Consider the following 57,466-nt stretch of genomic DNA (forward strand, 5'->3'; position numbering starts at 1 on the left):
ACCGCCGACCGGGTTAGCTGACGGGTTCGGGCGGGGAAGGTCGCCCTACGGGGCCGGCGCTCGTCGCGTCTGCCCCGATTCACCCCGAAGTGCTCCTGGGTCCCCGGCTCCGGCCGGTGGCCGGATTAGGCGGAGGCGGTGCGCTGCCGGACCGTTGCCGGCGGGAGGCGGACCACCTAGCGGGCTACCGTAGTCAACTTCGCGGCATCTTGGGAAGTTTGGATTGCAATGTGACCGAAATCGCTTTGTGACCTTGGGTTTTACCGGAGGGCTCGACGGACATCCGGGTCATGCGGTGGCGACACGGACGACAGCTGCCATTACGGGCGGACGGCCGCGTAGAAGGGCATCTCGGTGATGGGGGCGATCTTCACCACGGTGCCGGTGTGCGGGGCGTGGATCATCTCGCCGTCGCCGATGTAGAGCCCGACGTGGCTCACGTCGCTGTAGAAGAAGATCAGGTCGCCCGGCTGGAGGTCGGACTCCGCCACCCTGGTGCCCACGTTCACCTGGTCGTAGGTGGTGCGCGGCAGGTCGATCCCGGCGGCCTTGTAGGCGGCCTGGGTCAGCCCCGAGCAGTCGTAGGAGTCCGGGCCGGTGGCGCCCCACACGTACGGCTTGCCGAGCTGCTTGCGGGCGAAGGCGATGGCCTGTTCGGCGGCGGTGGATCCGGCCGTCGAGGTGGTCGTGGTGGTGGTCGCGCTCGCCGCGGCCGCCGCCTTGGCCGCCGCCGCCTGCTTCGCCTTCTCCTGGGCCGCGAGCTTCTCGGCCTTCGCCTTGGCGGCCGCCTCCTGCTGCGCCTGCAACTGCGCCAGCCGCTTCTTCTCCTGGGCGTTGAGGCTGTTGAGGAGTTTCTGCGCGGCGCCGAGCTTCGTCTGCACGTCCTGCTTGGCGGACTTCAGCACGCCCTGCTGGGCGGTCAGCGTGGCCAGGCTCTTGGCCGCCTCGACCCGCTGCTGGGTCACCGCGACCTGCTGGGTCTGGTACGCCTCGACCGCGGCGTGCTCGCGCTTGCCCATCACGTCCGTCAGGTGCACCTCGTCGGCAAGGTCCTGCGGGTCGCCCGACAGCAGGTAGCGGCTGGTGGTCAGGTCGCCGCCGCTGCGGTACTGCGCCGCCGCGAACTCGCCCAGCACGCGCCGGGAGTCGTTGAGCTGCTGCGTCTTCCGGGCGACCTGCGCGAGCAGCTTGTTGACCTTGGTGTTCTGCCGGTCGGTCTGCTCCTGCGCCTGGTCGTACTTCTGGGTGGCCGCCTCGGCCTGCTGGTCGAGCGTGTCGACCTGCTTCTTGACCTCGCTGATCGACGGCTGCGCGGGCTTCGCCGGAGCGGGCGTGGCGCTCGCGCTCTCGCTGAGCAGCGTGACGGTGGCCAGCGCGGCCGTGGTGATCCCCACGGCCGCGCGCGGCCCGGGGGTGCTCAGGAGCGCGGTACGAGCCTTACGGTGCGTCGCCATGGCGGGCGGACTCCTCTCGGACGCTGCCGGTGCCGGCTGGTGCGGCACGCTAGCCAAAGCCCGGCACGGCTGGGAAGGGCGATGTCCGACAAGGCCCGATACCTTTTCGTCATCTTCCGCCGGCGCCGCCGCGCGGTCACGCAGCGTCGCCCCCGGGCTACCCGGGCCCGGCCCTTCCGGTGCGTACGGCCCGCCGTTCCCGTCGTGCGCCCGGCCCGGCCGCGAGGCGCCGTCGCCGTCGTCGTACACCCGTCGGGGATCACGGAACAGCCCTTAGACTCGGGAGGCGATGAGCAGCCTCTTTGACGACAACTTCCTGGACGGTCTGGACGCGGCCCACGGGCCCTCCGACGGCGGGCAGCCTCCGCCGCCCGAGGACGGCCCCGGTGGCGAGGAGGTCCCGCACGACCTGTTCCAGGGGCGGTACGACGACCCGCCCGCCCACGACGCGCACTACCGCAACGGCGCGGCGCGCCCCGTGCTCGACCCCGCGCAGCTCGTCGCGGGGCTCAACGAGCAGCAGCGCGCCGCCGTGGAGCACCACGGCGGGCCGCTGCTCATCGTCGCCGGCGCAGGCTCCGGCAAGACCCGCGTGCTCACCCACCGCATCGCCCACCTGCTCGCCGCGCGCGACGTGCACCCGGGCTCCATCCTCGCGATCACCTTCACCAACAAGGCCGCGGGCGAGATGAAGGAGCGCGTGGAGGAGCTCGTCGGCCCGCGCGCCAACGCGATGTGGGTCTCGACCTTCCACAGCGCCTGCGTGCGCATCCTGCGCCGCGAGTCCAAGACGCTCGGCTTCACCTCGTCGTTCTCGATCTACGACGCCACCGACGCGCGCCGCCTGATGGCCCTGGTCTGCCGCGACCTGGACCTCGACCCCAAGCAGTTCCCGCCGAAGTCGTTCAGCGCGCAGGTCTCCAACCTGAAGAACGAACTGGTCGACCACGAGACGTTCGCCGCCCGGGCGGGCGCGTCCGGAGGCTCCGGGGGGCTCTTCGAGCGGAAGCTCGCCGAGGCGTACGCGATGTACCAGGCCCGGCTGCGCGACGCGAACGCGCTGGACTTCGACGACATCATCATGACCACCGTCAACCTGCTCCAGGCGTTCCCCGACGTCGCCGACCACTACCGGCGGCGGTTCCGGCACGTCATGGTCGACGAGTACCAGGACACCAACCACGCGCAGTACACGCTGGTCCGCGAACTCGTCGGCACCGGCGAGGGCACGGCGGACGGTGCCCCGGGCATCCCGATGGCCGAGCTGTGCGTGGTCGGCGACGCCGACCAGTCGATCTACGCCTTCCGCGGCGCCACGATCCGCAACATCCTCCAGTTCGAGGAGGACTACCCGCAGGCCCGCACCATCCTGCTGGAGCAGAACTACCGCTCCACACAGAACATCCTCGGCGCCGCCAACGCCGTCATCGAGCGCAACGCCGGGCGGCGCGCGAAGAACCTGTGGACCGAGTCCGGCGAGGGCCCCGTCATCACCGGCTACGTCGCCGACCAGGAGCACGACGAGGCGCAGTACGTCGCCGAGGAGATCGACCGGCTCACCGACGCCGGCGACGCCCGCCCCGGCGACGTCGCGGTGTTCTACCGCACCAACGCCCAGTCCCGTGTCTTCGAGGAGATCTTCATCCGGGTCGGCCTGCCCTACAAGGTCGTCGGCGGCGTCCGCTTCTACGAGCGCCGCGAGGTCCGCGACGTGCTCGCCTACCTGCGCGTCCTCGCCAACCCCGAGGACGCGGTGCCGCTGCGCCGCATCCTGAACGTGCCCAAGCGCGGCATCGGCGAGCGCGCCGAGGCGATGATCGACGCACTCGGCCGACGCGAGCGGATCTCCTTCCCGCAGGCGCTGCGGCGCGTCGACGAGGCGTACGGCATGGCCGCGCGCTCGGCCAACGCGGTCAAGCGGTTCAACACCCTCATGGACGAGCTGCGCACCGTCGTGGAGTCCGGCGCGGGCCCCGCCGTCGTGCTGGAGGCGGTGCTGGAACGCACCGGCTACCTGGCCGAGTTGCAGGCGTCCACCGACCCGCAGGACGAGACCCGCGTCGAGAACCTCCAGGAACTCGCCGCCGTCGCCCTGGAGTTCGAGCAGGAGCGGGAGGGCGAGGAGACCGGGTCGCTCGCCGAGTTCCTGGAGCGCGTCGCGCTGGTCGCCGACTCCGACCAGATCCCCGACGCCCCCGACGGCGAGGAGGACACCGGCGGCGTGATCACCCTGATGACGCTGCACACCGCCAAGGGCCTGGAGTTCCCGGTGGTGTTCCTCACCGGCATGGAGGACGGCGTCTTCCCGCACATGCGCGCCCTCGGGCAGGTCAAGGAGCTGGAGGAGGAGCGGCGGCTGGCCTACGTCGGCATCACCCGCGCCCGCCGGCGGCTCTACGTGACCCGCTCGATGATGCGCAGTGCCTGGGGGCAGCCGTCCTACAACCCGCCCTCCCGCTTCCTGGAGGAGATCCCCGAGGCGCTCATCGAGTGGAAGCGGACCGGGCAGCCGGCCTCCGGCGGCGGGAGCGGGTCCAAGGCGGCCGCGTCCGTCGCGTCCTCCGTCGGCGCGCGCGGGCGCTCCGGCACCGGCGGCTTCGCCACGCGCCGCTCCGCCGGCGACCGCCCGGTGATCTCGCTGTCGGTCGGGGACCGCGTCACCCACGACCAGTTCGGGCTCGGCACCGTGATCGCGGTCACCGGCCGACCGGGCGACGAGAAGGCCACGATCGACTTCGGCGACGAGCGCCCCAAGCAACTGCTGCTGCGCTACGCCCCGGTCGAGAAGCTCTGAACGGCGCCGGCCCGGCACGGGCCGGCGCGGCTACCTCGGGTCCAGCCCGTGGGACAGCAGCCAGGGCAGCGGGTCGATGGGCGTGCCGCCGTTCGGCCGGACCTCCAGGTGCAGGTGCGGCCCGGTGGTGTTGCCGGTGTTGCCGGAGTAGGCGATGACGGTTCCCGCCTTCACCTTGCCGGACCGGATCTTGGTGCTGCTCAGGTGGCAGTACCAGGTCTCGGTGCCGTCGGGCGCGGTGACGATCGCCATGTTGCCGTAGGAGCTGTTCCACTGGGTGCGCACGGTGCCGTCGGTCACGGCCATCACCGGCGTGCCGACCTGCACGGGGAAGTCGATGCCGGTGTGCAGGGCCATCCAGTGCTCGCCGGACTGCCCGAAGTAGGCGCTCAGCCCCTTCTGCTTCACCGGCAGCACGAACTTCGGCCGCAGCGCCTCCTTGCGGGCGGCCGCGGCGGCCGCGGCCTTCTTCGCCGCCGCCTGCCGGTCCGCGAGGTCCACCCGCTCCTGGGAGCGGCTGGCACGCGTGGCGAAGTCGTCGGCGTCCTGGCTCACCCCGCTCAACTGCCGGTCGAGTTGCGTGGTCGGCGCCTTGGTGTCGGCCGCGTCGGCCGTCGTGGCCGACGCGTCGTGGGCCGACCCGACCTCGCCGTACGCCGCGGCGCCGACCGCCGCGACGCCCATCACGGCCACCGACGGCACCCCGACGGTCATCAGCGCCGAGCGCCGGGCCGGCTTGCGCCGGCGGCTGCGGGCGGTGGGCACCTCGTCGTCGGTGAAGTCGTGGCGCACGGGCGTGTCGTCCGCGGGCGCGCCGAACGCGAACTGCGCGTCGAGCAGCGCGGTGTCGTCGGGCGCGGGCCCGGGGGCGACGGGCAGGACCGCCGCCATGGCGGCGGTCGACGTGGCCGCGGGGTCGGCGGCCGGCCCGTACACGGACGCGTACCCGGCGGCGGTGTCGCCGGCGGGCGCTTCGTACGTCCCGGGCGCGTCATAGCTCCCGGGGGCCCCGAACGGCGCGCTCACCTGCTCGTACACCCCGGTGTCGCCGCCGCTGTCGTACCCGTAGCCGTACCCGTCGTAGAGCGGGTAGGCGCCGGAGTCCCACTCCTGCTGCTGCGGGGGGACCTGCTGGGCGGCGGTCTGCCAGGCGGAGGTGTCGTACGTGCCGGTGTCGTCGTACGTGGTGCCGGTGCCGGCCGCCGCGGCGTACGGGTCGTAGACGGGCTGGGTGCCCGTGTCGTAGCCGTAGGCGGGGTAGGCGTACGTCCCGGTGTCGTACCCGCTGGGGTCGTAGCCGCCGGGCGGGGCCTGCCGGGGCGCGTTCGGGTCGTACCCGTAGGCGTACTGCTCGTCGTACGGCGCGGCCTGCTGCGGGACGGAGGCGTAGCTGTAGCTGCCGGTCGTGTCGTCCGCGTATGCGGTGCCCACGGCCGGGTAGGAACCCGGGGGGTAGGCGTCGTACGCGTGGGCGTCGTGGTCGGAGGCGTACTCCGACGGGTGACGTTGGTTCACCGCCAGCTTCTCTTTCGCCTAGGCAGCAGGAGAATCAGCGGCGACTGTAGCCCTCCGTACCGGGTGCGGACAATCTTCCGGCCGGACCTGACGCCCGCCTTGCCCGGTGTTCGGTTGGTATTCGACCGTTATGTGTCCGTTATGCGGCGTCGATGGCGTCGGGCAGCGGGCCCGCTCCGGACAGGGCTCGCCTGACCTCCGCGGCCACCGAGCCGTGCACGGGAAGGGCCAGGTGGCCGATTCCGCGCACCCTGATGTTGGCGACGGACAGGTCCGGGTGTTCGAGGCGCGCCGACCCGGTGGGGATCATGAACTCGTCCAGGTCGCTCCAGAAGGCCGCGAACCGGGTCCGGCAGCCGGGCGCGGGCGCCGCCAGCTCCTCCAGCACGGGCGAGCCCGGCCGCATCTGGCGGGCCAGCGGGTGGGGTGCGAGGGCGGGCACCGCGCGGGTGCCGGAGTGCGGGGTGCCCAGGGTGACCACGGTGCGCACCCGGGCGTCACCGCCCAGGCACTGGACGTGGTAGCGGGCGACCAGGCCGCCCAGACTGTGGCCCACGATGTCCACCCGCGCGTGCCCGGACTCCGCGCAGACCCGCTCGATGTGCGGGCCGAGCATCGCCGCGGCGGTGCGGATGTCGCCGGTCAGCGGGGAGTAGTTGAGGGCCTGGACCCGGGTCCAGCCGTGCCGCAGCAGCGACCGGCGCAGCAGGGTGAAGGCCGAGCGGTTGTCCACGAAGCCGTGCAGCAGCAGGACCGGGGGGTGCGCCCGCCCCTGGTCGGGCGGGTCCGTGGCGCGGCGCGTGCCGAGGGTGTCGTCGGCGGGCGCGCGCGGCGGGGTCGGCACGCGCTCGGGCAGGATGCCGGTGGGGTAGAGCAGCAGGTGGCCGGCGAACAGGGCGAGGTCGATCGCGGCGACCTTGGCCAGTTCCGCGCTGTGCCCGCTCCACAGCGCGCCGCTCCACAGGGCGTGGCCGGGGATGCGGCCGAGGTGGCCGGAGGGCTCCTGGGGTGTCGGTCCCGGGGCCGGCTCGCTGTCCGAGGACGGGGCTGCCATAGCCCACCTCCCGTCGCGGCGCCCGGGTCGTCGTCGACCCGCGGTGCCCTCAGCGGGAGCCGGAGCGGATGCCGCACCGCCCCGCCCTGCGGCTCGATACGCGGCGGTGCGGCGTCCTGGCTGCGGCTCTCGAAGGAACGAGCCGGGCGTCCCCGTGCCTCCCGGCGTGTCCCTCGCCGGTCACCACGGGCAGCCCCGGCCCTTTCGGTGAATGTGTCCCACTGTGTGATTTCCCCCTCGCCGCCCGGCGTAAAACTGTCGGGCGCGGCGCGCGGGCGCTAACGTTCGTTTACACCTGCGGCTCGCTCACACCGCGCCACCCCATCCGGTGTGCCGCACCCCATGATCATGGAGGCAGTTATGGGAGTGTCCGGACAGATCCGCGTGGTGGTCGCCAAGCCCGGGCTCGACGGCCACGACCGCGGCGCCAAGGTGATCGCGCGCGCCCTGCGCGACGCGGGCATGGAGGTCATCTACACCGGCCTGCACCAGACCCCGGAGCAGGTGGTGGACACCGCGATCCAGGAGGACGCCGACGCCATCGGCCTGTCCATCCTCTCCGGCGCCCACATGACGCTCTTCGCCAAGGTGGTCGAGCTGCTCCGCGAGCGCGACGCCGAGGACATCAAGGTCTTCGGGGGCGGCATCATCCCCGAGGCCGACATCCCGCCGCTCACCGAGCTGGGCGTCGCCGCGATCTTCACCCCCGGCACCTCCACGGGCGAGGTCGTCGACTGGGTCAGGGCCAACATCGGCCAGGCCGCCTAGGGGCCTGTCCGGCGGATCCTGCCGGGCTCGCGGTGCCCGGCACCGCACCTCCCCGCGCTGTCGAACCACCCACGGACGACCCGGTACGAGGATGTCTCTCCGCCGTGCGACGCACGGCACCGGACGCCGCGAGCCCGACCGGTACGATCCGCCGGGCAGGCCCTGACCCGTCCCGCCGGACGGGCCCCGGGTCAGGGCGCCTCCAGCTCCTCCGACATCAGGGCGCGCAGCCGGAGGGTGGCGGTCAGCCGCTGGAACGCCTCCGACCAGTAGGCGCTCGCGCCGGGCGAGCCGTTCGGCGGTTCCTCGGCGGCGGCGCTGAGCAGCGCGACCTGCTCGGCGGAGCCGGGGTCGAGGCAGCGCTCGGCCAGCCCCATCACGCCGCTGAAGCTCCACGGGTAGCTCCCGCCGTCGCGGGCGATGTCGAGCGCGTCGACCACCGCGCGGCCGAGCGGCGCGCTCCACGGGACCGCGCACACCCCGAGCATCTGGAACGCCTCGGGCAGGCCGTGTGCGGCGACGAACTCCGACACCCAGCACGCGCGTTCGTCCGCCGGGAGGATCGCCAGCAGCTTCGCGGGGTCACCGATCGCCGCTACCGGGCCACCCCGCGCGGACGGGGTGCCGAGCAGGGCGCGCGCCCAGGCGGCGTCCCGCTGGCGCACGGTCGCGCGGCACCACGCCGCGTGCAGGTCGGGCTGCCAGTCGTCGAGCACCGGGAGGGCGACGATCTGCTCGGGCGTCCGCCCGCCGAAGCGCTCCGGCCAGGTCGACAGCGGAGCGGCCTCCACCAACTGGCCCAGCCACCAGGAGCGTTCACCCCGTCCGCCGGGGGGCTTGGCCGCCACCCCGTCCCGCTCCATGGCCGCGTCGCACGCGTACGGCGCCTCGACGGTGATGCCGTCGGGCCCCAGCGACACGCAGCTACGGGCCCTGGCCGCCATCCGCCCGGCCAGCGCGGAGGACGGCAGCGCCGAGAGCAACTCGGCGGCCGTGGACCGCACGTTGCGGCTGCGGTCGGCGAGCGAGGACTCCAGGAAGGGCTCGTCCGCCGGGGACAGGCCGGTCCGCAGCGCGTCCATGAACATCAGTCGGTCCTCGGCGCGTTCGCTCCGCCAGGTGGAGGCCAGCAGTTCCCGCGCCCCGGACGGGTCCGTCTGGCGCAGCCGGGTGAGCAGCGCGACCCGCTCCGCGAACAGACCCTCCTCCCACAGCCGCCCGGCCGCCGCCGCGTCACCGGCCGCCGTGCGGGCGCCCACCGCGCCGCCCCCGGACCGCAGCGCGAACTTCCACTCCGGGTTCAGCTCCGCGAGCCACAGCGCGCGGGGGCCGGCGAAGGCGAGGGCGTCGGCCCGCAGGTCGGTGCGGGCTCGGGCGACGTCCAGCAGCGCGGGCAGCAGGGCGGGCGGCGCGGCGTACCCCCGGGCGCGGGCCGTCGCCAGCCACTGCGGCAACAGCTCCAGCAGGTTGGGCGCGGTGCCCTGCCGGTTCCGGCCACCGCCGGTCAGCATCATCTCCAGCCGGCGCCGGGCGCTGCCGGGCAGCGGCGGGCGCGGGTCGGGCGCCGCCGCCCTCGGCCGCGGCCCGGCGACACCCGGCCGCAGCCCGGCCCGGCGCCGCACCACGCCCACGGCGGCGGCATCCAGCAGCCCGACGGCCGCCTCCTGCGCGTCCCCCACGACGCCCGAGGGCCGCCGCCGCTCGGTGCCGAGCAGCGCGCTGCCCACCAGGTCCTCCCACGTCCCGTCCATCGGGTTCCCCTTCTCCCTCTGCTGCTTCCTCTTCTGCTTCCGCTTCCGTGCGTGGAACGCGACGGGCCGAGGGCGCGGGCCTCCTCGGGGCCGACCGCTCCGGCCGTTCCCTCGCTCCTGCTTCTCCGTCGGCTCGGTACCGCTCGACTCCACGGGTGTGCGGGCACGCGGTGTGCCGTGTGCCGGGTCTGGCCCGCGGGTGCGGGTACGGGTCCCGGTGGTGCCCCCCGGGTCGATGGGGCGGCGGGTCGGCGAGTCGGTGAGGCGGCGGGTCGGCGGCGGTCGGCTCCCGACGCGTGGACCGGTGCCCGCCGTCTGCGGGTCAGGGCAGGACGGGTGTGGGCGCGGGCGAGGTCGGGGACCACGCGGTGAGCGGCTTCGCCCCGGCCGGGGTGAGCTCGGCGAAGAGCGTGAGCGGGTGGCCGCCGGACAGCGCTGCCAGACGCCAGGGCGCGGGGCCGGCCAGCGGTACGGCGTCCGTGCCCGTCGCGTCGGCGAGCTGCCAGCGGTCGGGCCCGGGTATGGGGACCACGTCGTGGAGCAGGACCGGCCAGGCGTCCAGCCACGGGTCGTCGGCGAGCGCGGCTCCGTACCCGTCCAGGGCGGGGCCGACGGCGGTGCCCTGCGGGGCGGCGACCGGGGGAGCGGGGGAGGTGCGGTGCGGGCCGAGCGCGGCCCGCAGCGGCACCGCCGACGGGTGGTAGGCGAGGTCCGCCTCGATCACGACGCCCACCGGGAAGGCGAGTTGGGGTGCGCGGCCGGCGGCACCGAAGGACAGCACCAGCGCGAACCGGCCCGACGCCCCGTCCCGCAGCCAGATCCGGCGGGTGGTCAGGTCGTCGGCCGTGTCGTACTGCGCGAGGACCAGCCACCGGCCGGGCACGGTCGGCCCGGCGAGCAGTTCCGCGCTGTCCACGGTGAACCCGACCCGCGCCCGGACGGTGTCCACCAGCGGCCCCGGCAGCTCCTCCCGGCCGAGGAACCCGCGCGCGAGCAGGTGCAGCAGCGCGGTCTCCTCCAGCATCCGGGACGGCCAGTCGCCGCCCGAGGCCGGTATGGAGCCCAACTCCCGGACCCGGGAAGCGAGTCCGGGCGCCTGGGCGTCCACCATGCGGGCCGCCGTCTCGTCGAACGAGCGGTGGTCCGCGCGGTCCGCCCCGGCCAGCCCGCCGCGCAGCAGGTCGGCGAGCCGCTGCTCCAGCTCGGCGGCGCCGCCCTCCACCCGCACCGCCCGCCGGTCCGCGCGCCGCCTGGCCGCCTCCGGGTCCGCGGGTCCGGAGGCGCGGGCCGCGCCGGGCGCCCCCGCCTCCTCCTTCTTGCGCCGGGCGGACACCCACTGCTCCACCCACTCCGGCTCGGTGCCCGCCGCGCCGGTCACGGCGATCGGCCCCTCCGCCCCGCCGGCCCACAGCAGCAGCAGCGCCAGCGCGTGCTTGCACGGGAACTTCCGGCTCGGGCAGCTGCACCGGTACGCCGGACCGCGGGTGTCCACCACCGTCTGGTACGGCTTGCTGCCGCTGCCCCGGCACAGCCCCCACACCGCCGTGCCCGCCGCCCCCGTGCCGGACCACGGCGCGGGCGCCGCGAGTTTCGCGCCGGCCTTCCGTGATGCGGCGTCAGGCGCCAGCGCGAGCACCTGATCGACCGTCCACCGCGTTTCCGTCTCCATGTCCCAGACGGTAGATCCCGCCTCTGACAATCGCCATGACCTGCGCGGATAGCGGTGGGTGACCGATTGTCAGTGGTCGGGTGCATCGTGGGAAACACACCGAACGAGCACGGGTCCGGCAGGTCCCGCGCAAGCGAGTGGGGGAGAACCTTGTCGCTCATGTCCCAAACCAGCAGCAGCACCGACGGCCGGGAGCAGGCCGGGTCCGGCCGCGGGCCGGCCACCGCTCCGGCCGGCTCCGGCGGCAGCGCCGCGCCCGCCCCCGAGCAGGCCCTGCGGCCGCACGCGGAGGACACCTTCGCCGGCGAACTCGCCGCGCTCGCCGCCGCCGACGACCGCGCCCGCCCGGCCCGCTGGAAGCTGTCCCCGTGGGCCGTCGCGACGTACCTGCTCGGCGGCACCCTCCCGGACGGCACCGTGATCACCCCGAAGTACGTCGGCCCGCGCCGCGTCGTGGAGGTCGCCGTCACCACCCTCGCCACCGACCGTGCGCTGCTCCTGCTCGGCGTGCCCGGCACCGCCAAGACCTGGGTCTCCGAACACCTCGCCGCCGCGATCAGCGGCGACTCCACCCTCCTGGTCCAGGGCACCGCGGGCACCCCCGAGGAGGCGATCCGCTACGGGTGGAACTACGCGCAGCTGCTCACCCACGGCCCCACTCCCGCGGCCCTCGTGCACAGCCCGGTGATGCGCGCCATGGCCGAGGGCCGGATCGCCCGGATCGAGGAGCTGACCCGCATCCCGGCCGACGTGCAGGACACCCTCATCACGATCCTCTCCGAGAAGACCCTGCCCATACCGGAGTTGGGCACCGAGACCCAGGCCGTGCGCGGCTTCAACATGATCGCGACCGCCAACGACCGCGACCGCGGGGTGAACGAGCTGTCCAGCGCGCTGCGCCGCCGCTTCAACACCGTGGTGCTGCCGCTGCCCGCGACCGCGGAGGAGGAGGTGGACATCGTCTCCCGCCGGGTCGACCAGCTCGGCCGTGGCCTCGACCTGCCCGCCGTCCCGCGCGGCGCCGACGAGATCCGCCGCGTGGTCACCGTCTTCCGCGAGCTGCGCGGCGGCGTCACCGAGGACGGCCGCACCAAGGTCAAGTCGCCCTCCGGCACGCTCTCCACGGCCGAGGCGATCTCCGTCGTCACCGGCGGACTCGCGCTCGCCGCGCACTTCGGCGACGGGGTGCTGCGCGCGGGGGACGTCGCCGCCGGCATCCTCGGTGCGGTGGTCCGCGACCCGGCCGCGGACCGGCTGGTCTGGCAGGAGTACCTCGAGACGGTGGTCCGCGGCCGCGACGGCTGGAAGGATTTCTACCGGGCCTGCCGCGAGGTGTCCGCATGACTGCGCCGGACGGCGGGGCCGTCGGGGTGCGGTCCGCCTCGACCGCGCCCGCCTCGACCCCGTCCGCGTCCCCGCCGGCGGTGGTGCCCGCGCCCCGGCGCGGCCGGTCCGCCCGCGCCGCCGACGACGTGGTGCTGCTCGGGGTGCGGCACCACGGCCCGGGCTCCGCGCGGGCGGTGCGTGCCGCCCTGGACGCCTACCGTCCGGAGGCCGTCCTGATCGAGGGACCGGCGGAGGCCGACGCGTTGACCGCGCTGGCCGCCGATCCGGCGATGCGGCCCCCGGTCGCGCTGCTCGCCCATGTGGCCGACGACCCGGCGCGCGCCGCGTTCTGGCCGTTCGCCGAGTTCTCCCCGGAGTGGGTGGCGATGCGGTGGGCGGCGGAGGCGGGCGCGGTGGTGCGGTTCATCGACCTGCCGGCCGCGCACACCCTCGCGATGCGGGAGGCCGAGCCCGCTCCCGGCGCTCCCGCGGAACCCGATCCGGCCGATCCCGGCCCCGCCCCCGGCAGCGACAGCGGTGGACCCGGCGCCGGATCCGACGGCGGATCGACGGCCGGACCCGGCGCCGGACCGCACCCCGCCTCCCTGCGGGTCGACCCGCTCGCCGTGCTCGCCGAGACCGCGGGGTACGACGACCCGGAGCGCTGGTGGGAGGACGCGGTCGAGCACCGCGGCAGCGGCCAGGAGAGCGGGGAGGCCGGGGACGGAGCCGACCCGCTGGCACCGTTCGCCGCGATCGCCGAGGCGATGACCGCGATCCGCACGGCGTACGGCGACGGCGGCGACGACCGGGACCCGCTCCGCGAGGCGCACATGAGGCTGCGGCTGCGCGAGGCCCGCCGGGCGTACGCCCGGACGGCCGTGGTCTGCGGCGCCTGGCACGTCCCCGCGCTCGGCCCCGCCACGGCCACCGCCGACCGGAACCTGCTCAAGGGACTGCCGAAGGCGAAGGTCGAGACGACCTGGGTGCCCTGGACCCACCGCAGGCTCGCCCGGGCGGGGGGATACGGCGCCGGGATCGACTCCCCGGGCTGGTACCAGCACCTGTTCACCGCGCCGGACCGCCCTGTCACCCGGTGGATGACCAAGGTGGCGGGCCTGCTGCGCGAGGAGGACCTGCCGGTCTCCTCGGCCGACGTCATCGAGTCGGTACGGCTGGCCGACACGCTCGCCGCGATGCGCGGCCGCCCGCTGGCCGGCCTCGGTGAGACGGTCGACGCGGTGCGCGCGGTGATGTGCGACGGCTCCGAGGTGCCGCTGGCGCTGATCCGGGACCGCCTCGTGGTCGGGGACGCGCTCGGCGAGGTCCCGCCGGACGCCCCCGCGGTGCCGCTCGCCCGCGACCTCGCCCGGGAGCAGCGGCGGCTGCGGCTGAAGCCCGAGGCGCTGGAGCGCGAACTCGACCTCGACCTGCGCAAGGAGACCGACGCCGGCCGCAGCCGGCTGCTGCACCGGCTGCGCCTGCTGGGCGTCGACTGGGGCGAGCCGGGCGCCGCGCGCGGCGGCAAGGGCACCTTCCGGGAGACCTGGAAGCTGCGCTGGGAGCCGGAGTCGGCGATCCGCGTGGCCGAGGCAGGGATCTGGGGCACCACGGTGGAGGCCGCTGCCGGTACCCGCGCCCAGGAGGCGGCGATCGCCGCGGCGACCCTCGCCGACGTCACCTCGGTCGCCGAACGGTGCCTGCTGGCGGGCCTGTCCGACGCCCTGCCCGCGGTGATGCGGGTGCTCGCCGACCGCGCCGCCCTGGACGCGGACGTCGCCCACCTCGCCGCGGCGCTGCCCGCGCTGGTCCGCGCGGTCCGGTACGGGGACGTACGCGGCACCGACTCCGCCGCCCTCGCCCGGGTCGCGGCCGGGCTCGCCGAGCGGGTCCGCATCGGGTTCCCGCCGGCCTGCGCCAACCTGGACCGGGACGGCGCGGCGGCCCTGCGCACCCACCTGGACGAGGTCCACCGCGCGATCGCCCTGCTGCCCGACCCCGACCCCGAGCCCGACCCCGCACCTGCGGACGCACCCGAAACCGCGCCCGAACGCGGATCCGCACCCGCACCCGCGGGCACACCCGAACCCGGGTCCGCCTCCTCCCCTTCCCCCGGTGCGGCATCCGGCTCCGCACCCGGCGCCGCCGCCGGCCTGCGGGATCGCTGGGCCGGCATGCTGCGGTCGCTCGCCGAGCGGGACGACTCGGTACCCGGGCTGCTGCGGGGCGCCGCCGCCCGGCTGCTGCTGGACGAGGGCCGACTGGACGCGGCGGAGGCCGCCCGCCTGATGGGCCTCGCGCTCTCGCCCGGCACCGGACCGGCCGAGGCGGCCGGCTGGGTCGAGGGCTTCCTCGCCGGCGGCGGGATGCTCCTGCTGCACGACGAGCGCCTGCTCGGGCTGGTGGACGGCTGGCTCGCGGGGGTCCCGCAGGAGGCGTTCACCGACGTGCTGCCGCTGTTGCGGCGGACGTTCGCGGAGTTCGAGCCGGGCGTACGCCGCTCGGTCGGCGAGCTGGTGCGGCGCGGGCCGGCCGCGGCGAGCGGACCGCGGGCGGTGGCGGGAGGCACCGGGAAGGCGGGGCTGCCCGGCTTCGGCCCCGAACTGGACCGGATTCGCGCGAACAAGGCGGCCAGGACCGTACGGCTGCTGCTCGGCCGGGCCGGCACCACCGGCCCCGCAGAACTGGACGACGAGGAGCCGGCCGAGCCGGACACCCGAGAGGGAGCACACGCATGACGCCCACACCGCACCCGACCGCGCCCGCCACCGTGCCCGCCACACCGCCGGGCACCGCCACCGCCGCCGGCACCCTCCACCCCGCCGCCGATCCCGAGGAGCGGTTGCGGCGCTGGCGGCTCGTCCTCGGCGGGGGAGCGGCCGAGGGCACCGGCTGCGAACTGAGCGGCCGGGACGCGGCGATGGACCGCACGCTCGGCGCGCTCTACGGGGGCGGGCGGTCCGGCCAGGGGGAGGGCGGGGGCACGGAGCGGTCGGCGGGGCTCGGCGGTTCGGCGCCGCGGGTGGCCCGCTGGCTGGGCGACATCCGCACCTACTTCCCGAGTTCCGTCGTCTCGGTGATGCAGCGGGACGCGATCGACCGGCTCGGCCTGTCCGCGCTGCTGCTGGAGCCGGAGATGCTGGAGGCCGTCGAGGCGGACGTCCACCTGGTCGGCACGCTGCTGTCCCTGAACCGGGCGATGCCGGAGACCACCAAGGAGACCGCGCGGGCGGTGGTGCGCAAGGTGGTCGCCGACCTGGAGAAGCGGCTCGCGACCCGGACCCGGGCGACGCTGACCGGCGCGCTGGACCGCTCGGCGAAGACGTACCGGCCGCGTCACCGCGACATCGACTGGGACCGCACCATCCGGGCCAACCTCCGGCACTACCTGCCCGAGCACGGCACCGTGGTGCCCGAGCGGCTGGTCGGCTACGGCCGCGCGGACCGGGCGGTGAAGAAGGACGTCGTGCTGTGCATCGACCAGTCCGGCTCGATGGCCGCGTCCGTGGTGTTCGCCTCCGTGTTCGGCGCCGTCCTCGCGTCCATGCGCTCCATCGACACCAAGCTGGTGGTCTTCGACACCGCCGTGGTCGACCTCACCGACGCGCTCGACGACCCGGTGGACGTGCTCTTCGGCACCCAGCTCGGCGGCGGCACCGACATCAACCGGGCGCTGGCGTACTGCCAGTCGCTGATCACCCGGCCCGCCGAGACCGTCGTGGTGCTCATCAGCGACCTCTACGAGGGCGGTATCCGCGACGAGATGCTCCGGCGGGTGGCGGCGATGAAGGCGTCCGGCGTGCAGTTCGTGGCGCTGCTCGCGCTGTCCGACGAGGGCGCGCCGGCCTACGACCGCGAGCACGCCGCCGCGCTCGCCGCCCTGGGCGCACCGGCGTTCGCCTGCACGCCCGACCTCTTTCCGGAGATCATGGCCGCCGCGATCGAGAAGCGCCCCCTGCCCGTACCCGAGCCCTGACCTGCGCTCCGGGCCCTGACCGGCCTCTCCCGTCCGGTCCCCGACCCGCCCGGCCGCCCCGCCGGCGGCGCTGCCCGGGTCCGCCCGATCCGCAGGAAGTTGTGACCGTTCTCACCGCCTTCATGTGAGGCACGATTTAGGACGTCACGGTTCACGGCGATAACCTGCAAGACGGACATGCCGCGTACTCGGTCACCGTGTGCGCTTCCCTTGTGACTGTGCACAGTCGCCCTGCCCGTAGCGGCACGCCCAGCCGATCAGGCGGCGCTGTACTTCCGGCGGCAGCCGCCTGCGAGACGCTGAATTCCGGGCCATGCCCGAGGAATCCAGAAGACCATAAGGGAGACGGACGCGCGTGGACCTGTTCGAGTACCAGGCGAGGGACCTCTTCGCCAAGCACGGTGTACCGGTGCTGGCCGGTGAAGTCATCGACACGCCTGAGGCGGCGCGCGAGGTGGCGGAGCGGCTCGGCGGCCGGGCGGTCGTCAAGGCGCAAGTCAAGGTCGGCGGCCGCGGCAAGGCCGGCGGTGTGAAGCTCGCCGCCGACCCGGCCGACGCGGTCGCGAAGGCCGAGGCGATCCTCGGGATGGACATCAAGGGCCACACGGTCCACAAGGTCATGCTCGCCCAGACCGCGGACATCAAGGAGGAGTACTACGTCTCCTTCCTGCTCGACCGCACCAACCGCACCTTCCTCGCCATGGCGTCCGTCGAGGGCGGTGTCGAGATCGAGGTCGTCGCCGAGGAGAACCCCGACGCGCTGGCCAAGGTCGCGGTGGACGCGCTGGAGGGCGTGACCCCGGAGAAGGCCGCCGAGATCGTGGCCGCCGCGAAGTTCCCGGCCGACATCGCCGACCAGGTCGCGGACGTGCTCCAGCAGCTCTGGACCGTCTTCGTCAAGGAGGACGCGCTGCTGGTCGAGGTCAACCCGCTGGTGAAGACCGGCGAGGGCCGGATCGTCGCGCTCGACGGCAAGGTCTCGCTCGACGAGAACGCCGCCTTCCGGCAGCCGGAGCACGAGGCGCTGGAGGACAAGGCCGCCGCGAACCCGCTGGAGGCCAAGGCCAAGGCCAAGGGCCTGAACTACGTCAAGCTCGACGGCCAGGTCGGCATCATCGGCAACGGCGCGGGCCTGGTCATGTCCACCCTGGACGTCGTCGCCTACGCCGGTGAGGCGCACGGCGGCGTGAAGCCCGCCAACTTCCTCGACATCGGCGGCGGCGCCTCCGCCGAGGTGATGGCGAACGGCCTGGAGATCATCCTCGGCGACCCGGACGTGAAGTCCGTGTTCGTCAACGTCTTCGGCGGCATCACCGCCTGCGACGAGGTCGCCAACGGCATCGTGCAGGCCCTGGAACTGCTGGCCTCCAAGGGCGAGCAGGTGACCAAGCCGCTGGTGGTCCGGCTGGACGGCAACAACGCGGAGCTGGGTCGCAAGATCCTCTCGGACGCCAACCACCCGCTGGTGCAGCGCGTCGACACGATGGACGGCGCGGCCGACAAGGCCGCCGAGCTGGCTGCGAAGTAAGGGAAGAGGACTCAAGACACCATGGCTATCTTCCTGACCAAGGACAGCAAGGTCATCGTCCAGGGCATGACCGGCGCCACCGGCATGAAGCACACCACCCTGATGCTGGGCGACGGCACCAACATCGTCGGCGGCGTCAACCCGCGCAAGGCCGGCACCACCGTCACCTTCGAGCAGGGCGACGTCCCGGTCTTCGGCTCCGTCAAGGAAGCCATGGAGGCCACCGGCGCGGACGTCACGGTGATCTTCGTACCGGAGAAGTTCACCAAGAGCGCGGTCGTCGAGGCGATCGAGGCCGAGATCCCGCTCGCCGTCGTGATCACCGAGGGCGTGGCCGTCCACGACACCGCCTCGTTCTGGGCGCTCGCCCAGGCGAAGGGGAACAAGACCCGGATCATCGGCCCGAACTGCCCCGGCCTGATCACCCCCGGCCAGTCGAACGCGGGCATCATCCCGGGCGACATCACCAAGCCGGGCCGGATCGGCCTGGTCTCCAAGTCGGGCACGCTGACCTACCAGATGATGTACGAGCTGCGCGACATCGGCTTCTCGTCCGCGGTCGGCATCGGCGGCGACCCGATCATCGGCACCACGCACATCGACGCGCTCGCCGCGTTCGAGGCCGACCCCGAGACCGACCTGATCGTGATGATCGGCGAGATCGGCGGCGACGCCGAGGAGCGGGCCGCGGCCTTCATCGAGAAGAACGTGACCAAGCCGGTCGTCGGCTACGTCGCGGGCTTCACCGCGCCCGAGGGCAAGACCATGGGCCACGCGGGCGCCATCGTCTCCGGCTCCTCCGGCACCGCGCAGGCGAAGAAGGAGGCCCTGGAGGCCGCGGGCGTCAAGGTCGGCAAGACGCCGTCCGAGACCGCGCGCCTGGCCCGGGCGATCCTGGCGGGCTGACCGCGGACCGGCCCGAGGGCCGGATCAGCGGCTGACGGCGGCGCGGGTCCGCCTCCCGGAAGGGAGCGGACCCGCGCCGCCGCGCTGTGCGGACGCGGTCGCTCCGGCGGTGGCGGGTCCGGCGGCGGTCGGACCGGCCGTACGGGAAGGCGCGGGCGCGCTGGGGCCCGGCCGGCCCGCCTGGCGCGGCGGCGGGGACGGCCGGTGGGCCGGGGTGACGATCACCGCGACCGTGGTGGCCGCGGCGATCACCGCGGTCAGCGCGAAGGAGCCGACGGTACGCCGCCGCGCCGCGCGCTCGCTGTCGGCCCGCAGGCCGTCCGGCCGCCCGGTCGGCCCGGGGGCCGGGCGGCCGGACGGCCGTGCACCCGAACCCCCGCCTCCATCTGACGGCGTGTCGGCGACGGGAGCAGGGGCCTGCTCCAGCAGCGCGCCCAACCGTTCGGGCAGCGCCTCCTCGGCGAGGCCCGGCACCGCGTCCGCCAGCGCCTCGCGCGCCGCGGTGATCCGCGCCGCGGCCGCCTCCTCGCTCGCCTCCGCCTCCGCCGCCGCGGCGGGCAGGTCGAGCCCCAGACCGTCGTGCAGCAGGAGCGCGGAGCGCCGGCGCGGCGGAAGCGTGAGGAGGGCCGCCGCCAGCGGATCGTCCGGAGTGCGCGGCCGCGGCCGGTGCCCGCCCGCCCACTCGGGCACCCACCGCTGCCAGGGTGCGAGCGCGTGCTCGTGGACGGCCGCGCGCAGCCAGCCCACCGGGTCGCTGTCCCGGGCCACTTCGGGCCACCGCTGCCAGGCCAGGGCGAAGGCGTGCGCCACCGACTTGCGGGCCTGCTCCGGGTCGCCGGTGAGCAGTTCCGCCTGGCGGAGCAGGGCCCCGGCAATGTGCCGGTGGAGGGCGTCGAAGGCGTCCTCGGGGGAGGCGTCGCCCGGAAGCCCGAGGTCCAGGGCGGGAACGCCGGTGGAACCGGTGACGGGAGCGGCCGAGCGCGCGGTGGACCCGGACCCGTCGCGCCCGGCGCGGTCCGCCGCGGAGGTGGCGGCCCCGGCTGCGTCCTTCCGGCGCCGCGCGGGTTCGGCGGGGGCGGTGTCGGTGGGTTCGGGTGCGGCGGGCGTGGCCTTGCGGCGCCCTGCGGGTGTGGGGGTGCCGGTTCGGGGTGCGGCCGGGCCGGGTGTGGGCGCGGTGGGTCGGGGTGTGGCGGGGTGGGGCTTGGATTCGGGGGTCCGGGGCGGCCGTTGGCCGGGTGCGGGTGCGGGTTTGGCGGGGGCGGTGTCGGTGGGTTCGGGTGCGGCGGGTGTGGCCTTGCGGCGCCGTGCGGGGGTGGGGGTGCCGGTTCGGGGTGCGGCCGGGGCGGACGCGGGCGCGGTGGGGGCGGCGGGAGCCGGTCGGCCGGGCGCTGCGGGGGTTGGCGGGGGCGGGAGCGCGGGGGTGCTCCCGGGTGCCGTCGGGGTCGGCGTGCCGATGACGGTCGGGGCCGCGGCGGCCACGAGTGCCGAGGTCGGCGGGGCCGTACGCGTCGCCACTCCCGAACCCGTGGCCGTCCGGGTGCGGTCGCCCCGCGCGGCCCCCCGCTTCCGAGGTTCGGCCTGGCGGCCCGCCTTCTGCCCCGTGCCCGGGGCGCGGCCCGTCGCCGTACCGGAGGCGGCGCCGGCCGCGTCGCCGCGCGGACCGTCGGCCGAACCTGCGGGGCGAGCCGCGGGGCGGGGCCGTGCGGCGGCGCCGCCGTTCCGCGCCCGAGCCGCCGCCGACCGCTTGCGGGACTTGCGCCGCGCACTCATCGGACCGCCCCCCGCCACGCCCCCGCCGTCCCGCTGGCGTCCCTCCGCTTACCTGACGGTCCGAAAAAATGACACATAAGCCACATCCTCTCCGACACGTCGACTTTCCGCCTTCTCCCGGGGCGAAACGGGTGTTCCTGTCACCATGGGTGGCCGTGACGCAGACCACCGAGCCGCTGACCGCTTCCGTATCCGCCCCGCCGCCGCGTTGGGCCGCGCTCCGGGTGTCCGCGCTGGCCGCGGGCGCGTCCGCCGCCGGGCTCGGGCTGGGCGGGATCGCCGCCGTCGTGTTGATGCTGTGGATCGGTTCGCCCTTCCCCGACACCGGTCTGGGCGACGCCCTGCACGTCAGCGCCGACCTGTGGCTGCTCGCGCAGGGCGCCGACCTGCTGCGCGACAGCACCCTCTCCGGCGACCCGGCCCCCGTCGGCATCGCTCCGCTGCTGCTGAGCGCGCTGCCCGCGTGGCTGGTCTTCCGCGGCACCGCCTCGGCCGTGGCGGCTGCCGTGGACGGCAAGGACCCCGACGACGCCGGCGGGCCCGGAGGCGGCGCGGTCGGCGACGCCGGATTCGAGGGGCGTCTCACCGGTCCGGCCCGGGTGCGCGCCGCCGCCGCGGTGACCGGGTGGGTGCTCGCCGGCTACCTCACCCTCGCCGCGGTCGTCGCCGTCTACGCGACCGGCGGTTCCGTGCACGTCGATCCGGTCACCGCGCCCTACGCCGTGCTCTTCGCGGGGGCCGCGGCCGGGTGCGGGGCGTGGGCGGGGTGCGGGCGCCCCGGGCCGGAACTGCTGCCGCTCGACCGCTTCCGCGGGGGCCGCCTGTACCGGATGCACCGGGCGTACGCCGAGGAGGTCGGCGCGGCGGTACGGGCCGCGACGGGCGCCGCGGCGCTGCTGGTGGCCGGCGGCGCGCTGATCGGCGCGGCCGCGCTGATCTGGCACGCCGGTGCGGTCGGGCGGACGTACGAGCAGCTCAGCGGGCCGCTGGTGGGACAGGTCTCGGTGCTGCTGGTGGCGGTCGGCCTCGTGCCCAACCTGGCGGTGTGGGCGGCGTCGTACGCGCTCGGGGCCGGCTTCACCGTCGGCGTGGGCGGCGCGACGGCCCCGGCCGGCTCCTCCGGGCACCACCTGCTGCTGCCGGGGTTCCCGCTGCTGGCCGCGCTGCCGCACGCCGGCACGTCCTGGATCGGCTGGGCCACGCTCGCGCTGCCGGTACTGGCCGCGCTCGGGGTGGCCTGGTTCGTGGGCAACGACGCATGGCCGGTGTGGAGCACGGTCCGCGTCACCGCCGGGGCGGCACTGGCGCTGGGCGCGGGGTTCGCGGTGCTCGCGGCGTGGGCGGGCGGGCCGCTCGGGGCGCACCGGCTCGCGGAGTTCGGGCCGGTCTGGTGGCGGGCGGGGGCCGCGGCGGCCGGGTGGACGCTGGCGATCGCGCTGCCGGCGTCGCTGGTGCTCCGCTACCACGTGGCCCATCCGCCGCATCCGTGGCGGTCGTTGGTCGGGGAGTTGCGGATGCCCCGACTGAGGGTGCCGAGGCCCCGGCTGCCCGACGTGGCGTGGGCGCGGCGGCGCGGGCCGGCGGGCGGCGTCACGGCGAAGGAACGGCCGGGCGGAGCGGGGAGTGCCGCGGTCCCCGTGCCGAAGCCGGCCCCGGCCGCACCTCGTCCGGCGTTCCCGAGCACCCCGGCCGCACCCGGTCCGGCCTCCTCCACCACCCCGGCCGCTTTTCCCCCGCCGCTGCCGGGGCTCGCCCCGGCGCTGTCCGATCCCCTGCCGTGGCCCGCGCCGGAGCCGCTGCCGCTCTTCCCGCCGCCGCTCTTCCCGCCGCCGCTGCCCGACCTGCCGCCGTCGGCGCCGCCCACGGCGCCCGCGCCGTCGGCCCCGCCCCGCCCGTCCGACCCGCCGCCGTCCGGCCCGCCGTCTCACGGAGCGCCGCCTACAGAGGCGCCGGTCGTCGCGCCCGCGGAACCCCCGGCGCCCCCGGCCACTCCGCCCGCGGAACCCCCGGCGCCCCCGGCCACTCCGCCCGCGGAACCGCCGGCCCCTCCGGCCGCGCCCCCGGCCGACTGACGCGTCGCGCTCGTGGGTGGAAGCGCGCCCGCGACGCCCGGGAGAGCGCGTCCCCTCCAGGCGAGGAGGCGCGCCCGGCGTCCGGGCGGCACGGCGCCGCCGAAATCCGGGCGAAGGGCGCCAGCGCCGGCCGGTCCTCGGGCCTGTCCGGCGGATCCTGCCGGGCTCACGGCGCGACCGGCGCGATCCGCCGGTCAGTCCTAGTCCCGCAGGGCGGGCAGGCCGCGCAGCGGGGAGGGGAGGAGCTTCTGGCAGGCGTGCGAGGCCGGCGCGGTCAGCGCGTCCGACTTGCAGTCGTAGTAGTCGCGGTAGGCGATCTGGAACCCGTAGGTGGCGCCGACGATCGCGAGGGTGAGCGCGCTGGTGATGACGCCGGTCCAGGCCGCCGTGAGGAACGAGCGCTGCGCGTCCGGCCCGGGCGCGGGGGGCGCCGGGCGCGGGCTCTGGGCCGCGTCGGCGAGCGCGGAGGCGGCCTGCGCGCGGGCGTCGGCGCGTGCCTCGGGGGACATCCGCAGCGCGCTGACGCCCCAGTAGAGGGCGAGCGCGCCGAGCAGCAGGCCCAGCGGGGTCCAGCCGAGCAGCGAGAAGATCAGGCCCCAGCCACCGCAGACCAGGGCGTACCGCGAGCGGCGCTGCGCCGGGTCGGTCGGGTCGAAGCGCGGGCCCTGGCCCTGCGGCCCGGTCGGACCGGGCTGCTCGCCGGGGCGGCGGGCGAACGGGTCCGGCCGCCCGGACTGCGGCTGCCGGCTGCTCCATTGGTGGCCCCACGCCTGCGGCGCTCCCTGCGGGTGCGGGGGAGTGCCCTGCTGGCCGGAGCCGTCCGCGCCCGTGCCCGACCCCTGGCCGTCGTTCGTCCCGCCGCCGGAACCGTCGCCGCCCGAACCCCCGTTGCCGGAGCCGGAGCCGGAGCCGGAGCCGGAGCCGGAGCCGTTGCCGCCGCCCGAACCCGAGCCGCCGCCCTGCTGCCCGGAGCCGCCGGACGGTTCGCCCGGCTGCTGCCGCGGCTGCCACGGCCGGTCCGGAGCGCCCTCGGGCGGCGGCGCGAACGGGTTGTCCCGCCGATCGCCCTCGGGCGCGCGCAGCGCGAGTTCAATGCGGCCGCTGCTCATGATGTGATGCGCCATCCCCTTGGGCTCGACTCCTGTCGCGTACGTGTTCTCCCCCAGACGCTACCGCCCGCACGCTCCCCCGTCCCGTGGGGGCCGTCCGGAGTGCCGGTATCGTTGCTGACGGCCGGCGCTCTCGTAGGGTCCCCCCAAAACGAGCGGCCCCGGTCTCATAGAAACATCCAAGCAGCCCGAAATACAGCCGCCAGGGTCCCCGTTCGCGGGATTCCCGCACGCCCGAGAGAGGCCCCGTCCGTGGCCGCCCGCACTCCCGCCCGTCTCGTCGTCCTCGTCTCCGGTTCCGGCACCAACCTCCAGGCACTGCTCGACGCCATCGACGCCGACCCGGCGTACGGCGCCCGGATCGTCGCGGTCGGCGCGGACCGGGACGGGATCGCCGGGCTGGAGCGGGCCGAGCGGGCCGGGCTGCCCACCTTCACGGTGCGGCTGCGGGACCACGCCGACCGGGCGGGCTGGGACGCCGCGCTCACCGACGCCACCGGGGGTTACGACCCCGACCTGGTGGTCTCGGCCGGCTTCATGAAGATCGTCGGCCCGGCGTTCCTGGCCCGGTTCGGCGGCCGGATCGTCAACACGCACCCGGCGCTGCTGCCCAGCTTCCCCGGGGCGCACGGCGTGCGCGACGCGCTCGCCTACGGCGCCAAGGTCACCGGGTGCACCGTCCACTTCGTCGACGACGGCGTCGACACCGGACCGGTCATCGCCCAGGGCGTGGTCGAGGTCCGGCCGGACGACACGGAGGACGCGCTCCACGAGCGCATCAAGGAAGTCGAGCGACGTCTGCTCGTCGACGTGGTGGGACGCCTGTCGCGCGACGGCTACCGCATCGAGGGACGAAAGGTATTGATTCCGGCATGAGCGCCACCCCCCAGGACACCTCGCAGGACAGCATCGCGGCGAACGGAGCGAAGCGGCCCGTGCGCCGCGCGCTGATCAGCGTCTACGACAAGACCGGCCTGGAGGAGCTGGCCCGCGGCCTGCACGCGGCCGGCGTCGAGCTGGTGTCGACCGGCTCGACGGCCGGGCGGATCGCCGCGGCCGGCGTGCCGGTCACCAAGGTCGAGGAGCTGACCGGCTTCCCCGAGTGCCTGGACGGCCGGGTGAAGACCCTGCACCCGCGCGTGCACGCCGGCATCCTCGCCGACCTCCGCCTGGAGGACCACCGCCGGCAGCTCGACGAGCTGGACGTCAAGCCGTTCGAGCTGGTCGTGGTGAACCTCTACCCCTTCCGCGAGACCGTCGCCTCGGGCGCGAGCCCCGACGAGTGCGTCGAGCAGATCGACATCGGCGGCCCCTCCATGGTCCGCGCCGCCGCCAAGAACCACCCCTCGGTCGCGGTCGTCACCAGCCCGGCCCGCTACTCCGACGTGCTCGCCGCGGTCGGCGACGGCGGCTTCGACCTCGCCACCCGCAAGCAGCTCGCCGCCGAGGCGTTCCAGCACACCGCCGCCTACGACGTGGCCGTGGCCTCCTGGTTCCTCGACGGCTACAGCGCCGACGAGGAGTTCCCCGCCTTCACCGGCGCCACGTACACCCGCCTCGACACCCTCCGGTACGGCGAGAACCCGCACCAGGGCGCCGCGATCTACACCGACGGCAGCGGTACCGGCCTGGCGGGCGCGGAGCAGTTGCACGGCAAGGAGATGTCGTACAACAACTACGTCGACACCGAGGCCGCCCGCCGCGCCGCCCACGACCACGACGGCGCCTGCGTGGCGATCATCAAGCACGCCAACCCGTGCGGGATCGCGGTCGGCGCGGACGTCGCCGAGGCGCACCGCAAGGCGCACGCGTGCGACCCGGTCTCCGCGTACGGCGGTGTCATCGCGGTCAACCGCCCGGTGTCGGTGGCGATGGCCGAGCAGGTCGCGGAGATCTTCACCGAGGTGATCGTCGCGCCGGCGTACGACGAGGGCGCGGTCGAGGTGCTGGCCCGCAAGAAGAACATCCGGGTGCTGCGCTGCGCCGACGCGCCCGCCGCCGCCACCGAGTACCGCCCGATCGAGGGCGGCGTCCTCGTCCAGGCCAAGGACCGGTTGCAGGCGGAGGGCGACGACCCGTCCACCTGGACCCTGGCCACCGGCGAGCCGCTGGCGGAGGCCGAACTCGCCGACCTCGCCTTCGCCTGGCGGTCCTGCCGCGCGGTCAAGTCCAACGCGATCCTGCTGGCGAAGGACGGTGCCACCGTCGGGGTCGGGATGGGGCAGGTCAACCGGGTCGACTCGGCGCGGCTGGCGGTGGAGCGGGCCGGGGCGGAGCGCGCCGCGGGTTCGTACGCCGCTTCCGACGCGTTCTTCCCGTTCCCGGACGGGCTGGAGGTGCTGACCGCGGCGGGGGTCAGGGCCGTGGTCCAGCCCGGCGGGTCGATCCGTGACGAGGCCGTGGTCGAGGCGGCGGCGAAGGCCGGGGTCACCATGTACCTCACGGGGACGCGGCACTTCTTCCACTGACCCCGCGTGTGACCTCGCGGGGCGGCGCCCCCGACCTCGCGGGGGCGCGCGAGCCCTTGCGCGGGCGGGGGCCGGGGCCGGACGATGTGCGCGCACGCATCGTCCCCCGCTGCCCAAGGAATCCGTTCGTGAGCCAGCCTCCCGGCCCCGCCGGCCCGTACGGCGCGCCGTCCCCGCAGCCGTACGGGCAGCCGCCGTCCTACGGTCCGTCCGGGTACGGCCAGGGCGGGCCGCCCCCCGGCGGGGCGCCGGCCCATGCGCCAGGCGGTTACGGCTACCCGTACCCGCCGGCCGGGTACGGCTACCCGGCCGGCGCGTACGGCTACCCGGCGGCCGGCGGCCTGCCGCCCGGGATGCCGCCGCCGGCGGGCTGGGGCGCCCGCCTCGGGGCCATGGTGCTCGACGGCCTGATGTTCCACCTCGTGCCGACCGGCCTGTTCCTCGCGGGTTACGGGCGGTTCGCCGCCAAGCAGGTCGACGCCTGGGACGCCTGCGACGCCCGCGGCATCCCGCACGCGCAGTGCGCCGCGCCGCACGTGCCCACCGGCTCCGCCGTGCTCATACTCGTCGGCGCCCTGCTGTCACTGGCCGCCGTCCTCTTCCTCTCCTACCGCGAGGGGCGGACCGGCCAGACACCGGGCAAGCGCATCGTCGGCGTCCGGCTGCTGCGCGAGGCGGACGGGTCCGCCCTCGGCTTCGGCCGTGCCTTCGGACGCCGCGTCCTGCACGGCCTGGACGCCCTTCCCTGTTTCCTCGGGTTCCTCTGGCCGCTGTGGGACGAGAAGCGCCAGACCTGGGCCGACAAGATGGTCCACACCGTCACCATCCGCGACGCGAGCTAGCTGGGACCTGTCCGGCGGATCCTGACGCCCCGGGCCCGGCGGGTTCCGCCGGGCGGGACCCGTTCCTGTGACCGGTGGCCGGTGGCCGGTGGCCGGGAGGTCGTCGGGGGCGGTCGGGGGCCGGGGGCCGGGCACGGATTGGTACCGCCGCCGGGCCATCCGCGAGTATGGAGCCATGACCGCCCAGATTCTCGATGGCAAGGCCACGGCCGCCGCGACCACGTCCGAGTTGACCGCCAGGGTCCAAGCACTTGAGGACCACGGCGTCCGTCCCGGTCCCGGCACCCTGCCGGTCGGCGGCGATCCGGCCGGCACCGGCCGGATCGTCCGACTGCCGCTGCGTCGGGGCCTCGACGCCCACCGGGCGCCGGAGCCGGGGGACCCGGCCGTGGCCGGGGCCGCGGCGTGGATCTCGCCGGACCCCGGGGGCGTCGGGCCGATGACCCGCGCGCTCCTGCCGCGGAACGTCGTCGAGGCGGCCGAGCGGACGGCGGCGGGCCATGTCGGCTGAGGCGGCGGCGGGCCGACCCGCAGACGTGCCCGAGGGCACCGCGCGCTCCGCGTCCACCGACCCGGGCGGGCGGCCCGAGGTCACGCGGGGCGTCGCCCGGCCCGAGGGGGGCGGCCGCGCGGCGGGCGGCGACGCGCCCGCGCCGGTACGGCAGTGGCCGATCATCGCGGTCATCGCCGGGGCGGTCATCGGGCTCGTCGTCACCGCGACCGGCCAGTTCCGGGCGGGCACCATCCTGATCGGCGCGTCGCTGCTGCTCGGCGCCGGCCTGCGCTGGGCGGTCACCGCCGTGGGCATGCTCGCGGTGCGCAGCAGGTTCACCGACGTGATCACCTACGGCATCCTCGGGGCGGCGATCATCCTGCTCGGGATGATGGCGCAGCCGGACCCGCTGATCCGCATCCCGTTCCTGGAGGACATCATCCACTTCTCCGTCCGCTGAGGAGGCGGGGCGCCCCGACCCGCGCGGGTGCCCCGACGCCCTCGGGCAGGCGGCCCCGCACCGCATCACCTCGGGAGGGCCGCCTTACCACGGCGGTGGCCGATTCCGCCGGGTTCAGCCGAAATCCGTCAGGTCGGGCGGCGCCCTCCTAGCGTTGCCCGGAAACGTGGCCGGGTGAGGGCGAGGGGTGGCCGTGGGGCAGTGGGAGCCGTTGGCGCAGCGCATTCCGATGGACGTGCGGCGGCTCGCCACGCAGCTCCGCCGGATGAAGGACCGCAGCGGCCTGACGGTTCCGGCGCTGGCCGCGCGCACCGCCCACCCCGTGGGGGCCTGGGAACGCGCCCTGGCCGCCCGCCAGGTGCCGCCGCTGGACGCGGTGGAGGTGCTGGCACAGGCGAGCGGCGCCGACTACGACCGGGTCGGCGAGCTGTGGCGGCTGGCGGAGAAGGCGAGCACCGGTGGCGGCGACCGCGGTCGCGGGCGGGCGGTGCCGAACCCCGACCCCCTCGACCCGCTCGCCGAGTCGGAGGGGCTTCCGGGCCGCCACCGGCAGTTCCTGCTGCTGGGCACCATCGCCCTGCTCGCGGTGGGCGCGCTGGTGGCGGTCCTGCTCACCGCCGGGCCGAGCACCGGCCGGGCCCCCGCGGGTCAGGCGAACCCGACGTTCTCCGCGTCCGGGGGACCGGGCACCGCCACGCCGTCCCACGGCGGTACGGACGGCACCCCGCGGCAGCCGGGCAGCGGCAGCGGCAGCGGCACAGCCGGCGTCACCGGATCGAGTGACCCGGACACCGACGGCGGGGACCGGCCCCTCACGAGTGGCGCCGACCCGGAGGCCCACGGCGCCGGCCGGAGCGGGACGACGGCGGGGTCGGCGGGCACGGCCGGCCCCGTCAACGCCGGTGCGGCGGGCGGCCGGACGAGGGGGGCCGGCACGCCGTCCACGGTCGGCCCGACCGGAGGCAGCGCCGCGAGCGGGCCGGCCGCGGGCGGCGGCGGGACCTCGGCCGGCGCCTCCGCGGCGCCCCCCTCCGCCCCGCCGCCCACCACTCCCGCCGGCCCGAGCCCGTCGCCCTCCCCGACCCGCTCCTCCCTCTGCCTGGGCCTGGTCCTCCTCGGCGTGTGCCTCGGCTGACGGCGCCACGCGGCCCGAGGCGCGCCCGTGGGAACCCGCGCCCCCGGGGCCGAACACACGCGCCCTCGTACGCCCGTGGCTGTGCGCCCGGGGCCGTACGCGCGCCCGTACGCCCGGGTCCGGCCGCACCTCTCGGTGACCCGGGCCACAGGAGGCCGCGTCATCTCCGCGCGCGGCGCGCGATAGCCTGGCAAGCGGCTCTCTTGACGCCGAGAGATCCACGTTCGGGGCCGCTCGGGCCACTGCCGGGGCGACCGAGTACCCGCCAGTACCACCCGCAGCACCACCCGAAGCAGAAGGCCAGGAGAAGGCAATGACTCGCACTCCCGTCAACGTCACCGTCACCGGAGCGGCCGGCCAGATCGGCTACGCGCTCCTCTTCCGTATCGCCTCGGGCCACCTCCTCGGCGCGGACGTGCCGGTGAAGCTCCGGCTGCTGGAGATCCCGCAGGGCCTCAAGGCCGCCGAGGGCACCGCCATGGAGCTGGACGACGCCGCCTTCCCGCTGCTGCGCGGCATCGAGATCACCGACGACCCGAACGTGGCCTTCGACGGCGCCAACGTGGCGCTGCTGGTCGGTGCCCGCCCCCGCACCAAGGGCATGGAGCGCGGTGACCTGCTGGAGGCCAACGGCGGCATCTTCAAGCCGCAGGGCAAGGCGATCAACGACCACGCGGCCGACGACATCAAGGTCCTGGTCGTCGGCAACCCCGCCAACACCAACGCCCTGATCGCGAAGTCCGCGGCCCCCGACGTGCCCGCCGACCGCTTCACCGCGATGACCCGGCTGGACCACAACCGCGCGGTCGGCCAGCTCGCGAAGAAGACCGGTGCCGCCGTCGCGGACATCAAGCGCGTCACGATCTGGGGCAACCACTCCGCCACGCAGTACCCGGACGTCTTCCACGCGGAGATCGGCGGCAAGAACGCGGCCGAGGTGATCGGCGACGAGCAGTGGCTCGCCGACACCTTCATCCCGACCGTCGCCAAGCGCGGCGCGGCCATCATCGAGGCGCGCGGCGCCTCCTCCGCCGCCTCGGCCGCGTCCGCCGCCCTCGACCACGTCCACACCTGGGTGAACGGCACCGCGGACGGCGACTGGACCTCCATGGGCATCGTCTCCGACGGCTCCTACGACGTCCCGGCCGGGCTGATCTCCTCCTTCCCGGTGACCACGAAGAACGGCACGTACGAGATCGTCCAGGGCCTGGACGTCAACGCCTTCTCCCGGCCGCGCATCGACGCGTCGGTCCAGGAGCTGGTGGAGGAGCGCGACGCGGTGCGCGCCCTCGGCCTGATCTGAGCCCCGCGTCCTGTCCGGGCCCGACGCGTCGGGCCCCGCGGCCCCGCCCCTCACTCAGGTGAGCGGCGGGGCCGCGCGCGTGCCGGGCGCGTGCCGGGCGCCCGGCGCCGTACCCGTCGTCGCACGCCCGCCGGGATGGCGGGACGGCCCTCAGCCGCGGAACACGGCCCTCAGCCGCAGAACTCCGCCAGCACCTCGCACAGCCGGTCCAGCGCGCCGCCGAAGGCGTGGTCGGGCGGGGTGGCGTAGCCGATCACCAGCGCGGGGCGGTCGGCGCGCGCGCCCAGCAGGTCCAACCCGCCCAGCGCCAGGCCGCGTTGCCGGGCGCGGCCGGTCAGCTCCTCCAACGGGCCCGCGGTGGCGGGCAGTTCGACGACGGCGTGCAGCCCGGCGGCGATGCCGGAGACCCGTACCGACGGCACCCGCTCGCCGAGCGCGGCCACCAGCCGGTCCCGGCGCGCCCGGTAGCGCAGCCGCATCCGCCGCACGTGCCGGTCGTGGGCACCGGACCCGATGAACTCCGCCAGCGTCAACTGGTCGATCACCGGGGAGTGGTGGTCGGCCATGCGCTTCTCCCGCACCACCGCGTCCACCAGGTCCGGCGGCACCGCGAGCCAGGCCAGCCGCAGTCCGGGCGCCAGGCTCTTGCTCGCGGTCCCGGCGTACACGACGTGCTCGGGCGCCAGGCTCTGCAGGGCGCCGACGGGCTGGCGGTCGTAGCGGAACTCGCCGTCGTAGTCGTCCTCCAGGACCAGGCCGCCCATGGCGCGGGCCCAGTCCACGACCGCGGTCCGCCGCGCGGGGGAGAGGGGGACGCCGGTCGGGAACTGGTGCGCCGGGGTGAGCAGCACCGCGTCCGCCGTGCCGTCGAGGCGGTCCACCACGGCGCCGTCACCGTCCAGCGGCAGCGGCAGCGTGGTGAGCCCGTTCGCGCGCAGCAGCGTGCGGGTGTCGGGGAAGCCCAGCTCCTCCACGGCGATCCGGCGCCCGCCGCGGGCCCGCAGCACCCGGGCGAGCAGGCCGACCGCCTGCACGAAACCGGTGCAGACCACCAGGAGTTCGGGGTCGGCCCGCACCCCCCGGACCCGGGCCAGGTAGGACGCCAGCGCTTCGCGCAGCTCGGGGCGGCCGCGCGGGTCGGAGTAGCCGAACGCCTCGCTCGGCGCCGCGGTCAGCGCCCGGCGGGCGGCGGCGCCCCACGCGGCCCGGGGGAAGGCGGAGACGTCGGGCGAGCCGGGCCACAGCGAGTACGGCAGCCGCACGGCGTCCGGCACCGCCGCGGTGCCGGCGGCGCGCCCGTTCCCGTGCGTGCCCCGGGTGCCGTCCGCCCTCCTGGTTCCGCTGCTGCCCGCGGCCGGGTGCGCGGCCGGGTGCGCGGACCGGCGGGCGGACGGCGGCGCGGGGGCGGCCTGCCGCGCCGCGACCGCCGTGCCCGACCCCTGCCGCGCGGTCAGCCAGCCCTCGGCCACCAGTTGGCCGTACGCGTCGGCGACCGTGTTCCGCGCCAGGCCCAGGTCGCGGGCGAGCGCCCGGCTGGACGGCAGCCGGGTGCCCGGGGCGAGCCTGCCGTCCCGGACCGCCTCGCGCAGCGCCGCCTCCAGGCCCGCGCGGGCCCCGGCGCCGCGCCTCCGCTCGGCCGCGAGGTCGATCAGCAGGTCGTACCCGCCGGACCGGCCCGGCGCGGCGGCCCGGTCCCGCTGTTCCGGCTCGCCCGAAGTGGCCCGTGCGTTCATGCTCCAAGTGGACCACGGGACGGATCCACTTCGTGCCTACCGTGAAGGCATGAGCGCTTCCGAACAGACCGCTTCCGCCCCGTCCGCCCCCTCGCCCGCTCCGGCCGCCCCGACCGCCACTTCGGACGCCTCGGCCGACCCCGCCGTGCCCGCCCCGCCGCGCCGGATCGACCTCAACGCGAAGGCGCCCGACTTCTACCGGGCGATGATCGCCCTGGACGAGGCCGCGTCCGCCGGGCTCGACCCGGTCGTCCGGGAACTGGTCAGGGTGCGCGTCTCGCAGCTCAACGGCTGCGCCTTCTGCGTGGACGCGCACAGTGCGAGCGCCCGCACGCTCGGCGTCACCGAGCAGAAGCTCACCGGGCTGACGGTCTGGCGGGAGACCCCGTTCTTCACCGCCCGCGAGCGCGCCGCCCTCGACCTGGCCGAGGCCGTCACCGCCCTCGGCGCGCACGGGGTGCCCGACGCGGCGTACGACGGCGCCGCCGCGCTCTTCGACGAGGACGAGCTGCCCCGGCTGATCGCGATGTGCGTGACCATGAACGCCTGGAACCGGATCGGCGTGACCAGCCGGCTCAGCCCCCGGACCCGAGCGTGACACCGGCCGTCGGCCGGGGGCCGGCGGCCGCCGCCGGGGTCCCGCCCTCCCCGTAGCGGGCCAGCGCCAGCCCGCCGGCCACCGCGAGCACGAAACCCGCGACGGCCGCGGGCGCCCAGCCGTCCCGGGTCCGGTCGTGCAGCGCGAGCACCCCGACCAGCGCGGGGCCGACCGTCTCGCCCAGCACCATCCCTGCGGTGGCCGCCGTGACCGAGCCCTGCTGAAGCGCCGAGGTGAGCAGCAGGAAGGCGCCGGCGCCCCCGACCAGCAGGGCGTACGACGCCGGGTTCGCCGCCAGCGCCCCGACGGTGACCGGGTCGAGCAGCCGCACCGCGACCTCGACCACGCCGAAGCCGAGCCCCGCGCCCAGGCCGAGCAGCGCGGCCCGGGACCGTTGGGGCAGCCGCGCGGCGGGAACCGCGCCGGCCGCGAGCACCGCGAGCGCCGTCGCCAGCGACGCCCAGCGCAGGGTCGCGTCGCCGTGGCCCGGCCCCTCCCGGCCCGACGCCAGCGCCAGCAGGGCCAGCCCGCCGCACACCGTGGCCACCCCGGCCCACTCCGCGCCGGCGGGCCGCACGTCCAGCAGCGGGCCGGCGAGCACCGCGGTGACCGCCAGGCTCGCGGCCAGCGCGGCGCCCACCGTGTAGACCGGCAGGGCGCGCAGCGCGACCACCTCCAGCACGAAGCCGGCGCCGTCCAGGGCGAGGCCGCCGAGGTAGGGGGCCTGGCGGAGCGCCGCGACGAGCAGGCCCGCGGCGCCGCCGCCCCCGCCCGCCGCTGCCAGCCGGGCGGCCCTGGCCTGGAGGGCGGTGGCCGCGCCGAAACACACCGCGGCGCCGAGCGCCGCCACCAGTCCCGTCACCATCCGCCGATGCTACCCACGCCCCCTGCCCCCCACCGCCGTCCCCGTCCCCACCCCGGCGGGACATCCACCACCCCGCCCGGCCCCGCGGGCGAAGCTTGTCGCGCCGCTCTCCACGTGCTTCCGCTCTCCCCGTGCTTCCGCACGAGAGGAATCCGCAACCGGGCAGCCTGCAATCGGGGAACCCGCAACCTCGGTAGTGTGGCGAACGTGGAACAGCCGGAAGATCATCGACCGTCGGCGTCGGTGGACGAGAAGGTGGGCGCGACGGCCAGCGCCAGTGCGCCCGGCGTACTCGTGACGCGCGTGCGGATCGCCAACTTCCGTTCGATCCCTGCCTGTGACGTGCGGGTCGGGCCGCTGACGGTCATCGCCGGGCCGAACGCGGCCGGCAAGTCGAACTTCCTCGATGCCCTGCGCTTCGTGCGGGACGCCCTCCGTCTTCCACTCGAGCAGGCGCTCGAGTCGCGGGGCGGCCTGGAAGGCGTGCTCCACCGGCCCTCGACCGGTGCCCCTGCGGACTTCTTCCGCATCCAGCTCGATCTGCACGTCCCCGCGGAGGATCCCGACGACGGGTCAGCCAGGGCGGACGCGTCCTACCTGGCGGAAGTAGGAGCGGTCGCCGACGAGGGCGGCCGACCCGGCGTCAGACGCGAGGAGCTGTCCCTCGCCGGTCGAACCCTCTCCCTGACGCCGCAATCGGCGTCCGAGGACCGGCCCCACAACCTGGCTGCGTCGCGCCGCCGTGACGTCGTCCCCTGGCATCTGCGGGCCATGCGGTTCTACGAACTGCACACCCCCGTCCTGCGTGACGTCGATCAGACGCGCCGCTCCCGTGGCGCGTCCCCCCTGGGCGAACAGGGGCAGCACCTGGCCCGGGTACTCAGCGCCCTGGCCCACGGCACACCCGCGGCGAAGGACGTCGTCGACGGCTACATCGCCACCATGATCGAGAACGCGGCCGGGCTGGACGGGAGGGAGATCCCCGAGGCGGATCTTGCGTACGTCGTCGGGCGCTTCCTGGAGGACGGACGGCAGAAGGAGGTCGACCGGAGGTCGCTCTCCGACGGCACCCTGCGGCTGGCCGGTGTCCTGGCCGCCCTCTACCAGCCGCGCGCGCTGGCCGGCTCCATCCCCCTCGTCGGCATCGAGGAACCGGAGATCTCCCTGCATCCGCCGATGCTGGGCGCCCTGTACGACGCGCTGGCGGGCGCGTCGCAGAACACCCAGGTCATGGTGACCACCCAGAGCGCCGACCTGCTGGACAACCCCGCGGCTGATCCCGATCACCTGCTGGTCGTCCGCGACGAGGGTCACGGCAGCGTCATCGGGCCGATCGACGAGACCGGCCGCCGTCTGCTGGCCGATGGCGTGCTGTCCCTTCCCGAGTTGCTGCGCAGCGGGGAGATGCGGCCACAGGAGGGCAGCGGGCGGTGAACGGCTCCTACCCGGTGATCGCACCGGTGGTGGAGGGTCACGGGGAGGAGCGAGCCCTCCAGGGCCTGCTGCACCGGCTCGTCCCGCACCTGCACGAGGGCGCCTATGCCGACATCCAGCAGCCGTACCGCCTTCCGCGGGACCGCATGCTCAGGCCGGACCACCTCGCGCAGGCACTCACCGTCGTCACGGCCCGCCGGCCGTCTCCCACCGCTGTCCTCGTCCTTCTCGACGCCGACGACGACTGCGCCGTGGAGCTGTCCGCCCGGGTACGGGACCTGGCGCGCGAGAGCCACGGCCACGTTCCCCTGACGGCGATCGTGGCCGTGCGAGAGTTCGAGGCGTGGTTCCTCGCCGGGGCCTCCGGGCTGGCCGGGCACATGGGACTGCCCCACGACCTCGTCCCGCCGCCCGACCCGGAGGCCGTTCGGGGCGCGAAGGAATGGCTGTCGGACCGGATGCCTCCCGGCATCACCTACCGGCCGCCGGCGCACCAGCCGTCCTTCGCCCAGCGCTTCGACCTGGAGGCGGCCCGGGCCGGGGCTCCGTCCTTCGACAAGTTCTGCCGTGAAGTGGCGCGCCTGCTCGGCTGATCAGGCCCGAGGCCGCGGGGTCAGGTGAGGGCGTCGTGGAGGCGGGCGAGGGACCAGTCGAGGTCCTCCTTGGTGATGGTCAGCGGGGGCGCGAGGCGGATCGTGGAGCCGTGGGTGTCCTTGGCGAGCACGCCCCGGCGCAGCAGGCGCTCGGTGAGGGCGCGGCCGGTTCCCAGGGAGGGGTCCACGTCGAGGCCGGCCCACAGCCCGCGGCCGCGCACCGCGGTGAGCGCGCCGTCGGCGACGAGGGACGCCAGCTCGCGGTGCAGGTGGTCCCCGAGTTCCGCCGCCCGCCGCTGGTACTCGCCGGTGCGCAGCATCGCCACCACCTCGATGCCGACCGCGCAGGCCAGCGGGTTCCCGCCGAACGTGGAGCCGTGCTCGCCCGGGTGGAAGACGCCCAGCACGTCGCGGGAGGCGACCACCGCGGAGACCGGGACGACGCCGCCGCCCAGCGCCTTGCCGAGGACGTACACGTCGGGCACCACGTCCTCGTGCTCGCACGCGAAGGTGCGGCCGGTCCGGCCGAGGCCGGACTGGATCTCGTCGGCGACCAGGAGCACCCCGCGCTCGGCGGTCAGCCGCCGTACCCCGGCGAGGTAGCCGGGCGGCGGTACCAGCACGCCCGCCTCGCCCTGGATCGGCTCGATCAGCACCGCCACGGTGTCGTCGTCGACCGCCGCCTCCATCGCGGCGAGGTCGCCGTAGGGGACGACGGTGAACCCCGGTGTGTACGGCCCGAAGTCCGCGCGGGCCTCGGCGTCGGTGGAGAAGCTGACGATCGTGGTGGTGCGGCCGTGGAAGTTCCCCTCGGCCACCACGATCCTGGCCCGGCCGTCCGGTACGCCCTTGACCCGGTAACCCCACTTGCGGGCGGTCTTGACCGCGGTCTCCACCGCCTCCGCCCCGGTGTTCATCGGCAGCACCATGTCCTTGCCGCACAGCTCGGCCAGGCTCCGGCAGAACTCGGCGAACCGGTCGTGGTGGAAGGCCCGCGAGGTGAGCGTCACCCGGTCGAGCTGGGCCTTCGCGGCCGCGATCAGCCGCGGGTTGCCGTGGCCGAAGTTGAGCGCCGAGTACCCGGCGAGCATGTCGACGTACCGGCGGCCCTCGACGTCGGTCACCCACGCGCCCTCGGCGGCGGCGATCACGACGGGCAGCGGGTGGTAGTTGTGCGCGCTGTGCTCCTCGACGGCCGCGATCTCGCGGTCGGTCGCGCCGTGGTCGGCCGGGGCGCCGGGGGTGGGGAGGCCGGCGGGGGCGGGCGTGTCGGCGGGGGCCGGAACGCTGCCGGAAACCGGGCGGCCGGGGGCGTCGTTCGTCACGTGCGTACTCCGTTCGTCGTGCGTCAGGAGCCAGGCCGGGCCTGGAACGGGGCCGGGGTGGTGCCCCTGGTTCCATGGTCGCGCACGGCGGTCCCCGTGGAAACTCCCCCGACGCCCCGCCCCCCGGGACTCCGACGCCCCGCCCCCGGGGATCCGACGCCCCGCCCCCGGGCCCGCGCGGGCGGCGCCCCCCAAGGCCCGCGCGGGCGTCCCCGCGGCGGCCCGCGAGCCGCCGCTCCAGGGGTGTGGGACCGGGCGGTCGGCCTGAGAGAATGGGGGTATGGCCAACCTGCGACCTCGTGCCCTGTCCGGCATCCAGCCCACCGCCAGCTCCTTCCACCTCGGCAACTACCTGGGTGCGATCCGGCAGTACGTCGCGATGCAGGAGACCCACGACGCCTTCTACATGGTGGTGGACCTGCACGCGATCACCGTGCCGCAGGACCCGGCGACGCTGCGCGCCAACACCCGGCTGGCGGCCGCGCAACTGCTGGCCGCGGGCCTGGACCCGGAGCGGTGCACGCTGTTCGTGCAGAGCCACGTGCCCGAGCACGCGCAGCTCGGCTGGCTGATGAACTGCATCACCGGCTTCGGCGAGGCGTCGCGGATGACGCAGTTCAAGGACAAGTCCGCCCGGCACGGCGCCGACAGCGCCACCGTCGGCCTGTTCACGTACCCGATCCTCCAGGTCGCCGACATCCTGCTCTACCAGGCCGACGCGGTGCCGGTCGGCGAGGACCAGCGCCAGCACATCGAGCTGACCCGCGACCTCGCCGAGCGGTTCAACGGGCGGTTCGGCGCGACCTTCAACCTGCCCGCGGCGCACATCGTGCGCGAGGTCGCGAAGATCTACGACCTCCAGGACCCGACCGCGAAGATGAGCAAGTCCGCGGCCACGGCCAAGGGTCTGGTCAACCTGCTCGACGAGCCGAAGGCGTCCGCGAAGAAGTTCCGCAGCGCGGTCACCGACACCGACACGGTCATCCGGTACGACGAAAAGGAGAAGCCGGGCATCAGCAACCTGCTCAGGATTCACTCCGCCCTCACCGGCACCGGAATCGCCGAACTGGAGGAGCAGTACGCGGGCAAGGGCTACGGTGCGCTCAAGACCGACCTCGCGGAGATCTTCGTGGCGTGGGTCACACCGTTCCGTGAGCGCACGCAGGAGTATCTGGGGGACCCCGAGACGTTGGACTCCGTTCTGGCCGAGGGAGCAGAGAAGGCACGGGCCGTCGCCGCCGAGACGCTGGCGCTGGCGTACGACCGGATCGGCTTCCTCCCGGCGAAGCACTGACGCGGCGGCCGCCCGCACGGCGGCGCGGACCGGGCGGGTCGGGCTGTGACGTACGTCGCGGTCCGGTTCGTCCGCGTGCGCGCGACACTGAGCAGGACGAGCAGGGCACAAGCACCACACAGCAGGAGAACGCGCGCGTACGGCCGGGCCGGAGCGTACGACGGCGAGGCGACCCGGGAAGGGGTGAACGCAGTGGGTACCACCACCATCGGCGTGTCCATCGCGGTCCCGGAGCCCTACGGCAGGCTGCTGCAGGACCGGCGGGCCTCCTTCGGCGACCCCGCGGCCTTCGCGATCCCCACGCACGTGACGCTGCTGCCGCCGACCGAGGTGGCCCGCGAGGAACTGCCCGGGTTCGGCCGGCACCTGTCCCGGGTCGCCGCGGACGGACGGCCGTTCACGATGCGGCTGGACGGCACCGCGACCTTCCGGCCGGTCTCGCCCGTGGTGTACGTGCGGATCGCCGAGGGCGGCGCGGCCTGCGGCGAGCTCCAGGAGCAGGTGCGGTCGGGTCCGGTCGCCCGTGAGCTCCAGTTCCCCTACCACCCGCACGTCACCGTGGCCCACGGCATCGCCGAGGACGCGATGGACCGGGCACAGGCCGAGCTGGCGGGGTTCGCCGCCGAGTGGACCGCGTCCGGATTCGCCCTCTACGAGCAGGGCCGCGACGAGGTCTGGCGCCAGCTTCGGGTCTACCCCTTCGGTACCGAGGAGCTCCCCCCGCTCCCCCACCAGCACGCGGCCGCGGCCGGCCGGCCCACCCGGCTGCCGCGTCCCGTCGCCTGAGGGACCGCTCCCCGGTGGTGTTGCCGGGGCTCAGGGGTCACCGCGCGGCGGTGAGATGGCGGAAGAGGGGGCGGGGCAGGTGGCGCAGGGCGGCCATCACCGGGCGCAGCCGGCCCGGCACCCAGATCACCTCGGACCTGCGGCGCAGCCCGCCCTCGATCGCCTCCGCCACCGCCTCGGGAGTGGTCGCGAACGGCGCCGGGGGCAGGTGCGCGGTCATCCGGCCGCGCACGAACCCGGGGCGGACCGCCATGACGTGCACCCCGCAGGGGTGGAGCGCGTCGCCGAGCCCCTGCGTGAACGCGTCGAGCCCGGCCTTGCTGCTGCCGTAGATGAAGTTCTCCCGGCGGGCGCGCTCGCCGGCCACGGAGGACAGCACGACCAGCGAGCCGTGCCCCTGGCGCTGGAGGGCCGCGCCGCACACGAGCGACGAGGAGACCGCGCCGGTGTAGTTGGTCGAGGCGACCCGCACCGCCGACAGCGGCTCCTGCTCGTCGCGCGCCTGGTCGCCGAGCACCCCGAAGGCGAGCAGCACCATGTCGATGTCGCCCTCGGCGAAGACCTTGCCGAGGACCTCCTCGTGGGAGCCCGGGTCCAGCGCGTCGAACGCGGTGACGTGCACGTCGGCGCCGAGCCCCGACAGCTCGGCCGCGGCGGCGTCCAGGGCGGGGGAGGGCCGCCCGGCCAGGTGCACCCGCCGGGTCCTGCGGGCGATCAGCCGCCGCGCGGTGGCCAGCCCGATCTCGGAGGCGCCGCCGAGCACCAGCAGGGACTGGGGAGCCCCGAACGCGTCCTTCATGAGCGAACTCCCTACGTCACAGCGCGAGCCGCCGCGCCAGGTCCGAGGTGATGGCGCCGCGCGGGTCGTAGCGGGCGCGCAGGGAACGGAAGTCGTCCAGCCGCGGGTACATCCGGGCGAGCATGTCGGGCCGCAGCCGGGAGTCCTTGGCGAGGTAGACCCGGCCGCCGGCGGCCGCGACCTCCTCGTCCAGCTCGTCCAGGAGCGCGCCGAGCCCGGGCAGCCCCGCGGGGATGTCCAGCGCGAGGGTCCACCCGGCCATCGGGAACGACAGCCAGCCCGGGTCGCCCGCGCCGAACCGCTTGAGCACCGCGAGGAACGACGGGCAGCCGCGCGTGCTCAGCCGGCGGACCACCGACCGCAGCGTCTCCTCCTGGCCCTGTCCGACCACGAACTGGTACTGCACGAAGCCGGAGCGGCCGTAGACGAGGTTCCAGTCCGGCAGGCCGTCCAGCGGGTGGAAGAAGGTGGCGAGCTTCTGGAGCCGGCCGCGCTGCGCGCGGGGCGCCTTGCGGTACCACAGTTCGTTGAAGAGCCCGACGGTGGTGCGGCCGAGCAGCCCGTCGGGGGCGGGGCGCGGGGCGGCCGGCAGCCGGCGCGGGCGGAAGGCGAGCGGTGCGCGCCGCGCCCGTTCCGGCAGCGCCTCCAGCGGCGCGTGGTCGCCTCGGGTCAGCACCGCCCGGCCGGTGCGGGCGCCGCGGGCCAGCAGGTCGATCCAGGCCACCGAGTAGCGGTAGCGGTGGTCGGTGGCGGTCAGCCGGGCCATCAGGTCGTCGAGGTCGGTGGCCCGCTCGGTGTCCACGGTCATCAACGACGTCTCGACCGGCAGCAGTTGGATGGTGGCGGCCAGCACCACCCCGGTCAGTCCCATCCCGCCGGCGGTCGCCCAGAACAGCTCGGGGTCCGCCTCGGGGGTGACCAGGCGCGTCTCGCCGTCGCCGGTCAGCAGCTCCAGGGCCCGGACGTGGCGGCTGAAGGAGCCCGAGACGTGGTGGTTCTTGCCGTGGATGTCGGCGCCGATCGCGCCGCCGACGGTGACGTAGCGGGTCCCCGGGGTGACCGGCACGAACCAGCCGAGCGGCAGCAGCACCTCCATCAGCCGGTGCAGCGACACCCCGGCGTCGCAGGTGACCACGCCGCCCACGGCGTCGATCTCGTGGATGCGGTCCAGGCCCGTCATGTCGAGCACGGCGCCGCCGGCGTTCTGCGCGGCGTCGCCGTAGGCCCGGCCCAGGCCCCGGGCGATGGCGCCGCGGCCGTCGCAGGCCCGTACCGCCTCGACGGCCTCCTCGTACGTACCCGGGCGCAGCAGCCGGGCGGTGGTCGGGGCGGTGCGGCCCCAGCCGGTGACGGAGGTGGTGGCCGGCGCGGGCGGTACGGGCATGTCCGTGAACGTACCGCCGACGGGGGAGCGGGCCTGCCCTCTTGGGTGAGGTTCGGCGGGATATGCGGCTTTTCTCACCGTAACGGTCGATCGGTAGGGATAAGGGCGCGGGCGGCACGGTAGAGATCCACAGTCCGATGGCCGAATCGTATGACTCATGCGCCGGGCCGTCCGGCAGGACCCGTACGGCGCGGCGCCGCACGGCCGGCAGACCCGTACGACCCGTACGACCGGAAGGACCCGTAGGACCCGTGCCACCCGTGCGGCGGGACCGAACGGCGCGCACGACCGGGGGGACGGCAAGCCCGACGGAGGAAGCGAGGAGGTGCGGCCGGTGTTCCGCCCGGATCATGACCTGCTGGCCCTGCTGCGCGGCTGCGGCCGCCGGCCCGGTGCCGCCGCCGCGGCGCGCGTGCTGTCGCTGGCCGGCGAGCACGGCGCGCTCTGGCTCACCGCAGGGCTGGCCGGCGCCGCCGCCGACCCGGCGCGCCGCGGCGCGTGGCTGCGTGCCACCACCCTGGTCGCCGCCTCGCACGCCGCGAGCATGGCCGTCAAGCGCGTGGTGCGCCGCCCGCGCCCGCAACTGCCGCCCGGCGCCGCGCCCCTGGTGCGCACCGCGGGCCGGCACAGCTTCCCCAGCTCCCACGCCGCCTCCTCCGCCGCGGCCGCGCTCGCGTTCGGCACGCTCGTCCCGGCCGCCCCGCTGCGCCCGCTCGCGGCCGCGGTCTGCGTGTCCCGGCTGGTCGCGGGCGTCCACTACCCGACCGATGTCGCCTTCGGCGCGCTGCTCGGCGCGACCACCGCCCGCCTCGGGCGGGACTGGACCCACAGGGGTGTGCGATGAGTGAACCCGCCGTCGTCATCGAGCAGCCGGCGCCGCCGGCGCTCCCCGCGCCCGGCACCGGCCGGACCGTCGCCGCCGGCCTGCTGCGGGCCGCCCGGCCCCGGCAGTGGGTGAAGAACGGGCTGGTGCTCGCCGCGCCGTTCGCCGCCGCCCGGCTGCTCGACCTCGGCGAGGCGATACGGCTGGCGACCGCGCTGGTGCTCTTCGTCGCCTGCTCGGCCGCGGTCTACCTGATCAACGACGCCCGCGACGCCGAGGCGGACCGGGCCCACCCGGTGAAGTGCCGCCGCCCGGTCGCCAGCGGCCAGGTCCCGGTCCCGGTCGCCTACGCCGCGGGCGGCCTGCTCGCCGTCCTCGCCCCGACCGCCGGCGCGCTGGCCTGCAACGGCCACACCGCCGCTCTGCTCGCCGCGTACGTGGCCATGCAACTCGCCTACTGCCTGCGGCTGAAGCACATGCTGGTGGTCGACCTCGTGATCGTCACCACCGGATTCCTGATGCGCGCCATGGCCGGCGGGCTCGCGCTGGACATCACCCTGTCCCGCTGGTTCCTGATCACCTCCGGATTCGGCGCGCTGTTCATGGTCGCCGCCAAGCGCTACTCCGAACTCGTCCTGGTCTCGCAGCGCGACGGCGACCTGACCGCGACCCGCGCGCTGCTGGGCGAGTACACCCTCGGCTACCTGCGGTTCGTGTGGCAGCTCGCGGCGGGCGCGGCGGTGCTCGCCTACTGCCTGTGGGCGCTGGAGAGCAGTGGCGGCGAGCACGGCCTGCTGCCCTGGCGGCAGTTGTCGATGGTGCCGTTCACCCTGTCGGTGCTGCGCTACGCGGTGTTCGCGGACGCCGGCGCGGCGGGCGAGCCCGAGGACGTGGTGCTGCGCGACCGCCCGCTGATGGTGATCGCGGTGGCCTGGAGCGCGCTGTACGTGCTCGCGGTGGTCAATTCGTGAGGCGGCGACCGACACGGAGCCGGGCGTGCGCCCGCTGACCCGGGCCGCGCGACGGGGGATGTGGCCGGAGCTGGTCGGCTTCGCGCTGGCCGGCGGCGCGGCCTACGCCGCCGACCTCGGGCTGTTCGTGTGGCTGCGCGGGCCGGGCGGGCTGGGGCCGCTGACCGCCAAGGCGCTGTCCTTCGCGGCCGGTTGCGTGGTCGCCTACCTCGGCAACGCGCTGGGCACCTACCGCGGCCGCCGCCCCGCCCGGGGCCGCCGGGCCCGGCGCTACGGCGCCTTCCTCGCGGTGAACCTCGCCGGCGCCGCGGTGCAGTTGGCGTGCCTCGGCTTCTCGCACTACGTCCTCGGACACACCTCGGCGCGTGCCGACGTGGTCTCCGGCGCCGGCGTGGGGATGGTGCTGGCCACCGCGCTGCGGTTCTGGGGCACCAGGACGCTGGTGTTCGCCCCCGCGGCTCACCCGGACGGCCGAGTCCGACCAGGTCCGGACGGGGGGCCCGCCGAGGTCGCGGGCGTGCGACCGGCCGGGGAGGGTAGCCGCCCGACATGGACTGGTTGACCCGGCTGCCGTGGATCGGCCCGCGCATCGCGCGGGCGATGCGCACGCACGCCTGGCGGGCGTTCGCACACCTCCAGACGGTGCACTGGACGCGGTTGGCCGCCGCGATGACCTTCACCAGCTTCTTGTCGCTCTTCCCGCTGCTCGCGGTGGTCGCCGCGGTCGGCGCCGCGACCTTGTCGCAAGGTCAGCTGGACACACTGGAGCACAAGATCACCCAGCAGATCCCCGGCATCGCCGACAAGCTCGACATCGACGGCCTGGTCGCCAACGCCGGCACCATCGGCGTGACGGCCGCGGCCGCCCTGGTGTTCACCGGCATCGGCTGGGTCGGCTCGCTGCGCGACTGCCTGCGGGCGGTGTGGGACAAGGACGACGAGGAGCGGAACCCGGTCAAGGCCAAGCTCTCCGACGGCGGGGTCCTGCTGGGCCTGGGCGCGGCCGTCCTGGTCTCGCTGGCCGCCTCCGGCTTCGCCACCGCCGCGGTCAACTGGACCGCGGACCAGGCCGGTCTGGACAACCACGGCCCGGGCCGCGTGCTGCTCACCCTGGTCGGGTACGTCCTCGCGGTCGTCGCGGACTTCCTGATCCTCGTCTACGTCCTGACGCTGCTGCCGGGCGTGGAGCCGCCCCGCCGTGCCGTCGCGACGGCGGCGCTGATCGGGGCGGTCGGCTTCGAGGTGCTCAAGGTCGCGTTGAGCGGCTACCTGCGCGGCGTCGCCGGCAAGAGCGTCTACGGCGCGTTCGGCACCCCCATCGCCCTGCTGCTGTGGCTGAACTTCATGGCGAAGCTGCTGCTGTACTGCGCCGCGTGGACGGCGACGCCGCAGGGCGAGGCGGCGCCGTCCGGCACGGTCAGTGCCTCCGGGGCGGACGGGGACGGCGGCGACGGGACGCGGGACGGTCGGCAGGAGGCTCCTGACCGGAAGGCCGCCGACCCGCGATCTCCTGACCAGACGTCTCCTGAGCGGCCGGCTCCTGACCGGCCGGCTCCCGATCGGACGTCTCCTGCTCCGAAGCCCCCGGCGGCGTCCCCCGGTCCGGCGTCGGCCGCGGGACCCGCGACTGCTCCGGGTTCCGGCTCGCACCGCTGGCGGCCACCGCGGACGGAAGCGGACGGCGGCGCCGCACGACGATGATCACCGCGGCGAGCAGCACCAGCGTCGCGGCGGTGATCCCGGCCGCGGTCCACAGCCCGCGCGAGGACGAGGAGGAGGTGGCAGCCGCGGCCGCCACCCGGGTCCGCCCGGGAGACGCGGTGGCCGGGCCGGTGGACGCCTTGGCGGCCGCGACCTGGCTCAGCGGCGGCACCAGGGTGCCGACCGGCTTGACGGTCGGGGCGGCCTTGAAGCCCCAGTCCAGCAGCGAGGCCGCCTCGCGGTAGACCGCGTTGTGGCCCGACTTCGGGTCCGGGTGCATGACGGTGACCAGCAGCTTGCGCCCGTCGCGCTCGGCGACCCCGGTGTAGGTGGCGCCGGCGTTCGTGGTGTCGCCGTTCTTCACCCCGGCGATCCCCGGGTACGGCTTCACGTCGTAGTCACCGCTGAGCAGGCGGTCGGTGTTCTGGATCTGGAAGCTCTCCCGGGTGGTGGCAGGCTGGCCCTTCTTCGGGTTCTTGACCTTCTTGTAGTCGCCGGGGAACTGCGCGGTGAGCGTCGAGCAGTACTCGCGGAACTCGGGGAGCTGCAACCCGGCGCGGGCGAAGAGCGTCAGGTCGTACGCGCTGCTGGCCTGGCCGGGCATGTCGTAGCCGTCCGGCGAGACGACGTGGGTGTCGTCGGCCTGGAGTTCGTGCGCCTCGGCGTTCATGTCCGCCACGGTCGCCGGGACGCCGCCGTTCATCGCGGACAGCACGTGCACCGCGTCGTTGCCCGACCGCAGGAACACCCCCAGCCACAGGTCCTTGACGGTGTAGGTCAGGTTCTCCTTGATCCCGACCAGACTGCTGCCCTCGCCCATGCCCTTCAGGTCCGACGCCACCACCTTGTGCACGGTCGAGGCCGGGAGTTTGGGTATCAGCATGTCGGCCAGCAGCATCTTCAGGGTGCTGGCCGGGGCGAGCTTCCAGTGCGCGTTGCTCTCCGCCAGGACGTCGCCGGTCTCGGCGTCCGTGACGATCCAGGAGCGCGCGGTGATGCCCTTGGGAAGAGCGGGCACGCCCGTGCCGGTGTTCACCTGGGTGCCCGGCAGGCTCAGCCGGTCGCCGCCGACCTTCGACATCACCGAGGGCGGTCTGGGCGTCTTCGCCTCGGCGGGCGCGGCCTGGGCGGTGCCGGCCAGCACGCTTCCGCCGAGCAGGAGGGCGGTCAGGGACGCCGCGGACGCTTTCAGCGCTGAGGAAACTGTCTTGGCCACCCGCAGAACGTACCCGGCCCGGCGGCCCTCCCGCGCCCCCAGGTGCCACCCCTGTCACGTGAGCCTTGGCACGCCGGCCGCCCGCGGCCCCGCCCCCCGGCCTCCGTCGCCCGGGACGCCCCGCCCATACTGGTGCGTATGAAGCTCAGCCGCCGCGTCTCGTGGTTCCTGGTCGCCTTCGGCGTCTGGTCCTGGATCGTCTGGACGACCTTCGTGAAGAACCTGTGGAAGGACGCCAGCGGTCTGGCCTTCCACCACGGCGACCACTCCCACCCGACCGCCTACTTCTGGATCCACCTCGCGCTGGCGATCACCTCGACGGTCCTCGGCACCGCGATCGGCGTCCTCGGCGTCCGGGGACTGCGCGCCCTGCGCCGCACCCAGGACGTGCCCCGGCCCCCCACCGCCCCGCCGACCCCGTCCCCCGACCACCCGACCCCCCACCCGACCGCCACCCGCTGACGCATTTCCGATCCGCACGTCCGGCGTTGGGTGTGTAAAAATCGCACACATGGAAACTGCGCAGAACTGGGGAGAGGTCGGCGAGCGGATCGCCGAGGCACGCCTTGCTGCGGGATTAAGCCAGGGCGACCTCGCCTCGCGAGTCGCTCTGGACCGCACCGCAGTCGTCCGCATCGAAGCGGGCGAGCGGCGCATCACGGCGCTGGAACTGTACCGGCTGGCCGACGCATTGGGGGTCCCCCTTGCGCACCTGCTCTCGCGCCCGCTTGAGGCTCTGGTCTCACGTCGTACCGCCCTCGAAGAGACATCCGACAGCGCCGCACGCTCCCGATACCGGCTTGACGCCCGCCTGGAGGAACACGCGCGCTTCGCCGCCTGGTTGGTCTCACACGGCCATCTGCGCCCGACGCGGCTCGACGACGGGCTCACGCGCGACTCCGACGTGTCGCCCGATCCCGTGCGACTGGCTCGGGCGGCACGCGAGGTCGCCGGGTTCTCCTCCGGCCCGCTCGGCGGACTGGCCGACGTGCTCGAGAGATTCGGTCTGTACCTGACCGTCGTCGACGAGTCGGGAGAAGGCGCCTCTCTTCTCCAGGACGGGTACGGTGTCGCCGTCATCAGTGGCGAGCCCCAGCCCGGCCGTCGCCGATGGACGGCCGCCCACGAACTGGGCCACCACCTGCTGCAGGACGAGTACCACAGCGATGCGGGCGTCGCGGCTGGGCGGGACGAGCGCGAGCAGCTCATCGACCGTTTCGCCGAGGAGTTCCTGCTGCCCGCGGAGGACATCCGGTTGGCCTGGGCGGCGACCGAAACGGGGACGCATGCCCGGGCGGTCCTGCTGGATCTCGCTGCGCGCTACCGCGTGTCATGGAGCGCGGTCGTCAACCGCGCCCGGCGCATGGGCTGCATCGATGCCACGGATGCCCGTCGTCATAAGGCGGACATACCGCGACGCGGTGATTTCCTCGCCGCCCACGGTAGCCAACCGGTGCCCGATCTGGAGACCGGGACCACCGGTACGCAGTGGCGCAAGGCAGCGCTTTCGGCCTGGTCGGCCGGCGCCGTTACCGCGCCGAGAGCCGTCGAACTGCTCTACGGTGCCATCGGCGAGGACGAACTCCCCAGCCGTGAACTGGAGGACGAACTGCCGTGAGCGCGCAATCCTCCTTAACGGTTTCCACGGGACCTGTACTCGTGTGGGACGCTTCGCCCCTTCTGCACGCCATCAAGGCGGACAAGACCGATGTGCTGCACGACTTCGCTCGCACCTGGAGCGGTGGGCTGCGGCACAACGTCACCACTCAGACGGTTCGCCACGAGATCACTCGTCACGGACTGAAACTCGACGGCCTGGACTGGCTCGACGTGGTGCACCTTGACGATCTCGACGAGCTGAACCAACTGGTCGTCTGGATGGACCGCGTATCGGGTCAGAAGTCGAACCAGGGTGAGGCGACGGTTCTTGCCTGGGCGGATGTGCACGGGGCGGTTGCGGTCATCGATGACGGTGACGCACGCCGGATCGGACGTCGGTACGGAATCGGCGTCTGCGGCTCGCTGCGGATCGTGGCCGAGGCCGTGGGGGAAGGGCGCACGACGGAATACGTCGCTACCACGTTCGTCGACGCCCTGATCGGGACCGGGATGCGCTATCCCTGTCAGCCCGGCCAGCTCATTCCCTGGGCCAAGCAGAACAGCCTCATCTGAGTAATTGACGTCTGCCCTCTGCGGCAGCGGTGCCCGTCCGCCCACACCCCCGCCCGTTCTGCGCTGCCCCGTGGACAACTGCGCTTCCCGCCCTTGCGTGGACGCCGAAGGGCCCGGCCTGCCGCGGGGGCGGAGGCCGGGCCCTTCGAGGAGGGGGCGGGGTCAGTCGGAGTGGGCCAGTTCGAGGTCCACGTCGCCGTCGCCGTCCCGGTCGTCGTCGGTGATCCGGACGGCTGCCGGGAAGGGCGGGTAGCCCATGGTGAGCAGGGTGTAGCTGCCCGGATAGAGGTTGCCGAAGGCGTACGACCCGTCCTTCGCGGTGCGCACCTCGGCGACCTCGTGGCCGTCGGCGTCCTGGAGGATCACCTTCGCGTCCTCCACGGGCGCGCCGTCCGCGCGGCGGACCGTGCCGGTGAGCGAGCCGGTGCCGGTCAGCACCAGGTCGCAGTCCACCTCGCCGCCCGCCGTGAGCACGCTCGCGGTCTGCGGGTGGTGCCCGGGGGCGCCCGCCACCAGGACGTAGGGGCCGCGGCCCGGGGCCGGCAGGCTGAACGCCCCGTCCTCGGCGGCCCGCGCCCGGGCCGCCTGGCGGCCGTCCGCGGCGATCAGGGTCAGCTCGGCGCGCGGCACCGGCAGCCCGGCCGCGCCGGTCACCCGCCCGCGCACCAGCGCGCCCGCGGCCGTCCCGCAGCCGGGGCCCGTGCCGCCGCTTCCGCCGCCCCCGCCCGGGTACGGCCCTGACGCGTCGCCGGGCGACCGGGCGCCGGGCACCGCGGCGACCGCCACCGCCTCCGGCGCCGCCGACTCCTCGGCCGGCTCCACCGCCAGGTGCGGCAGCCGCCGGTCCAGCCACCGCGGCAGCCACCAGTTCGCCCGGCCGAACAGGTGCATCAGCGACGGCACCAGCACGGTGCGCAGGATGAACGCGTCCAGTGCCACCGCCCCGGCCAGCCCGATGCCGAACATCGCCAGCACCCGCTGCCCGCTGAGCACGAAGGCCGCGAAGACGCAGATCATGATGACCGCCGCCGAGTTGATGACCCGGCTGGTCTCCGCCAGGCCCACCCGCACCGCGCGCGCGTTGTCCCGGGTGTGCACCCACTCCTCGTGCATCCGGCTGACCAGGAAGACCTGGTAGTCCATCGACAGCCCGAACAGCAGCGACAGCATGATCACCGGCAGGAACGCGTCCACCGGTCCGGCCCGCCCGGCGAGCGCGCCGCCCCAGCCCCACTGGAAGACCGCGACCAGCACCCCGAAGGAGGCCGCGGCCGCCACCAGGTTCATCACCGCGGCGGTCAGCGGCACCACCAGCGAGCGGAACGCGAAGAGCAGCAGCACGAAGCCGAGCGCGATGATCACCCCGACGAACAGCGGCAGCTTTCCGTACAGCACCGTCGAGAAGTCCTCGAACATCGCGGTCTGGCCGCCGACGTACGCCCGCATGGTGCTGCCGCGCTCGGCCGCCGGCACCACGTCGTCGCGCAGGTGGTCGATCAGGTCGGAGGTCGCCTTGTCCTGCGGGGAGGTGGTCGGCACCGCCTCCACCAGCGCGACCTTCTGCCCGCGCGCGGTCGGCATCTGCGCGGCGTAGGCGATGCCGTGGGTGGAGCGCAGCGCCGTCACCAGGCCGTCCAGGGCCGCCTGGTCGCCGGCGGACGGCACCTCGGCGAGGATCGTCAGCGGGCCGTTGAAGCCCGGGCCGAAGCCGTCGGCCAGCATGTCGTACGCCTTGCGGGTGGTGGTGCCGGTCGGGTTGTTGCCCTGGTCGGAGGAGCCGAGCCGCAGCGACAGCGCCGGGATCGCCAGCGTCGCCATCACCACGACCGCCACCGCCGCCAGCGAGCGCGGGTGGCGCTGGAGGAAGCCCGACCAGCGCGCCGCCGCGCCGGCCGCCGACTCCTGCCGCGGCCCCGACGCGGCGAGCGCGCGCCGCTGCCGGCGGCTGAGCACCCGCATCCCGAGCAGGCCGAGCAGCGCGGGCAGCAGCGTCATCGCCGCCGCCACGGTGATCACGACCGTCAACGCCGCTGCCACGGCGACGCCGTTGAGGAAGGTCAGCCGCAGGGTGAACATGCCCAGCAGCGCGATGCACACGGTGCCGCCCGCGAACAGCACCGCCCGGCCGGAGGTGTTGAGGGCGACGACCGCCGCGTCCTCCGGACTGCGGCCGCGCAGGATCGCCCGCCGGTGCCGGGTGACGATGAACAGCGCGTAGTCGATGCCGACGCCCAGGCCCACCAGCGTCGCCAGCTCCGGTGCGAAGTCCGCGACGTCCATGCCGTGGCTGAGCAGGATGATCGCCGACGAGGCGATGCCGATGCCGAACAGCGCGGTGATGATCGGCAGCAGCATGCCGAACAGCGAGCCGAGCGCGAAGAAGAGGACCACCCCGGCGGCCGCGATGCCGATGCCCTCGGCGAGTTCGGGCAGCGGCTGCTCGGCCTGCGCGGGCTTCGCGCCGCCCACCTCGACACGCAGACCGGGCGCCCGTGCCGCGTGCGCGGTGTCGATGAGCGACTGCGCCTGGGCGTTGGAGAGTTCGCCGCCGAGCTTGGTGTACGTCACGGTGGCGTACGCGGTCCGGCCGTCCTTGCTGATCTGCGCCGCGCCCGCCGCGTCGTACGGCCCGGCCACCGCGCCGACGTCCTTCTGGTGCGCGACCCGGGCCAGCATCGGGGTGATCCGCTGGCGTACCGAGGCGTCCCGCACCGAACCGGAGTCCACGTGCCAGACCACCGTGTCGGCCTCGCCCGACTGTTCGGGCACCGCCGTGCCCAGCAGGTCGAGCACCTTCGCGGACTCGGTGCCCTTGAGCGAGAACGCGTTGGAGTACGCGTCACCGGCCGCCCGGCCGGCCCCGCCCACGGTCAGCAGCGCGACCGTCCACAGCAGGACCACCCACCACTTGTGCCGGAAGCACCAGCGCGCCACACCCGCCACGTCCACATCCCCATCGTCGTCGTCGGAAGCCGTCCGGCCGCCCGCGGGCCCCGAACACGCCCGTCCTCTCAGCGTCCGTGGCCGGGCACCCCGTCACCAAGCCGAACCGCGTTCTCTCAAGGAACTCCAAAGTTCGCCGCGTCCGCCCGCCCTGCCGCCCACGGATACTGAGGGGCATGGACGCCACGGTGCTCATCGTCGAGGACGAACCCGGTATCGCCGACATCCTGCGCATCACCCTGAAATACAACGGATTCACCGTATACGAGGCGGCCACCGGCCGGCAGGCGCTGGCCGCGGCCCGGGAGCACCGGCCGGACCTGGTGCTGCTCGACGTGATGCTGCCGGACGGCAACGGCTTCGAGGTGTGCCGGGCGCTGCGCCGGGAGCGCGCCGCCGAGGGCGCGGGCCCGGACGGCGAGCGGCCCGACGCGCCCGCGGTCATCTTCGTCACGGCCCGCGACGCGCCGCGCGACGTGGTGGCCGGACTCGCGCTGGGCGGCGACGACTACATCACCAAGCCCTTCGGGGTCGACGAGGTGGTGGCCAGGGTGCACGCGGTGCTGCGCCGCACCCGCCGCCGCGACCCGCTGCCCGCCACGCGGGTGCTGCGGCACGGCGACCTGGAGCTGGACGAGGCGACGTACGCCGTGCGCCGGGCCGGACAGCCGGTCGAACTCACCCCCACCGAGTACAACCTGCTGCGGCACCTGCTGCGCAACGCCGGCCGCATCCTCACCAAGGAACAACTCCTCCAGCACGTCTGGCGTTACGACAGCGCGGTGTCCTCCACCGTCGTGGAGACCTACATCTCCTATCTGCGGCGGAAGTTGGACCGGCTCGGGCCGCCGCTGATCCGCACCCGGCGCGGGGTCGGCTACGGCATCTGGGCGGCGCCGGACGCGGACCGGGCGCCGGGCGCCGAGGGGGAGGCGGACGAGCAGCGGGCGGGGGCAAGCGGCCGGGAGACGGGCCCGGGGGCGGACCGGGACCAGGGACCCGGGGGCCCGACAGCCGTGCCGGGCCCGGGCGGTGCGGCGTGAGGGCGGCGGCGACCGCCTGGGCGCGCTGCGGATTCTGGCCGCGCCCGCACTCCCTGCGCGGCCGGTTCACCATCGCCAACGTGCTCTTCCTCGCCGTCGGGCTCGTCCTCGCCGCCGCCGCGAGCATCGCCGCGACGTACATGGTGCTGATCGGCGAGATCGACGACTCGCTGAAGTCGTCGCAGTCGGCCATCGAGCACGCCTCCGTCGACGCCCGCGGGCTGCGCCAGTTGTGCACGCTCGCCGACCTGTTGGGCGGCAGGGGCGGTTCGGCACTGGCCAAGACGTTCCAGCAGGAACTGCTGATCGTGCTCGACCCGCACGGCCGGCCGGGTGCCATGTGCCAGAACGGCGTCACCCCCGTCGACGCCGAACAGCGCGCGCTGGCGGCGGCGCTGCCGGACCTGCGGCGGCTGGCCGGCGGGCGCGCGGCCACCGTGCACAGCGGCGGCCGGTCGTACCGGGTGGTCGGGGTGCGGCTGGCCGACGGCACCCTGGTGGTGCGGGGCATGCGGCTGAGCGGGGTGGACCGCGCGGTCGGCAAGCTGCTGATCGTGGAGGGCTGCGTCGGGGTGGTGCTGCTGGCACTGCTCGCGGCCGGCTCGCTCACCGCCGCCCGGCGCCGGCTCAGCCCGCTGGAGGCCATGGTGGAGACCGCGTCCGCGATATCGGAGGGCGACCTGTCCCGGCGGGTGCCGGAGCCGACCGCGCGGCACGGCTCCGAGGAGGTCGAGCAGCTCAGCGGCTCCCTCAACGCGATGCTCCAGCAGATCGAGACCGCGGTCACCGAGAGCGAGCGCGCCACCGCCCAGTTGCGGCAGTTCCTCGCGGACGCCTCGCACGAGCTGCGCACCCCGCTGGCGTCCGTGCGCGGCTACCTCCAGCTCTACGAGAAGGGCATGCTCGACGCCGACGAGAAGGACCGGGCGCTGCGCCGGGTGTCGGCCGAGGCACTGCGGATGAGCCGCCTCGTGGACGAACTCCTCGCGCTGGCACGGCTGGACGACCGCCCGGCCCTGCGGCTCGGCCCGGTCGATCTCGCCTGCCTGGTCCGGGAGGCCGCCGCCGACCTGGCCGCGCAGCAGCCCGAGCGGCCGGTGACGGTGCTCGCGCCGGACGCCTGGGCGTCGGGCGGGGCGGAGCCCGCCGCGGGGCCCGCCGCGGAGCCACCGGGCGCCGGTAGGGCGGCAGGTGGCCTGGCCGCCCCGGCGGGACGCGACACGGCGGAAGGCCACACGGCGGGCCTCGACACGGCGACCCTGGCCCCGCCGCTTCCGGACGCCCCCGGTGCGGCTCTCCCCCCGGTCCTCGGCGACGAGGCCGGGCTGCGCCAGATCGTCGGCAACCTGCTGGACAACGTCCGCGTGCACACCCCCGCCGCCGCCCCGGTCACGGTGGAGGTCGCCGCGCACGGCGACGGCGAGGTACGGCTGTCGGTGACCGACCACGGCCCCGGGCTGGCCCCCGACGACGCCCGGCGCGTCTTCGACCGCTTCTTCCGGGCGGCGCCCGACCGCGCCCGCGACACCGGCGGCGCCGGCCTCGGCATGTCCATCGTCCAGGCGCTGGTGCAGGCCCACCACGGCCGCGTCAGCGTGGAGACGGCGCCCGGACGCGGCCTGACCGTCCGCGTGACCCTGCCCGCGGCGAGCCGCCACCTCGCGTCCGCGTGACCCGGGACCGTCGGTGAGGACGCCCGCCCGCGCCGCGGAGGTCGCCGACCCGACGACCCCGGCCGGCTGCGAAGGCGGTCGGCCCCGCCTCCTGGTGGAGGCGGGGCCGACCGGGGGAGCGGGGGAGCGTCAGAAGCGGCGGGTGATCAGCGCGCGCTTGACCTCCTGGATCGCCTTCGTCACCTCGATGCCGCGCGGGCACGCGTCGGTGCAGTTGAAGGTGGTGCGGCAGCGCCAGACCCCGTCCTTGTCGTTGAGGATCTCCAACCGCTGCTCACCGCCCTCGTCGCGGGAGTCGAAGATGAACCGGTGCGCGTTGACGATCGCGGCCGGGCCGAAGTACTGCCCGTCGTTCCAGAACACCGGGCAGGACGACGTGCACGCGGCGCACAGGATGCACTTGGTGGTGTCGTCGAACCGCTCCCGGTCCTCGGCGGACTGAAGCCGCTCGCGGGTCGGCTCGTTGCCCGAGGTGATCAGGAACGGCATCACGTCGCGGTACGCCTGGAAGAACGGGTCCATGTCGACCACGAGGTCCTTGAGCACCGTCATGCCCTTGATCGCCTCGATGGTGATCGGCTTCTCCGGGCTGACGTCCTTGATCAGGGTCTTGCAGGCCAGCCGGTTCTTCCCGTTGATCCGCATCGCGTCGGACCCGCACACGCCGTGCGCGCAGGAGCGGCGGAAGGTCAGCGAGCCGTCGATCTCCCACTTGACCTTGTGCAGCGCGTCCAGCACGCGCTCCTTGGGGTCGACCTGGATCTGGTAGTCGATCCACTCCGACTCCGCGGAGACCTCCGGGTTGAACCGGCGCACCCGCAGGGTGATCGCGATCAGGTGCGCTCCGGTGACCTCGGCCGCGTCCAGGGCCGCCGAGTGCTTGTCGACCGTCGGGGTGCTCATCAGTACTTACGCTCCATCGGCTGGTAGCGGGTCTGCACGACCGGCTTGTAGTCGAGGCGGATCGACTCGGTGCCGTTCGCGTCCACCTCGCGGTACGCCATCGTGTGCCGCATGAAGTTGACGTCGTCGCGGTTGGGGAAGTCCTCGCGGTAGTGGCCGCCGCGGGACTCCTTGCGGGCCAGCGCGGAGACCGCCATGACCTCGGCCAGGTCGAGCAGGTTGCCCAGCTCGATCGCCTCCAGCAGGTCGGTGTTGAACCGCCTGCCCTTGTCCTGGATCGAGACGTTGAGGTAGCGCTCGCGCAGCTCGCCGATCTTCTCCACCGCGGTCTTGATGGTCTGCTCGGTGCGGAAGACCATCACGTTGGCGTCCATGCACTCCTGGAGCTCCAGGCGCAGCTCGGCGACGCGCTCGTTGCCGGTGGAGTTGCGCAGCCGCTCGACCTGCGACTCGACCAGCTCGGCCGGGTTGTCCGGCAGCGGCACCAGGTCGCTGGCGTGGGCGTACTCCGCGGCGGCGATGCCGGAGCGGCGGCCGAAGACGTTGATGTCCAGCAGCGAGTTGGTGCCCAGCCGGTTCGCGCCGTGCACGGAGACGCAGGCCACCTCGCCGGCCGCGTACAGGCCCGGCACCACGGTGGTGTTGTCGGAGAGCACCTCGCCGTGCACGTTCGTGGGGATGCCGCCCATCGCGTAGTGCGCGGTGGGCTGGATCGGGATCGGGTCGGTGTACGGCTCGATGCCCAGGTAGGTGCGGGCGAACTCGGTGATGTCCGGCAGCTTGGCGTCCAACTGCTCTGGCGGCAGGTGCGTCAGGTCGAGGTAGACGTGGTCGCCCTCGGGGCCGCAGCCGCGGCCCTCGCGGATCTCGGTGTAGATCGCGCGGGAGACGACGTCGCGCGAGGCGAGGTCCTTCATGACGGGCGCGTACTTCTCCATGAAGCGCTCGCCGTCCTTGTTGCGGAGGATGCCGCCCTCGCCGCGGGCGCCCTCGGTGAGCAGGATGCCCATCCGCCAGATGCCCGTCGGGTGGAACTGGAAGAACTCCATGTCCTCCAGCGGCAGCCCGCGCCGGTAGACCGCGGCCTGGCCGTCGCCGGTGAGGGTGTGCGCGTTGGAGGTCACCTTGAAGAACTTGCCGGTGCCGCCGGACGCGTAGATCACGGCCTTCGCCTGGAAGACGTGGATCTCACCGGTGGCCAGTTCGTACGCCACCACGCCGGAGGAGCGCTGCACGCCGTCGACCTCGGTGAGGAGCTGGTCGAGGACGTAGAACTCGTTGAAGAACTCCACGCCCTCCTTGACGCAGTTCTGGTACAGCGTCTGGAGGATCATGTGGCCGGTGCGGTCCGCGGCGTAGCAGGAGCGGCGCACCGCGGCCTCGCCGTGGTTGCGGGTGTGGCCGCCGAAGCGGCGCTGGTCGATCCGGCCCTCGGGCGTCCGGTTGAACGGCAGGCCCATCTTCTCCAGGTCGAGGACCGCGTCGATGGCCTCCTTCGCCAGGATCTCGGCGGCGTCCTGGTCGACCAGGTAGTCGCCGCCCTTGATCGTGTCGAAGGTGTGCCACTCCCAATTGTCCTCCTCGACGTTGGCCAGTGCGGCGGCCATGCCGCCCTGGGCCGCGCCGGTGTGGGACCGGGTCGGGTAGAGCTTGGTCAGGACGGCGGTGCGGCTGCGCTTGGTGGCCTCGATGGCGGCGCGCATACCGGCGCCGCCCGCGCCGACGATGACGGTGTCGTACGTGTGGAATTGCATGGGGGTCGCTTCCCTGTCCGGCCCGGGCCTAGCGGATGTTCGGGTCGAAGGTGAAGATCACCAGCGACCCGAGCACGATGGTGAACGCCACAGCGGTGAACAGCAGCGTCTTGAGCCAGATGCGGGTGTTCGCCTGCTCGGCGTAGTCGTTGATGACCGTGCGCAGGCCGTTGCCGCCGTGCAGCATGGCCAGCCAGAGCATGGCCAGGTCCCAGTACTGCCAGAACGGCGAGGCCCAGCGGCCCGCGACGAACGCGAAGCCGACCTTGGTCACACCGCCGTCCAGCACCAGCTGGATCAGCAGGTGGCCGATGACCAGCACCACCAGCACCACGCCGGACAGCCGCATGAACAGCCAGCCGTACAGCTCGAAGTTGGTGCGGCCGCGGCGCTGGGTGCGCTTGGTCCGGGCCCGCGGCGGCTCGATCACCGGCGCCGGGTTCTCCGGGCTGTAGGAGGCGCTGGAGCCGGTCAGCTCGACCGCGTCCTTGGGGGAGACTTCAGTGGCCATGGGTCGTCAGCTCCCGAACAGGACTCGGGCGGCGTGGCCGAGTACCGGGTAGATCGCGCCGAGCATCAGGACGATCCACAGGCCCATCACGGTCCAGAACATCTGCTTCTGGTAGCGGGGGCCCTGGGTCCAGTAGTCGACGGCGATGATCCGCAGACCGTTCAGCGCGTGGAAGAGGATCGCGGCCACCAGGCCGTACTCCAGCAGGCTGACGATGGGCGTCTTGTAGGTCGCGACGACCTTGTCGTAGTCCTCGGGGGAGACGCGCACGAGTGCGGTGTCGAGGACATGGACGAACAGGAAGAAGAAGATGAGGACACCGGTGACTCGATGAGCCACCCACGACCACATGCCTTCCCGGCCGCGGTAGAGCGTTCCTGCCGGCACGGAAAAACCCCTCCGGAAGCGGGACGAGGGCTGCCGGCTTCTTGTCGGTCACGCCCGGCCGGGTACGGTCCACCGGCCCCGGCCATCGTAGCGACGTGACCTGTGCCGCGGACTGCGGGGTCGTGCTTGTGTGATCGATCCCGCACGGTCGGGTGAACGCTACGG

General features: G+C 74.7%; 45 protein-coding genes, 3 pseudogenes and 1 riboswitch (2 of these 49 only partly in view). Of the genes and pseudogenes, 29 read left to right on the plus strand and 19 right to left on the minus strand.

Annotated elements, in window-relative coordinates; translation table 11 throughout:
- Window positions 1-142: riboswitch (cyclic di-AMP (ydaO/yuaA leader) on the minus strand; it reaches 13 nt to the left of the window's first position.
- Window positions 143-320: 178 nt separating this feature from the next.
- Window positions 321-1,454 carry a C40 family peptidase gene (locus tag RVR_RS22585; protein WP_202235602.1) on the minus strand — a complete coding sequence of 378 codons (1,134 nt, stop codon included), beginning with the start codon at window positions 1,452-1,454 and terminating at the stop codon, window positions 321-323.
- A 289-nt stretch (window positions 1,455-1,743) separates the two neighbouring features.
- On the opposite strand from RVR_RS22585, the gene pcrA reads away from it, so the two are divergent.
- Window positions 1,744-4,248, plus strand: coding sequence for a DNA helicase PcrA (gene pcrA / locus RVR_RS22590; RefSeq protein WP_202235604.1), 2,505 nt, complete (start codon window positions 1,744-1,746; stop codon window positions 4,246-4,248).
- 30 nt (window positions 4,249-4,278) lie between these two features.
- Here the strand turns inward: pcrA and RVR_RS22595 are convergent, their stop codons facing one another.
- A complete protein-coding gene (locus RVR_RS22595) occupies window positions 4,279-5,763 on the minus strand; it encodes a M23 family metallopeptidase (protein ID WP_202235607.1) in 1,485 nt (494 codons plus the stop codon).
- 139 nt (window positions 5,764-5,902) lie between these two features.
- Window positions 5,903-6,817, minus strand: a complete 915-nt coding sequence (locus RVR_RS22600) for an esterase/lipase family protein (protein ID WP_202235609.1) — start codon at window positions 6,815-6,817, stop codon at window positions 5,903-5,905.
- A gap of 360 nt (window positions 6,818-7,177) precedes the next feature.
- Between RVR_RS22600 and icmB the strand changes: the two genes are divergently transcribed.
- A complete protein-coding gene (gene icmB / locus RVR_RS22605; protein ID WP_202235610.1) occupies window positions 7,178-7,585 on the plus strand; it encodes a coenzyme B12-dependent isobutyryl CoA mutase small subunit in 408 nt (135 codons plus the stop codon).
- Between the two features lie 191 nt (window positions 7,586-7,776).
- Here the strand turns inward: icmB and RVR_RS22610 are convergent, their stop codons facing one another.
- Together RVR_RS22610 and RVR_RS22615 are read right to left on the minus strand one after the other, a co-directional pair.
- Window positions 7,777-9,336, minus strand: coding sequence for a DUF5691 domain-containing protein (locus RVR_RS22610; protein WP_202235611.1), 1,560 nt, complete (start codon window positions 9,334-9,336; stop codon window positions 7,777-7,779).
- 322 nt (window positions 9,337-9,658) lie between these two features.
- Window positions 9,659-11,005 (minus strand): SWIM zinc finger family protein, encoded by a 1,347-nt coding sequence (locus tag RVR_RS22615; RefSeq protein WP_202235612.1) that lies wholly within the window; start codon window positions 11,003-11,005, stop codon window positions 9,659-9,661.
- 159 nt (window positions 11,006-11,164) lie between these two features.
- On the opposite strand from RVR_RS22615, the gene RVR_RS22620 reads away from it, so the two are divergent.
- The 5 genes from RVR_RS22620 to sucD all read left to right on the plus strand — a co-directional run bounded on the left by RVR_RS22620 (window position 11,165) and on the right by sucD (window position 18,741).
- The gene (locus RVR_RS22620; protein WP_202235613.1) at window positions 11,165-12,349 is read left to right on the plus strand and encodes an ATP-binding protein; all 1,185 of its coding nucleotides are present in this window, start codon (window positions 11,165-11,167) and stop codon (window positions 12,347-12,349) included.
- Window positions 12,346-15,069, plus strand: coding sequence for a DUF5682 family protein (locus RVR_RS22625; protein WP_202235614.1), 2,724 nt, complete (start codon window positions 12,346-12,348; stop codon window positions 15,067-15,069). The genes RVR_RS22620 and RVR_RS22625 overlap by 4 nt, the downstream gene beginning before the upstream one ends.
- The gene (locus RVR_RS22630; protein ID WP_202235615.1) at window positions 15,066-16,307 is read left to right on the plus strand and encodes a VWA domain-containing protein; all 1,242 of its coding nucleotides are present in this window, start codon (window positions 15,066-15,068) and stop codon (window positions 16,305-16,307) included. The genes RVR_RS22625 and RVR_RS22630 overlap by 4 nt, the downstream gene beginning before the upstream one ends.
- A 355-nt stretch (window positions 16,308-16,662) precedes the next feature.
- Window positions 16,663-17,835, plus strand: coding sequence for an ADP-forming succinate--CoA ligase subunit beta (sucC, locus tag RVR_RS22635; RefSeq protein WP_202235616.1), 1,173 nt, complete (start codon window positions 16,663-16,665; stop codon window positions 17,833-17,835).
- A gap of 21 nt (window positions 17,836-17,856) precedes the next feature.
- Window positions 17,857-18,741, plus strand: a complete 885-nt coding sequence (gene sucD, locus RVR_RS22640; RefSeq protein WP_202235617.1) for a succinate--CoA ligase subunit alpha — start codon at window positions 17,857-17,859, stop codon at window positions 18,739-18,741.
- A 24-nt stretch (window positions 18,742-18,765) separates the two neighbouring features.
- Here the strand turns inward: sucD and RVR_RS22645 are convergent, their stop codons facing one another.
- The gene (locus tag RVR_RS22645; protein ID WP_202235618.1) at window positions 18,766-20,256 is read right to left on the minus strand and encodes a sigma factor-like helix-turn-helix DNA-binding protein; all 1,491 of its coding nucleotides are present in this window, start codon (window positions 20,254-20,256) and stop codon (window positions 18,766-18,768) included.
- Window positions 20,257-20,666: 410 nt separating this feature from the next.
- On the opposite strand from RVR_RS22645, the gene RVR_RS22650 reads away from it, so the two are divergent.
- Window positions 20,667-22,583: a cell division protein PerM gene (locus tag RVR_RS22650; protein ID WP_202235619.1), complete on the plus strand. Its 1,917-nt coding sequence runs from the start codon at window positions 20,667-20,669 to the stop codon at window positions 22,581-22,583.
- Between the two features lie 200 nt (window positions 22,584-22,783).
- On the opposite strand, the gene RVR_RS22655 is transcribed toward RVR_RS22650, so the two are convergent.
- Window positions 22,784-23,707 carry a hypothetical protein gene (locus tag RVR_RS22655; RefSeq protein ID WP_202235621.1) on the minus strand — a complete coding sequence of 308 codons (924 nt, stop codon included), beginning with the start codon at window positions 23,705-23,707 and terminating at the stop codon, window positions 22,784-22,786.
- Window positions 23,708-23,944: 237 nt separating this feature from the next.
- Here RVR_RS22655 and purN point away from each other — a divergent pair, with 237 nt between their 5' ends.
- The 7 genes and pseudogenes from purN to RVR_RS22690 all read left to right on the plus strand — a co-directional run bounded on the left by purN (window position 23,945) and on the right by RVR_RS22690 (window position 30,393).
- On the plus strand, window positions 23,945-24,568 hold the full coding sequence (gene purN, locus RVR_RS22660) for a phosphoribosylglycinamide formyltransferase (protein ID WP_202235622.1): 624 nt from the start codon (window positions 23,945-23,947) through the stop codon (window positions 24,566-24,568).
- Entirely contained in the window at window positions 24,565-26,160 is a 1,596-nt protein-coding gene (gene purH / locus RVR_RS22665; protein ID WP_202235623.1) for a bifunctional phosphoribosylaminoimidazolecarboxamide formyltransferase/IMP cyclohydrolase, read from the plus strand. Before purN ends, purH begins: the two co-directional genes overlap by 4 nt.
- A gap of 128 nt (window positions 26,161-26,288) precedes the next feature.
- The gene (locus RVR_RS22670; RefSeq protein ID WP_202235624.1) at window positions 26,289-27,002 is read left to right on the plus strand and encodes an RDD family protein; all 714 of its coding nucleotides are present in this window, start codon (window positions 26,289-26,291) and stop codon (window positions 27,000-27,002) included.
- A 265-nt stretch (window positions 27,003-27,267) separates the two neighbouring features.
- A pseudogene (locus RVR_RS22675) lies at window positions 27,268-27,513 on the plus strand (hypothetical protein); the annotation flags it as partial.
- A complete protein-coding gene (locus tag RVR_RS22680) occupies window positions 27,503-27,955 on the plus strand; it encodes a DUF3017 domain-containing protein (protein WP_202235626.1) in 453 nt (150 codons plus the stop codon). The pseudogene RVR_RS22675 and the gene RVR_RS22680, both read left to right, overlap by 11 nt.
- A gap of 193 nt (window positions 27,956-28,148) precedes the next feature.
- Window positions 28,149-29,090 (plus strand): helix-turn-helix domain-containing protein, encoded by a 942-nt coding sequence (locus RVR_RS22685; RefSeq protein WP_202235627.1) that lies wholly within the window; start codon window positions 28,149-28,151, stop codon window positions 29,088-29,090.
- A gap of 313 nt (window positions 29,091-29,403) precedes the next feature.
- Entirely contained in the window at window positions 29,404-30,393 is a 990-nt protein-coding gene (locus RVR_RS22690) for a malate dehydrogenase (protein ID WP_202235628.1), read from the plus strand.
- Between the two features lie 170 nt (window positions 30,394-30,563).
- Here RVR_RS22690 and pdxR read toward each other — a convergent pair whose 3' ends face one another.
- Complete coding sequence (pdxR, locus tag RVR_RS22695; RefSeq protein WP_202235629.1) at window positions 30,564-32,126, minus strand: MocR-like pyridoxine biosynthesis transcription factor PdxR; 1,563 nt, start codon at window positions 32,124-32,126, stop codon at window positions 30,564-30,566.
- A gap of 49 nt (window positions 32,127-32,175) precedes the next feature.
- On the opposite strand from pdxR, the gene RVR_RS22700 reads away from it, so the two are divergent.
- On the plus strand, window positions 32,176-32,724 hold the full coding sequence (locus RVR_RS22700) for a carboxymuconolactone decarboxylase family protein (protein ID WP_202235630.1): 549 nt from the start codon (window positions 32,176-32,178) through the stop codon (window positions 32,722-32,724).
- Here the strand turns inward: RVR_RS22700 and RVR_RS22705 are convergent.
- On the minus strand, window positions 32,702-33,589 hold the full coding sequence (locus tag RVR_RS22705; protein WP_237404899.1) for a hypothetical protein: 888 nt from the start codon (window positions 33,587-33,589) through the stop codon (window positions 32,702-32,704). The two genes, RVR_RS22700 and RVR_RS22705, sit on opposite strands and share 23 nt — an antisense overlap.
- A gap of 207 nt (window positions 33,590-33,796) precedes the next feature.
- Here RVR_RS22705 and RVR_RS22710 point away from each other — a divergent pair, with 207 nt between their 5' ends.
- Window positions 33,797-35,023 (plus strand): AAA family ATPase, encoded by a 1,227-nt coding sequence (locus tag RVR_RS22710; RefSeq protein WP_202235631.1) that lies wholly within the window; start codon window positions 33,797-33,799, stop codon window positions 35,021-35,023.
- Window positions 35,020-35,616 carry a DUF4276 family protein gene (locus tag RVR_RS22715; protein ID WP_202235634.1) on the plus strand — a complete coding sequence of 199 codons (597 nt, stop codon included), beginning with the start codon at window positions 35,020-35,022 and terminating at the stop codon, window positions 35,614-35,616. Before RVR_RS22710 ends, RVR_RS22715 begins: the two co-directional genes overlap by 4 nt.
- A gap of 20 nt (window positions 35,617-35,636) precedes the next feature.
- On the opposite strand, the gene rocD is transcribed toward RVR_RS22715, so the two are convergent.
- A complete protein-coding gene (gene rocD / locus RVR_RS22720) occupies window positions 35,637-36,818 on the minus strand; it encodes an ornithine--oxo-acid transaminase (RefSeq protein ID WP_202238931.1) in 1,182 nt (393 codons plus the stop codon).
- Between the two features lie 403 nt (window positions 36,819-37,221).
- On the opposite strand from rocD, the gene trpS reads away from it, so the two are divergent.
- Both trpS and RVR_RS22730 read left to right on the plus strand, forming a co-directional pair.
- The gene (trpS, locus tag RVR_RS22725; protein ID WP_202235636.1) at window positions 37,222-38,235 is read left to right on the plus strand and encodes a tryptophan--tRNA ligase; all 1,014 of its coding nucleotides are present in this window, start codon (window positions 37,222-37,224) and stop codon (window positions 38,233-38,235) included.
- Window positions 38,236-38,427: 192 nt separating this feature from the next.
- The gene (locus RVR_RS22730) at window positions 38,428-39,021 is read left to right on the plus strand and encodes a 2'-5' RNA ligase family protein (RefSeq protein ID WP_202235637.1); all 594 of its coding nucleotides are present in this window, start codon (window positions 38,428-38,430) and stop codon (window positions 39,019-39,021) included.
- A 37-nt stretch (window positions 39,022-39,058) separates the two neighbouring features.
- Here RVR_RS22730 and dprE2 read toward each other — a convergent pair whose 3' ends face one another.
- A complete protein-coding gene (dprE2, locus tag RVR_RS22735; protein WP_202235638.1) occupies window positions 39,059-39,820 on the minus strand; it encodes a decaprenylphospho-beta-D-erythro-pentofuranosid-2-ulose 2-reductase in 762 nt (253 codons plus the stop codon).
- A 16-nt stretch (window positions 39,821-39,836) separates the two neighbouring features.
- Window positions 39,837-41,204 (minus strand): decaprenylphosphoryl-beta-D-ribose oxidase, encoded by a 1,368-nt coding sequence (gene dprE1, locus RVR_RS22740; RefSeq protein WP_202235639.1) that lies wholly within the window; start codon window positions 41,202-41,204, stop codon window positions 39,837-39,839.
- A gap of 334 nt (window positions 41,205-41,538) precedes the next feature.
- Here dprE1 and RVR_RS22745 point away from each other — a divergent pair, with 334 nt between their 5' ends.
- The 4 genes and pseudogenes from RVR_RS22745 to RVR_RS22760 form a co-directional block, all read left to right on the plus strand.
- Window positions 41,539-42,048, plus strand: a complete 510-nt coding sequence (locus RVR_RS22745; RefSeq protein ID WP_237405371.1) for a phosphatase PAP2 family protein — start codon at window positions 41,539-41,541, stop codon at window positions 42,046-42,048.
- Window positions 42,045-42,998 (plus strand): decaprenyl-phosphate phosphoribosyltransferase, encoded by a 954-nt coding sequence (locus RVR_RS22750; protein ID WP_202235641.1) that lies wholly within the window; start codon window positions 42,045-42,047, stop codon window positions 42,996-42,998. Before RVR_RS22745 ends, RVR_RS22750 begins: the two co-directional genes overlap by 4 nt.
- 58 nt (window positions 42,999-43,056) lie before the next feature.
- Window positions 43,057-43,560, plus strand: coding sequence for a GtrA family protein (locus RVR_RS22755; RefSeq protein WP_202238933.1), 504 nt, complete (start codon window positions 43,057-43,059; stop codon window positions 43,558-43,560).
- 38 nt (window positions 43,561-43,598) lie between these two features.
- A pseudogene (locus RVR_RS22760) lies at window positions 43,599-44,384 on the plus strand (YihY/virulence factor BrkB family protein); the annotation flags it as partial.
- Between the two features lie 31 nt (window positions 44,385-44,415).
- Here RVR_RS22760 and RVR_RS22765 read toward each other — a convergent pair.
- Entirely contained in the window at window positions 44,416-45,915 is a 1,500-nt protein-coding gene (locus RVR_RS22765) for a D-alanyl-D-alanine carboxypeptidase family protein (RefSeq protein WP_430393163.1), read from the minus strand.
- Between the two features lie 138 nt (window positions 45,916-46,053).
- Between RVR_RS22765 and RVR_RS22770 the strand changes: the two genes are divergently transcribed.
- Genes RVR_RS22770 through RVR_RS22780 form a run of 3 tightly spaced genes read left to right on the plus strand, consistent with a single transcriptional unit; the run spans window position 46,054 to window position 48,087 of the window.
- Window positions 46,054-46,377, plus strand: coding sequence for an SCO4848 family membrane protein (locus tag RVR_RS22770; protein ID WP_202235642.1), 324 nt, complete (start codon window positions 46,054-46,056; stop codon window positions 46,375-46,377).
- 49 nt (window positions 46,378-46,426) lie between these two features.
- Window positions 46,427-47,533, plus strand: a complete 1,107-nt coding sequence (locus tag RVR_RS22775) for a helix-turn-helix domain-containing protein (protein ID WP_202235643.1) — start codon at window positions 46,427-46,429, stop codon at window positions 47,531-47,533.
- On the plus strand, window positions 47,530-48,087 hold the full coding sequence (locus tag RVR_RS22780; RefSeq protein ID WP_202235644.1) for a PIN domain-containing protein: 558 nt from the start codon (window positions 47,530-47,532) through the stop codon (window positions 48,085-48,087). Before RVR_RS22775 ends, RVR_RS22780 begins: the two co-directional genes overlap by 4 nt.
- Before the next feature lie 162 nt (window positions 48,088-48,249).
- Here the strand turns inward: RVR_RS22780 and RVR_RS22785 are convergent, their stop codons facing one another.
- Window positions 48,250-51,036 carry an MMPL family transporter gene (locus tag RVR_RS22785; protein WP_202235645.1) on the minus strand — a complete coding sequence of 929 codons (2,787 nt, stop codon included), beginning with the start codon at window positions 51,034-51,036 and terminating at the stop codon, window positions 48,250-48,252.
- Between the two features lie 170 nt (window positions 51,037-51,206).
- Between RVR_RS22785 and RVR_RS22790 the strand changes: the two are divergent.
- A pseudogene (locus RVR_RS22790) lies at window positions 51,207-51,917 on the plus strand (response regulator transcription factor); the annotation flags it as partial.
- Between the two features lie 152 nt (window positions 51,918-52,069).
- Window positions 52,070-53,746, plus strand: a complete 1,677-nt coding sequence (locus RVR_RS22795; RefSeq protein ID WP_202235647.1) for a sensor histidine kinase — start codon at window positions 52,070-52,072, stop codon at window positions 53,744-53,746.
- Window positions 53,747-53,875: 129 nt separating this feature from the next.
- Here the strand turns inward: RVR_RS22795 and RVR_RS22800 are convergent, their stop codons facing one another.
- The 5 genes from RVR_RS22800 to RVR_RS22820 all read right to left on the minus strand — a co-directional run.
- Window positions 53,876-54,649, minus strand: a complete 774-nt coding sequence (locus tag RVR_RS22800; protein ID WP_202235649.1) for a succinate dehydrogenase iron-sulfur subunit — start codon at window positions 54,647-54,649, stop codon at window positions 53,876-53,878.
- Complete coding sequence (sdhA, locus tag RVR_RS22805; protein ID WP_202235651.1) at window positions 54,649-56,403, minus strand: succinate dehydrogenase flavoprotein subunit; 1,755 nt, start codon at window positions 56,401-56,403, stop codon at window positions 54,649-54,651. Before sdhA ends, RVR_RS22800 begins: the two co-directional genes overlap by 1 nt.
- A gap of 28 nt (window positions 56,404-56,431) precedes the next feature.
- Entirely contained in the window at window positions 56,432-56,914 is a 483-nt protein-coding gene (locus tag RVR_RS22810; protein ID WP_202235653.1) for a succinate dehydrogenase hydrophobic membrane anchor subunit, read from the minus strand.
- A 6-nt stretch (window positions 56,915-56,920) separates the two neighbouring features.
- Window positions 56,921-57,301 (minus strand): succinate dehydrogenase, cytochrome b556 subunit, encoded by a 381-nt coding sequence (sdhC, locus tag RVR_RS22815; protein ID WP_202235655.1) that lies wholly within the window; start codon window positions 57,299-57,301, stop codon window positions 56,921-56,923.
- Between the two features lie 159 nt (window positions 57,302-57,460).
- Window positions 57,461-57,466, minus strand: partial view of a 2-oxo-4-hydroxy-4-carboxy-5-ureidoimidazoline decarboxylase gene (locus tag RVR_RS22820; RefSeq protein WP_272933098.1) — the final stretch only. The gene runs 621 nt beyond the window's last position; only the last 6 of its 627 coding nucleotides appear in the window; its start codon lies beyond the right edge, outside the window; the stop codon is at window positions 57,461-57,463.

Source organism: Streptomyces sp. SN-593, from assembly GCF_016756395.1.
GTDB lineage: Bacteria > Actinomycetota > Actinomycetes > Streptomycetales > Streptomycetaceae > Actinacidiphila > Actinacidiphila reveromycinica.

What these genes read in the sequence shown, in the direction of transcription:
- RVR_RS22585 (WP_202235602.1), bottom strand. Translation starts at nt 1,454, where the DNA reads ATGGCGACGCACCGTAAGGCTCGTACCGCGCTCCTGAGCACCCCCGGG.
- pcrA (WP_202235604.1), top strand. Translation starts at nt 1,744, where the DNA reads ATGAGCAGCCTCTTTGACGACAACTTCCTGGACGGTCTGGACGCGGCC.
- RVR_RS22600 (WP_202235609.1), bottom strand. Translation starts at nt 6,817, where the DNA reads ATGGCAGCCCCGTCCTCGGACAGCGAGCCGGCCCCGGGACCGACACCC.
- icmB (WP_202235610.1), top strand. Translation starts at nt 7,178, where the DNA reads ATGGGAGTGTCCGGACAGATCCGCGTGGTGGTCGCCAAGCCCGGGCTC.
- RVR_RS22610 (WP_202235611.1), bottom strand. Translation starts at nt 9,336, where the DNA reads ATGGACGGGACGTGGGAGGACCTGGTGGGCAGCGCGCTGCTCGGCACC.
- RVR_RS22615 (WP_202235612.1), bottom strand. Translation starts at nt 11,005, where the DNA reads ATGGAGACGGAAACGCGGTGGACGGTCGATCAGGTGCTCGCGCTGGCG.
- RVR_RS22620 (WP_202235613.1), top strand. Translation starts at nt 11,165, where the DNA reads ATGTCCCAAACCAGCAGCAGCACCGACGGCCGGGAGCAGGCCGGGTCC.
- RVR_RS22625 (WP_202235614.1), top strand. Translation starts at nt 12,346, where the DNA reads ATGACTGCGCCGGACGGCGGGGCCGTCGGGGTGCGGTCCGCCTCGACC.
- RVR_RS22630 (WP_202235615.1), top strand. Translation starts at nt 15,066, where the DNA reads ATGACGCCCACACCGCACCCGACCGCGCCCGCCACCGTGCCCGCCACA.
- sucD (WP_202235617.1), top strand. Translation starts at nt 17,857, where the DNA reads ATGGCTATCTTCCTGACCAAGGACAGCAAGGTCATCGTCCAGGGCATG.
- RVR_RS22655 (WP_202235621.1), bottom strand. Translation starts at nt 23,707, where the DNA reads ATGGCGCATCACATCATGAGCAGCGGCCGCATTGAACTCGCGCTGCGC.
- purH (WP_202235623.1), top strand. Translation starts at nt 24,565, where the DNA reads ATGAGCGCCACCCCCCAGGACACCTCGCAGGACAGCATCGCGGCGAAC.
- RVR_RS22680 (WP_202235626.1), top strand. Translation starts at nt 27,503, where the DNA reads ATGTCGGCTGAGGCGGCGGCGGGCCGACCCGCAGACGTGCCCGAGGGC.
- RVR_RS22690 (WP_202235628.1), top strand. Translation starts at nt 29,404, where the DNA reads ATGACTCGCACTCCCGTCAACGTCACCGTCACCGGAGCGGCCGGCCAG.
- pdxR (WP_202235629.1), bottom strand. Translation starts at nt 32,126, where the DNA reads ATGAACGCACGGGCCACTTCGGGCGAGCCGGAACAGCGGGACCGGGCC.
- RVR_RS22700 (WP_202235630.1), top strand. Translation starts at nt 32,176, where the DNA reads ATGAGCGCTTCCGAACAGACCGCTTCCGCCCCGTCCGCCCCCTCGCCC.
- RVR_RS22705 (WP_237404899.1), bottom strand. Translation starts at nt 33,589, where the DNA reads ATGGTGACGGGACTGGTGGCGGCGCTCGGCGCCGCGGTGTGTTTCGGC.
- trpS (WP_202235636.1), top strand. Translation starts at nt 37,222, where the DNA reads ATGGCCAACCTGCGACCTCGTGCCCTGTCCGGCATCCAGCCCACCGCC.
- dprE2 (WP_202235638.1), bottom strand. Translation starts at nt 39,820, where the DNA reads ATGAAGGACGCGTTCGGGGCTCCCCAGTCCCTGCTGGTGCTCGGCGGC.
- dprE1 (WP_202235639.1), bottom strand. Translation starts at nt 41,204, where the DNA reads ATGCCCGTACCGCCCGCGCCGGCCACCACCTCCGTCACCGGCTGGGGC.
- RVR_RS22750 (WP_202235641.1), top strand. Translation starts at nt 42,045, where the DNA reads ATGAGTGAACCCGCCGTCGTCATCGAGCAGCCGGCGCCGCCGGCGCTC.
- RVR_RS22755 (WP_202238933.1), top strand. Translation starts at nt 43,057, where the DNA reads ATGTGGCCGGAGCTGGTCGGCTTCGCGCTGGCCGGCGGCGCGGCCTAC.
- RVR_RS22770 (WP_202235642.1), top strand. Translation starts at nt 46,054, where the DNA reads ATGAAGCTCAGCCGCCGCGTCTCGTGGTTCCTGGTCGCCTTCGGCGTC.
- RVR_RS22775 (WP_202235643.1), top strand. Translation starts at nt 46,427, where the DNA reads ATGGAAACTGCGCAGAACTGGGGAGAGGTCGGCGAGCGGATCGCCGAG.
- RVR_RS22800 (WP_202235649.1), bottom strand. Translation starts at nt 54,649, where the DNA reads ATGAGCACCCCGACGGTCGACAAGCACTCGGCGGCCCTGGACGCGGCC.
- sdhA (WP_202235651.1), bottom strand. Translation starts at nt 56,403, where the DNA reads ATGCAATTCCACACGTACGACACCGTCATCGTCGGCGCGGGCGGCGCC.
- RVR_RS22810 (WP_202235653.1), bottom strand. Translation starts at nt 56,914, where the DNA reads ATGGCCACTGAAGTCTCCCCCAAGGACGCGGTCGAGCTGACCGGCTCC.